Annotated in this window: 41 protein-coding genes and 6 pseudogenes; 18 read left to right on the forward strand and 29 right to left on the reverse strand. The window is 42.5% G+C overall.

Annotated features, from left to right (window positions below):
- The 8 genes and pseudogenes from AABK37_RS17240 to AABK37_RS17275 form a co-directional block, all read right to left on the reverse strand.
- Positions 1-2,344 (reverse strand): glycoside hydrolase family 65 protein (locus tag AABK37_RS17240; RefSeq protein WP_432552784.1); only part of this gene is annotated, 2,344 nt, incomplete at its 3' end.
- A 238-nt stretch (positions 2,345-2,582) separates the two neighbouring features.
- Positions 2,583-4,991, reverse strand: a complete 2,409-nt coding sequence (locus tag AABK37_RS17245; RefSeq protein ID WP_432552785.1) for a sucrose synthase — start codon at positions 4,989-4,991, stop codon at positions 2,583-2,585.
- A 572-nt stretch (positions 4,992-5,563) separates the two neighbouring features.
- Positions 5,564-5,830 (reverse strand): hypothetical protein, encoded by a 267-nt coding sequence (locus AABK37_RS17250; protein WP_432552786.1) that lies wholly within the window; start codon positions 5,828-5,830, stop codon positions 5,564-5,566.
- 651 nt (positions 5,831-6,481) lie between these two features.
- On the reverse strand, positions 6,482-6,823 hold the full coding sequence (locus AABK37_RS17255; RefSeq protein WP_432552787.1) for a hypothetical protein: 342 nt from the start codon (positions 6,821-6,823) through the stop codon (positions 6,482-6,484).
- A gap of 180 nt (positions 6,824-7,003) precedes the next feature.
- Positions 7,004-7,102 (reverse strand): annotated as a pseudogene (locus AABK37_RS17260) (flagellar assembly protein H); the annotation flags it as partial.
- 25 nt (positions 7,103-7,127) lie between these two features.
- Positions 7,128-8,048: a 50S ribosomal protein L11 methyltransferase gene (gene prmA, locus AABK37_RS17265; protein ID WP_432552788.1), complete on the reverse strand. Its 921-nt coding sequence runs from the start codon at positions 8,046-8,048 to the stop codon at positions 7,128-7,130.
- Between the two features lie 199 nt (positions 8,049-8,247).
- Positions 8,248-9,828: a phosphoglycerate dehydrogenase gene (gene serA, locus AABK37_RS17270; protein WP_432552789.1), complete on the reverse strand. Its 1,581-nt coding sequence runs from the start codon at positions 9,826-9,828 to the stop codon at positions 8,248-8,250.
- 459 nt (positions 9,829-10,287) lie between these two features.
- Complete coding sequence (locus tag AABK37_RS17275; RefSeq protein ID WP_432552790.1) at positions 10,288-10,440, reverse strand: hypothetical protein; 153 nt, start codon at positions 10,438-10,440, stop codon at positions 10,288-10,290.
- A 45-nt stretch (positions 10,441-10,485) separates the two neighbouring features.
- Between AABK37_RS17275 and AABK37_RS17280 the strand changes: the two genes are divergently transcribed.
- Positions 10,486-11,184 (forward strand): Uma2 family endonuclease, encoded by a 699-nt coding sequence (locus AABK37_RS17280; RefSeq protein ID WP_432552791.1) that lies wholly within the window; start codon positions 10,486-10,488, stop codon positions 11,182-11,184.
- Positions 11,185-11,264: 80 nt separating this feature from the next.
- Here AABK37_RS17280 and AABK37_RS17285 read toward each other — a convergent pair whose 3' ends face one another.
- Positions 11,265-11,552, reverse strand: coding sequence for a hypothetical protein (locus AABK37_RS17285; RefSeq protein WP_432552792.1), 288 nt, complete (start codon positions 11,550-11,552; stop codon positions 11,265-11,267).
- A 35-nt stretch (positions 11,553-11,587) separates the two neighbouring features.
- On the reverse strand, positions 11,588-12,409 hold the full coding sequence (locus AABK37_RS17290) for an Rpn family recombination-promoting nuclease/putative transposase (RefSeq protein ID WP_432552793.1): 822 nt from the start codon (positions 12,407-12,409) through the stop codon (positions 11,588-11,590).
- Between AABK37_RS17290 and AABK37_RS17295 the strand changes: the two genes are divergently transcribed.
- On the forward strand, positions 12,374-12,640 hold the full coding sequence (locus AABK37_RS17295) for a hypothetical protein (protein WP_432552794.1): 267 nt from the start codon (positions 12,374-12,376) through the stop codon (positions 12,638-12,640). The genes AABK37_RS17290 and AABK37_RS17295 overlap by 36 nt on opposite strands.
- 285 nt (positions 12,641-12,925) lie before the next feature.
- Here AABK37_RS17295 and AABK37_RS17300 read toward each other — a convergent pair whose 3' ends face one another.
- The 5 genes and pseudogenes from AABK37_RS17300 to AABK37_RS17320 form a co-directional block, all read right to left on the reverse strand.
- Positions 12,926-13,519, reverse strand: a complete 594-nt coding sequence (locus tag AABK37_RS17300; RefSeq protein WP_432552795.1) for a Uma2 family endonuclease — start codon at positions 13,517-13,519, stop codon at positions 12,926-12,928.
- 139 nt (positions 13,520-13,658) lie between these two features.
- Positions 13,659-13,946, reverse strand: a pseudogene (locus AABK37_RS17305) (Rpn family recombination-promoting nuclease/putative transposase); the annotation flags it as partial.
- On the reverse strand, positions 13,925-14,236 hold the full coding sequence (locus tag AABK37_RS17310; protein WP_432552796.1) for a hypothetical protein: 312 nt from the start codon (positions 14,234-14,236) through the stop codon (positions 13,925-13,927). The pseudogene AABK37_RS17305 and the gene AABK37_RS17310, both read right to left, overlap by 22 nt.
- Before the next feature lie 24 nt (positions 14,237-14,260).
- Entirely contained in the window at positions 14,261-14,656 is a 396-nt protein-coding gene (locus tag AABK37_RS17315; RefSeq protein WP_432552797.1) for a type II toxin-antitoxin system VapC family toxin, read from the reverse strand.
- 1 nt (position 14,657) lies between these two features.
- Complete coding sequence (locus tag AABK37_RS17320) at positions 14,658-14,933, reverse strand: prevent-host-death protein (protein ID WP_432552798.1); 276 nt, start codon at positions 14,931-14,933, stop codon at positions 14,658-14,660.
- Positions 14,934-15,166: 233 nt separating this feature from the next.
- On the opposite strand from AABK37_RS17320, the pseudogene AABK37_RS17325 reads away from it, so the two are divergent.
- Positions 15,167-16,266, forward strand: a pseudogene (locus AABK37_RS17325) (IS701 family transposase).
- A gap of 176 nt (positions 16,267-16,442) precedes the next feature.
- Here the strand turns inward: AABK37_RS17325 and AABK37_RS17330 are convergent.
- The 3 genes from AABK37_RS17330 to AABK37_RS17340 all read right to left on the reverse strand — a co-directional run bounded on the left by AABK37_RS17330 (position 16,443) and on the right by AABK37_RS17340 (position 20,861).
- A complete protein-coding gene (locus AABK37_RS17330) occupies positions 16,443-18,347 on the reverse strand; it encodes a protein kinase domain-containing protein (protein WP_432552799.1) in 1,905 nt (634 codons plus the stop codon).
- An 18-nt stretch (positions 18,348-18,365) separates the two neighbouring features.
- Positions 18,366-20,126, reverse strand: coding sequence for a group II intron reverse transcriptase/maturase (gene ltrA, locus AABK37_RS17335; RefSeq protein ID WP_432552800.1), 1,761 nt, complete (start codon positions 20,124-20,126; stop codon positions 18,366-18,368).
- Between the two features lie 573 nt (positions 20,127-20,699).
- Complete coding sequence (locus tag AABK37_RS17340; RefSeq protein WP_432552801.1) at positions 20,700-20,861, reverse strand: 4-Cys prefix domain-containing protein; 162 nt, start codon at positions 20,859-20,861, stop codon at positions 20,700-20,702.
- Between the two features lie 53 nt (positions 20,862-20,914).
- Here AABK37_RS17340 and AABK37_RS17345 point away from each other — a divergent pair, with 53 nt between their 5' ends.
- The 7 genes and pseudogenes from AABK37_RS17345 (at position 20,915) to AABK37_RS17375 (ending at position 23,198) form a co-directional block, all read left to right on the forward strand.
- Positions 20,915-21,160: a DUF6888 family protein gene (locus AABK37_RS17345; RefSeq protein WP_432552802.1), complete on the forward strand. Its 246-nt coding sequence runs from the start codon at positions 20,915-20,917 to the stop codon at positions 21,158-21,160.
- On the forward strand, positions 21,150-21,389 hold the full coding sequence (locus AABK37_RS17350; protein WP_432552803.1) for a DUF6887 family protein: 240 nt from the start codon (positions 21,150-21,152) through the stop codon (positions 21,387-21,389). The genes AABK37_RS17345 and AABK37_RS17350 overlap by 11 nt, the downstream gene beginning before the upstream one ends.
- Positions 21,390-21,608: 219 nt before the next feature.
- Positions 21,609-21,833: pseudogene (locus AABK37_RS17355) on the forward strand (type II toxin-antitoxin system HicB family antitoxin).
- Positions 21,834-21,858: 25 nt separating this feature from the next.
- Complete coding sequence (locus AABK37_RS17360) at positions 21,859-22,113, forward strand: hypothetical protein (protein ID WP_432552804.1); 255 nt, start codon at positions 21,859-21,861, stop codon at positions 22,111-22,113.
- Positions 22,114-22,122: 9 nt separating this feature from the next.
- Positions 22,123-22,287, forward strand: coding sequence for an HNH endonuclease (locus AABK37_RS17365; protein WP_432552805.1), 165 nt, complete (start codon positions 22,123-22,125; stop codon positions 22,285-22,287).
- Complete coding sequence (locus AABK37_RS17370) at positions 22,262-22,579, forward strand: hypothetical protein (protein WP_432552806.1); 318 nt, start codon at positions 22,262-22,264, stop codon at positions 22,577-22,579. The genes AABK37_RS17365 and AABK37_RS17370 overlap by 26 nt, the downstream gene beginning before the upstream one ends.
- A 142-nt stretch (positions 22,580-22,721) precedes the next feature.
- Positions 22,722-23,198 (forward strand): hypothetical protein, encoded by a 477-nt coding sequence (locus AABK37_RS17375; protein ID WP_432552807.1) that lies wholly within the window; start codon positions 22,722-22,724, stop codon positions 23,196-23,198.
- A 425-nt stretch (positions 23,199-23,623) separates the two neighbouring features.
- Here AABK37_RS17375 and AABK37_RS17380 read toward each other — a convergent pair.
- From AABK37_RS17380 to AABK37_RS17400, 5 genes and pseudogenes are all read right to left on the reverse strand, one after another.
- Positions 23,624-23,866, reverse strand: a pseudogene (locus AABK37_RS17380) (DUF2887 domain-containing protein); the annotation flags it as partial.
- A gap of 7 nt (positions 23,867-23,873) precedes the next feature.
- Positions 23,874-24,140, reverse strand: a pseudogene (locus AABK37_RS17385) (Rpn family recombination-promoting nuclease/putative transposase); the annotation flags it as partial.
- A 7-nt stretch (positions 24,141-24,147) separates the two neighbouring features.
- Positions 24,148-24,933, reverse strand: coding sequence for an Rpn family recombination-promoting nuclease/putative transposase (locus AABK37_RS17390; RefSeq protein WP_432552822.1), 786 nt, complete (start codon positions 24,931-24,933; stop codon positions 24,148-24,150).
- Positions 24,934-25,098: 165 nt separating this feature from the next.
- Complete coding sequence (panB, locus tag AABK37_RS17395; protein ID WP_432552808.1) at positions 25,099-25,869, reverse strand: 3-methyl-2-oxobutanoate hydroxymethyltransferase; 771 nt, start codon at positions 25,867-25,869, stop codon at positions 25,099-25,101.
- Between the two features lie 182 nt (positions 25,870-26,051).
- Positions 26,052-27,182: a ligand-binding sensor domain-containing protein gene (locus AABK37_RS17400; RefSeq protein WP_432552809.1), complete on the reverse strand. Its 1,131-nt coding sequence runs from the start codon at positions 27,180-27,182 to the stop codon at positions 26,052-26,054.
- Positions 27,183-28,299: 1,117 nt separating this feature from the next.
- On the opposite strand from AABK37_RS17400, the gene AABK37_RS17405 reads away from it, so the two are divergent.
- From AABK37_RS17405 to AABK37_RS17415, 3 genes are all read left to right on the forward strand, one after another.
- Positions 28,300-29,730: a form I ribulose bisphosphate carboxylase large subunit gene (locus AABK37_RS17405; protein WP_432552810.1), complete on the forward strand. Its 1,431-nt coding sequence runs from the start codon at positions 28,300-28,302 to the stop codon at positions 29,728-29,730.
- Between the two features lie 101 nt (positions 29,731-29,831).
- Entirely contained in the window at positions 29,832-30,236 is a 405-nt protein-coding gene (gene rcbX, locus AABK37_RS17410) for a RuBisCO chaperone RbcX (protein WP_432552811.1), read from the forward strand.
- Between the two features lie 137 nt (positions 30,237-30,373).
- Positions 30,374-30,709: a ribulose bisphosphate carboxylase small subunit gene (locus AABK37_RS17415; protein WP_432552823.1), complete on the forward strand. Its 336-nt coding sequence runs from the start codon at positions 30,374-30,376 to the stop codon at positions 30,707-30,709.
- A gap of 131 nt (positions 30,710-30,840) precedes the next feature.
- Here the strand turns inward: AABK37_RS17415 and dpdE are convergent, their stop codons facing one another.
- Positions 30,841-34,134 (reverse strand): protein DpdE, encoded by a 3,294-nt coding sequence (gene dpdE, locus AABK37_RS17420; RefSeq protein WP_432552812.1) that lies wholly within the window; start codon positions 34,132-34,134, stop codon positions 30,841-30,843.
- 474 nt (positions 34,135-34,608) lie between these two features.
- Between dpdE and AABK37_RS17425 the strand changes: the two genes are divergently transcribed.
- Positions 34,609-34,824: a DUF2945 domain-containing protein gene (locus AABK37_RS17425; protein ID WP_263748178.1), complete on the forward strand. Its 216-nt coding sequence runs from the start codon at positions 34,609-34,611 to the stop codon at positions 34,822-34,824.
- Between the two features lie 9 nt (positions 34,825-34,833).
- Positions 34,834-35,172, forward strand: coding sequence for a DUF3140 domain-containing protein (locus tag AABK37_RS17430; protein WP_432552813.1), 339 nt, complete (start codon positions 34,834-34,836; stop codon positions 35,170-35,172).
- Positions 35,173-35,216: 44 nt separating this feature from the next.
- Here the strand turns inward: AABK37_RS17430 and AABK37_RS17435 are convergent, their stop codons facing one another.
- The 4 genes from AABK37_RS17435 to AABK37_RS17450 all read right to left on the reverse strand — a co-directional run bounded on the left by AABK37_RS17435 (position 35,217) and on the right by AABK37_RS17450 (position 38,963).
- Entirely contained in the window at positions 35,217-35,591 is a 375-nt protein-coding gene (locus AABK37_RS17435; RefSeq protein WP_432552814.1) for a hypothetical protein, read from the reverse strand.
- Positions 35,592-36,152: 561 nt separating this feature from the next.
- Positions 36,153-37,154: an NAD(P)/FAD-dependent oxidoreductase gene (locus AABK37_RS17440; protein WP_432552815.1), complete on the reverse strand. Its 1,002-nt coding sequence runs from the start codon at positions 37,152-37,154 to the stop codon at positions 36,153-36,155.
- 48 nt (positions 37,155-37,202) lie between these two features.
- On the reverse strand, positions 37,203-38,717 hold the full coding sequence (locus AABK37_RS17445) for a thioredoxin-like domain-containing protein (protein WP_432552816.1): 1,515 nt from the start codon (positions 38,715-38,717) through the stop codon (positions 37,203-37,205).
- A gap of 93 nt (positions 38,718-38,810) precedes the next feature.
- Entirely contained in the window at positions 38,811-38,963 is a 153-nt protein-coding gene (locus AABK37_RS17450) for a hypothetical protein (protein WP_432552817.1), read from the reverse strand.
- A gap of 61 nt (positions 38,964-39,024) precedes the next feature.
- On the opposite strand from AABK37_RS17450, the gene glsA reads away from it, so the two are divergent.
- Entirely contained in the window at positions 39,025-39,933 is a 909-nt protein-coding gene (glsA, locus tag AABK37_RS17455) for a glutaminase A (protein WP_432552818.1), read from the forward strand.
- Between the two features lie 178 nt (positions 39,934-40,111).
- On the opposite strand, the gene AABK37_RS17460 is transcribed toward glsA, so the two are convergent.
- A complete protein-coding gene (locus AABK37_RS17460; RefSeq protein ID WP_432552819.1) occupies positions 40,112-41,860 on the reverse strand; it encodes a hypothetical protein in 1,749 nt (582 codons plus the stop codon).
- A gap of 583 nt (positions 41,861-42,443) precedes the next feature.
- Here AABK37_RS17460 and psaA point away from each other — a divergent pair.
- Both psaA and psaB read left to right on the forward strand, forming a co-directional pair.
- Positions 42,444-44,702 (forward strand): photosystem I core protein PsaA, encoded by a 2,259-nt coding sequence (gene psaA, locus AABK37_RS17465; protein WP_432552820.1) that lies wholly within the window; start codon positions 42,444-42,446, stop codon positions 44,700-44,702.
- A 219-nt stretch (positions 44,703-44,921) separates the two neighbouring features.
- Positions 44,922-47,147, forward strand: a complete 2,226-nt coding sequence (gene psaB / locus AABK37_RS17470; RefSeq protein ID WP_432552821.1) for a photosystem I core protein PsaB — start codon at positions 44,922-44,924, stop codon at positions 47,145-47,147.
- Positions 47,148-47,697 lie beyond the last annotated feature (550 nt).

Below are 47,697 nucleotides of genomic sequence, written 5' to 3' on the forward strand. Positions count from 1 at the left end.
ATGGGGAGAGGGGGGGAGTGGGGGAGGGGGAGAGGGGGGGACTGGGGGAGGGGGGGACGGGGATAAATTCCTCTTTGTCTCCTTGTCCCCTTGTCCCCGTGTCTCCTTGTCTCCTTGTCCCCGTGTCTCCTTGTCCTCCTTGTCCCCGATGCTGCAAGTCGAATTCGTGCGATTTCCCGCGCCATTGAAGCTTGAATTTTAAGCGTGTCCAACCTGGGGGTAGGTGGGGGTTGGCTGCGGGTTGATTGTCGTGCAGTTGGATACCACCAAAGCCGAAAACTACGGCTTGCCAAACGCCACCAGCACTGGCACCATGAATTCCGTCGGCTGCGTTGCCGCGCACATCTTCTAAATCTACCATTGCTGCTTGCATAAATCTTTCGTAAGCTTCGGTTGTTTTGCCTAAGTCTGAGGCTAAGATACCGTGAATTGCAGGACCAAGAGAGGAACCATAAGTAATGTCTGTGCGAGGTGCGTAGTAGTCCCAGTTTTTCTCTAATATTTCTTGGTTGTAGGGAAATTCCTGTGATTGGCGCATTAAATAAAGTAGCATTAAGACATCTGGCTGTTTGAGTACTTGCCGTTTATTGGCGCCGTCGATGCTTAAAATAGCTTGCATGGAACGAGTGCGCGGTTCGTATTCTTGCAAGTTAATATCTTCTAATTGAAAAAATCCTTCGCATTGCTCGATTAACTTGGTTGATGGATCGTAGGGAATCCAGATATTTGTAATGATATCTTGCCAGCGCGATCGCCTGCCTGGAGTTAGTCCTAATTTCTGCTCTATTTCACTAGCGCGATCGCTCTTATTTTGACGCAGCCAGTCTTGAACTATAATCGCTTTTTCCAAATGCCATTGTACCATCCGATTGGTAAATGTGTTGTTATGGACAAATTCATGATATTCATCCGCACCTATTACCCCGCGAATTTCATATCTTTCATATTTGGTGTTGTACTCAACTCGGCTTGCCCAAAATATGGCGGTGTCTAAAATAATTTCCGCACCGTACTTTTCCATCCACTCGTCGTCACCTGTGGCTTGCCAATAATACCACACGGCGTAGGCGATATCTGCACTGATGTGAATTTCGCGATCGCGACACCATATCCGCACGTCTTCACCGTAAGGATCGTTAGGTAACGCCCAACGCGGGGTCACTTCGTCACCAGTATCGGCACTTTCCCAAGCATACATCGCTCCTTTATAGCCGTCATGAGATGCTTTGCGTCTGGCTCCATTTAAGGTATGGTAGCGGTAAGATAGCAAGTTGCGGGCGATGTTTGGCTGGGTGTAAGTGAAGAAAGGTAACAAAAATATCTCTGTATCCCAGAATACATGACCGCGATAACCAAATCCCGAAAGTGTTTTTGCGGGAATACTCACTTTCTCGTCGTGTCTAGGAGCAGCAATCAGCATCTGAAAGATATTGTAGCGGACTGCTAGTTGCGCTCTGCTATCTCCTTCAATTACAATATCGTTTTGTTGCCAAACTTCATCCCATGCTTTTTCGTGAGCATCGAGCAACTTGGAGTAAGAAGGCAATTGAGCGAGTTTTTCTTGAGCTGCTGCGATCGGATGCGTTACTTCCCGCGAGGTAAAAACTGTGACTATCTTTTCTAAGGTGACTGTCTGTTGGGCTGTTGCCTGGAATTTGGTATTTAAAGTAGGATAACCCGGTGCGCTGGTAACAAGCATAGGTGCATCTGTCCCTGATACTGTCATCCGCGCTGCAAGACTGATTTCGATGCGGGAGTTGCGGGTGCGACGATACAACCAAATTCCGTTGTCAATGTTTCCTTGATCGAGTGCTTCCCAATGGTTGAAGCCTTGATTTTCTGGATAGCCGTTAATACTAGCTTGAATTTCAATTAATCCATCGAAATCGACTGGGGTAATTTGGCAACGCTGCGCTAAGACATGTTGATCTGCTAGGCTAGCAAAGCGTTGAAAAGTCAAATCTATGGTTTTTCCGCCCTTAGTCCGCCAACGTATTTTACGGCTAATTAGTCCCTGACGCAAGTCAAGTTGGCGATCATAACTTAATATTTCTCCTTGATCGAGACGAAAGCGATCGCCATCAACTATTACTATCAGTGGTATCCAGTCAGGACAATTCACAAGTTCCGTGTAAACTACTGGTACACTGTCGTAAACACCGTGAATGAATGTAGCTGGTGATGCTTGTGTATAGCCTTCTTCAAAAGTGCCGCGTGTTCCTAAATAACCGTTGCCGATGGTGAAAACTGTTTCTCTGTGGGGAAACTTGTTCAAATCAACTTTGCTTTCGATTAATGTCCAGTCTGTATAAATAAAATCTTGAGGATGACCTGTTGTATCCATTACAACTGCCTTTGTTGAAGGACTATTCAAAATTCAAAAAGGGACTAGGGACTGGGGACTAGCGATTAGGCATTGGGAAGATTTTGATGGGGTCTGAATCCTGATGTAAATCTTCCCAGTACCCCTTCGGGTTCGCGCCTTGCCGGCACGTTCAAAGTAGCGTCTCCGACAGGAGAGGGAAACCCTCCCTTTCTCGCTGGACTCACCAGTCCCCAGTCCCCTTTTGTATTCAATTTGTTTACCGATGCATATGCTCGTCTAAGATTGTTTCGGCTCTAGGCTTATAAACTAAATGAAATAGAGTTTCCATGTAGCGAAGTAGAGCTTCACGATTTTCACGGGATACAAAGTTCCAAAATGTGTATATTTTAGCTAACAATAACAACTGATTGCTATTGTTATTCCAGTTGTAGTTGTTACGAACTCGTTGAATGACCCACTCAGAGATTTTATGCCAATATTCGGGATTAGTTTCGCATTGGTCAATAAAGTTTAAGATTCGCGTTGCTGTTCCCTCTAAGTCGGTAGGATTGATATGAAATTCATTGTCGCGATCGCCGAGAATTTCTGATGCTCCGCCAAATTGAGTGGCGAAAGTTGGTAAGCCAGAAATCATCGCTTCCAGAATTGTCAGTCCGAAGGCTTCAAAGTGAGCAAAGTGGACAAAAATTCCTTGGCGATCAGCGATCGCTCTATAAGCTTCGGCGAGGTCAACGCTTTTAAGGCGCATTCCCAACCAGCGGATCTTCCCATTTAAATTATACTGGTTAATGATTTCGTGGAGTTTTTTTATTTCTGCGGCTTCTGCCGGGTTGGTGGCATCATTTGCATGTAGTTTGCTGGTAAGGATAATCAAGTTACAACGCGCTTGCAATTCCTGGCTTTTGCCAAAACATTCTGCCAAACCGGTGAGATTCTTTACAGAGGTAATCGGAGCGACAGCAAGAATTATTCGCTTGTTTGGGTCATCTAAATTACCAAAAATTTGCGGGTCTTCCCGGTTAAATAATAGCTCGTTAACTCGTGTAATAACGCTTTTATCTCGGTCTTCCACTTGGCGGAATGGAAAGAATATGTTCTCGTTTACTCCGGGTGCAACCATGTTGAATTTGGGACTAAACAAATCAATTCCATTCACCACATGATACAATTCGGGCATGGTAAAGCACTTATAGGACTCATACTGTCCTATACTGTCGGGTGTGCCGACAATTTCTTGGTAGGACGAGGTGACGATAAAATCGGCAGCATTCATGCTAATAATATCGGCGGTATATTGCGCGGAAAAATGATATTGTTTTTCTAAGTCTTGCCAATAAAGGTTGCTGAATAAATGTTTGGGTTTTTCTAAAGAGTGGGCAATGTGGCAATGAGCGGCTTTCAGACGACGAGCGAGAAGGAAGGCTACTAAATTGCCGTCGCTGTAGTTGCCAATAATTAGATTAGGGGTTCCGTTAAATTTAGCTAATAGTTCTTTTTCGGCATCATTGGCAAATGTTTCTAAATAGGGCCAAATTTCATATTTAGAAATCCAGTTTTGAGTAACTTCGGGATTAAATTCACCGAAAGGAACGCGCAAAATCCAGCCGTTTTCTGTTCCTAAAAGTTTTTCTATGCGTAAGTCGCACTGAGTTCCTTGACAGTTGGGGATAAGCCGGGTAAGAATAAGAACTTGGGGTTTAATGTTTAGCAGGTCGAGTCCGGCAAGTTTAATTTCGGTTTGCAGTTTATTTTCTAAGTTGCGAGCTTGTTCTAAGACGTAGACGACTTGACCCATTGTCTCTGGTCTTCCTAAAACGTCTTCTTGACCAACCCATCCGTGTATAGAAACGAGGACGACGCGAAAAATAGCGGGAATGCGAGAAACAAAGGCTTCGAGGATGGGTGGTTCTGGGTTTTCAAAGAGTCGTTGGAGGAGTTCGAGGGTTTCTTTGACACGGGAAGCGGTGTTTCCCCAACCTGGTTCAAAGCCGATTTGTTGAAAGTCTAAGTGAAATTTTTCGTATGATTCGTTCGGTTGGCGATCGCTAACTAATTTGATTGCTGATGATAGTTGTTGAGATAATTCCGAACCGGAATGAATGCGATCGTTGATTAGTAACGGGATGCCGTCGTATTCGCGTCTTAATAAAACGTCATACAATACATCTAACCAGTACTGGCGATCGGTTAATACTTGACTGCATAAATAACGGTTGAGGAATGTTAGACCTTGACCAATGTTTCTCGGATCGCTGATATTTGGGGAACCTTCATAAAAGGGATGGGTGTCTATTTCTAGAATGTTTGGTTGGTAACGGTTAACGAAGCGATCGCGCACATCTAACAATGCTTTTGGTTCTTGAGACTCGAAAGTCATGTTTGCCTCAAGTCGCCAAATTTCTTGGCTAGCAATTCTCGGTCGGACAACAAACCAAGTATTTTCTCCTTCGATAATTATTTCATGGGTGTAGTGAATTAACTTGCCCAAAGAAGAAGAGTGGTAAAAATACGCAGGTTTTTGCGATTCTTGACAGTAGTCTGCAAACGCTGAGAGAATTTCATTTCTCAAGAAGTATTGCTTTCCACCAGACTTTAATGCAAAGACCAACTGACGTAAAGCAGTTTTCTCATCACTGTTTAAAACAGCTTGAAATAGTTCATGCATGGCGAATTCCTGACAAGAGCGGTTGTCAACTGAAGGATAAAGTGTGTTCGCGTAGCGTGGGAATGAACAAGAAGGATTTTGGATGAAGTTAAGACCTTACACGCGATTTATCTTTCATATTGATATAATTTATTGTTTTGCTGATATCCTTTATGATTTATACTTGATACTTCATTGGTACGGTTCCTCAGGTGTTTGTTTGATTTTTACATCATAAATAAAAGTGATAGTTCACCGCTTCTAGCTGAGGGATGAAACGGCAACAATGTATATTTTGATTGCAATTATTGAGAAATTATTTATATTTCTTTACACAAGGGTGAAGTCAGACGAGTCTTTTTGACTTTTAGGCTAGGCGATCGCTTTTTTCTTTTTAGGAATGAGCGCAAAAATAATTGTAACGCACATTATACAGTAGCGGTAATTCATGAATTACCGCTACGAAGCGACGTGTTCTGAGTAAGTCCTGCTTTTAATAAAAATAGCAGCCAACAAGTTGCTAATGTCGCTGCTTAATTCTGTAAATTGGTAATACGGCAATAACGAGTCTAATAATCCAACCTAATAATTATCTATTGAATTATTAGCTGGTGCATTTTATTAAGATGCGAATACGTATCTGAATGCAAGTAGCCAGTAACCACTTCTCTTAACTTCAATGGTCTATTAGCTTTACACCAGAAAAAGTCATCTGTTCTTTCTTCTCCAGCTCGGATGATGAAGTAGCTTTTATCACCATCATCTTTTGCCACAACAAGAAAACTTTCCTGTGCTTTCCTAAAATCGACTTTCAAGTGTTTAATCATAAGGTAAAACCAGTTGTAGCCTACACCCATCAAAAGAAATATTCGCTTTTAATTCAACAACAAAATAAGCTATATTCAAAACGAGGAAAACACGTAATCTTTACTGATGAGAAAACTTATAAATAAGTAATAATACTGGTGCTTGTTCCAGAAAGCTTGAAAAATCTATGTTTCCCATTCCCCATTCCCCAAATGAACACCTCTATCCGTCTGCTGCTTTGAGAGTGAATTAGAAGAAGCTGACCACCTGAGTTCGACTTGCTTTTGGTACTTTTGTCGGTTTACCTGAACCTACTGAGTTTTGTGGTGATGCCAGTTACATTCCCCACCCTTGGCAAGCTAACCCAAATGGGGCTTTTGCAGCATTTGTTGATGGAAAACTTATCGGTTCTAACTTAGCAACTCGGTGGGGTAGCTTCGGTTCGTTTAATCCGCCCTCGTGTTCACCCAGACTTTTGGAATCAAAAAATTGCTCAACGTCTAATTGAAGCGGTTATGGAACACCTCATACCGTTTCTTTGTGAAGCTGCGCCAAATTATCTCTATACCTTCTCTCTTCGCGTTCTTCTCTTCGAGACGCTAGCCTGCGGCAACGCGGCTGGGCGAACGCGAACGCGTCTTCTCCTTCACCAGACGCCAAGGGCGAACGTGGTTCGTTTTTATTTATTGCGCGTCAGCGCATCTTCATACAGAATTGGTATTAGCTGTTTCGTCAGTCTCAATCTCTACGACGTTCGCATTCAGATAAGTGGTGATATTCGGAGATTGGTTGATTTCTTTTCGATATTCGTTGGTGAAAATATCGCGAGGTCCAAACTGAAACATATCGGTAGTTACGCGATCGCCGATGAAGGGTAGCTGAGGAGATTTCGCATCTTCCCAAGCTTCAGCCTCATAAGCAAAAGAACCGAGTTTGCAAACTGCGTGAGCGCGATCGTAGAAAGGATTCAGGTGAGATTTACTAAAAGCCCAGCCACTGTATGGTACGCCAGAGCGTTTTTCAAAGTCTATCTCGTCCAACGGCATATGCCTCAGACCAAGTTGCTGGTTATTAATTTTAATATTCCAGACCTTAGCGTGTCACTCAAATGCAGTATCAAGCAATTATGGGGAATAATCCTTCTCGTTTTAGGTTTTTGTGTTCAGCTTGGACAAAATGTATAGCTTTGTCTATGTATGGCTAGATATTTGTTTACAGCTACCAACCCTTTCCCAGTATGTGCTGATGGTGGGGAAAAATAGCTCGATAAATTCAGGAAAAAAGTTAGAGAGGAGTTCTTTGAAGAGTCTGTCATGGTCTATCATTATGGCAAAAATTGTTCCTTGAGAGTTACGATCGCCGTACATTCAAACAACACCATTCTTTACGGCGCCACAAGGTCGCAACTACCCAGCCGTTTTTTTCTAAGGCATCAGCAACGGCTTTCGATTGTTCTAATAAAATACCACTGAAAATACCCCAAGTGGTAGATTTAGCGATCGCACTCATTTGCGGTACTAGTTGAATAATCACATCAGCCAAAATATTGCAGACGATTCCATCAACGGGTTTTTCTAGCAGTTTCCTTAAAACGTCTACGCTTCCCTCTGCCGTTACCAGCTTTTCTGCATTAATATCGTTGAGGATGCGATTGCTGTTAGTTGATTGTACTGCTAAAGGGTCGGTATCTACTGCATAAGCTTTCTTTGCTCCCAAAAGCAATGCCCCTATCGAAAGGATACCAGAACCGCAGCCGATATCGGCAATTACCACAAGGTTTTGTTGCGCGTCTGTATTTGTGAAAGATGGCGGTACTTCAGCGAAACGCATTTCTAATGATTCTAAACACAACTGAGTTGTGGCATGACCACCTGTGCCAAAAGCAACACCAGGGTCTAACTTAATTACCAGCCGATCGCTTGATCGCGGTAAAGGTAGCCAAGCGGGATTGATGAGAAAGCGATCGCCTATTTCTTGCGGTTGCCAATGTTGTTTCCAACTACTTGACCAATCTTCCTCATCAATTATCTGCCAATGCAAAGTCGGTGCAGACAATCCGACACACAAAGCATCTTGACGCAGCCATAATGAAAGCGCTGCCAAATCGAGTAACTGTGCTTGAAATTGGGGCAAATAACCCCGCACTAAACAGGAATTTGCTTTTGTTTCACTCGCACTACCACGACAGCCGAAATTTTCCAAACGCCAAAAGATAGATTCTTCTAGGTCTGGTTCGCAGAGAATTTGTAATTCCCACCAGGTGTTTGCCACAAAAAAAGTTAGAAGTGAGGAGTGAGGAGTTAGGAGTTGGGAGTGGGGAGTTGGGAGTGGGGAGTGGGGAGTGGGAAGTTAGAAGTTAGGAGTGAGGAGTTAGGAGTTAAAAATAAAAAATTCTTTACTATTAATTTTTAACTCTTCATTCCTCACTCTTAACTCCTAACTCCTAACTCTACTCGTAACTCCTAACTCTTTAAAGTGTTACCGTGTATGCATCCCTAATTCCCGGCACTTTGATAATTTCCGTCAAAATGCCATCGGGTAACGGATCGTCGATACTGAGTGCCATCACAGCATCACCACGAACGATTTTTCTGCCTACTTGCATACTGGCAATATTGACATTAAAACTGCCGAGTAGGGAACCGAGTTTACCGATAATTCCCGGCATGTCGCGGTGTAAGGTGAATACCATGTATTGGCTGGGGGGAACGCTAATCGGGAAGCCGTCAATGTTGGTAAGGTAGATTTCTCCGTCACCTAACAAAGCACCAGTTACAGAATGAGTACCCAAACTACCTGTAGCTTCTAGATGCAGCGAACCGGCATAATCGCGAACTGAAGCATCTCGCGTTTCAATGACGCGAATTCCGCGTTCTTTGGCTTCGATGCTGGCATTAACGTAGTTTACACGTTCGCGGAGAGCTTGGTAAAGTAGTCCTTTGAGAGCGGCGACAACTAAAGGCTGACTTTTGTTGGTTGCGAGTTCGCCTTGTAACCGCACGTTCAGTAATTCTACTCGTCCGCCGGCGAGTTGTCCGACTAGTCTACCTAAAGTTTCTGCTAGCTGCATGTAGGGTTTGAGTTCTTCCAAGACATCGGGATTAAGTCCGGGAATGTTCACTGCTGAACGTGCGGGTAGTCCTAAAAGCACATCGCGGATTTGTTCGGCAACATCGATCGCTACATTTACTTGTGCTTCTGTAGTGGAGGCGCCTAAATGAGGAGTGAGGATGGCTTCTTTACCGATCGCTCGCAGCTGAGATTCTCCCAACGGTTCTGATTCGTAAACATCCAAAGCTGCCCCTGCTATTTTACCTTCTTTCAGGGCGGCGGCTAAAGCGTCTTCATCAATTATCCCACCACGAGCGCAGTTAATTATCCGAGCATTGGGTTTCATCTTCGCCAATCTTTCGGCGTTGATTAAATGTGTCGTTTCCGGAGTTTTCGGGATGTGTAACGTGATATAATCTGCTTGCTGCAATAGCAAATCTAAATCGACTAATTGACAGCCTATTTGCTCGGCTCGTTCTGTAGAAATGAAAGGGTCAAAAGCTAACAATCGCATTCCCATTGCTCTGGCAACAGCAGCTACATGAGAACCGATTTTACCTAAACCGACAATACCGAGAGTTTTTTTGTATACTTCTGCGCCAACAAAAGTTTTGCGATCCCACTCATTGCGTTTTACAGAAGCATTGGCATCGGGGATGTAGCGAGATAAAGATAACATCATTGCTAGCGCGTGTTCGGCGGCGGCGATCGTGTTACCTTCAGGAGAGTTAACAACGACTATACCTTGGCGCGTGGCTGCGGGAACATCGACATTATCGACACCGACACCAGCACGACCGATAATTTTTAATTGGGTGCCGGCTTCAATGATTTCTTTGGTAACTTGAGTGCCAGAACGAATCATCAGCGCGTCATATTCACCAATGATTTCTATTAGTTCTGCTGGTTTGAGATTTGTTTTAACATCGACAGTGGCAACTTGGGAGAGAATGTCAATCCCAGCTTGGTCAATTGGATCGGAGACAAGAACCTTAGACATGATTGCTGATTTTATAGCTAGAGATATCGCTGCACAAGACTTTTAAGTTTAATATTTATGTGTCGCCATTGAAGCAAAAATTATTCGTTTGACATCAAGCAAGTCCTCACCTAGTTGTGATGATGGGATATTGGGTGAAGGTTCGTGTGGCGCTGCCTCCTATATCTGATGATTGGCGATTTGCAACCCTGTGGGTGAGTATAAACCATCAGTAGCGCTAAATCATATATCTAATATCTATATATTTATAAACATTTCTTAGTTTTGTGCAATTGGGGCGAAAGCTCTGGGTTGTGAAGGGGTATATTTGTTTACGAACCGCCTTCGCGGAGCGTCTCGAAGAGAAGGACGCCAAGGACGCCAAGGAGGAGAGATGAAGTTTAATTTTACAGAAATGTCTAACAGCAAAGATTATAAGGACTAAAGTCCTTACTACGGTACTTATATATCCGTCGATGTTTACTGAAGATGGTACACCGATAGAAGAGAATAAGCGGATAATTGAGGAAGCGATCGCTCAATACATTCAGCAAGAGAAGAATAATTAGAACTGAGAGTGCGATCGCTTGCTAGTACCTGTCCATCGCTCATAGAGTCGAGCAAGAGAATCATCAGAGTTAATCGCTATAATTTTGGTGAGTGTTAGGTAAACTAGCCATGTTAGAGTACAACCTGCCAAAGTACTTGCCTTCAGCCGAAGAACTACCCGACTCTGACGAAACCCCTGTGGATAATGAACTGCAAGAATTAATACCAGGCTTGCTGAAGGCAATATTGCTAATACTTTGGGCAGAACGCATGGACTGGTTCTTTGGCATAGATATGGGTATTTATTATCACCCCGATCAACCGCCGATTGTACCAGATGGGTTTTTGAGCTTAGGGGTAGAAAGGTTTTATGATGAGGAATTACGTCCGAGTTATGTGTTGTGGGATGAAAAAATTGTACCAACTTTAGTGCTAGAGGTGGTTTCTCAAACTTATCGCAAAGAATATACGACTAAATTAAATGAATATGCAGATTTAGGCATACTTTATTATGTAATTTATTCTTCTCGCCGTCGCCGCAAACCGCGTTTGGAAGTGCATAAATTAATTAATAGCAAGTATGAATTGCAAGCCGGAAATCCTGTTTGGTTACCGGAAATTGGTTTAGGAATAGGATGCGATCGCGGCAATTATTCTGGTGTAACCAGAGAATGGCTTTATTGGTACGATCTCTCAGGAAAACGCTATCCTACGCCACAAGAACAGATTAAATTAGTACAAAAACGCGCTGAAGTGGCAGAACAACGCGCTCAACAGATGGCACAAAAGTTGCGATCGCTTGGCATAGATCCAGATCATTTTGATTAAGCTGAGACAAGGGTATTGACAATTTCAGGTATTTTACGTGAGCGCAGATGAATTGTAATTGAGTGATCGCACTCATGAAACTATAATTTACCTTTAGTAATTCTATCAACTTTATTCTCAATTGTGTTCAGCTTTCTCAAAATGGTAGGACGGTCATTGTCTAGGGATGCCAACAAGTTAGTAATACCCTCTTGAACAGTAGTTAACCTCGCAACAATATCTTCTAATCGTGCAAACCCTGACTTAAACTCTTGTATACCCTCGCGCAATTCTTGCCGTTCTAGCCTTGCTTCTACCATAGAATCAAGCATTGCTTGAGCAGTTCTCGCATTACTTTCGATCAGTTGCTTGAGTTCTTGGTCAGTCATGATTTGTGTGAAGGTAGATTTTATTCTCTTTAATTTTAAGACGATTTTTGCTCTGCTACTTGTTGGACTTGTGCAATATCTAAGTCTAAAGCCTGTGCTATCTGTTCTTGGGTTAAACCCAGTGTTAACAGTTTCGGGATAGCTTCTAATTTTGCTTCTAAACGTCCTTCTTGTTTACCTTTTTGTTCACCTTCTTGTTTACCTTCTTCTCTAGCTTCTTGATAAACCCGCGTCTGCTTCAATTCACTTAATCCAAACATTGCTTCTATCTCCTTTTGACTCATTTGAGGAAACTTGTAAACCAAGATTGTCTCTATCAATTCTAGTAATTGTTTTTGTGGTAGTTGTAGATTTACTGCTTGCTGGGTGCGGTTGATTAATTCCTTGGCGCTGTTAATGGCTATATCTTTGTCTTCAATTACTAATTTTATTGTAGCAATGCCTATTGGTAAGGATGCAGCTGAACCTAATTCATCTAGGTAAATTATACTGAACCGCTGGCTGTGGAAGAATTCTATGAAATCTTCTTGATCACCTATATCTATATTTCTGCTTGGATAAATCACCACTCCTCGCCAAGGATTTTTACGTTTATTTTGGCGTAAGTATAAAGAAATTTCTGAGACAAGGCGCAAGTAAATGTCTGAGTCTGGTTGAAATTGAACTTCGACAAAATAAATCGGGCTTTCTTCGTCTTGGGTCGGAAGAAATACACCATCAATTCTAAAGGCTGTTTGCTTGACTTCAACTGAAGAAAATTGGTAGAGATTCGCTGTTTCGGGAGGGTTGCCAATCAGTTCAAAGAAGATATTGGGAAATTCTTGAAAGAGACGATAAAAGATGCTGTCAGTTTTCACCGTCGGGTTTTGGCTTACTTTTTGTTTGTTCTACAGTTAAGCATAGGCTACGATCGCGCCAATTATTCCGGTGTAACTAGAGAATGGCTTTATTGGTATGATGAATTTAGAAAACGCTATCCTACACCGCAACAGAGAATTCAACGGTTAGCTGAGAAATTGCGTAGACGCGAAGCGGTGAGGCAGTGCGTTGGGGAGGCAGTGCGGTCTTCTCCCAAAGGGAGAGGCTAGCGCCAAGGGGTTTCACGCCAGTTCTCTCAAGTCCGCAGAGCCGCCCACGAGACTGGCTCCCCAAGTGGAGCACCTGCCGTCGGGTTCCCGGACTTGTTCGCTGAAAGCGTTCCCGTAGGGTAGCAACTGCCGAACCCGTAAAGCCCTTGTGGGCACACTGACGCTCCTTACGTCGCTACCGCTTCGCTAACGTGAACGCGCAGCGTCTCCGTCAGGAGAAGGGCTTGTCGTTAGACATCGCTGGGCATAGCTCCAGATAATCTTGATTAAGTAATCCCTTAATCACTATTCCTTAGTTATTATCCGACTATATTCAGTCACAGCATCATATTGGTCAGCCATGCGTGCATATTTTGCTAATAACTCCAAATTTAAATCAGGCAATAAAGTACTTTTAGGAACTTTTATATAGCTATCACCTTGTAAACAATAAATAGATAATAAACCATCTTCCCAAAACCAAACTTCTGGTACTCGCAAACGCTGATAAATTTCTAGCTTATTAATTCCACCGCTGGTGACAGTTATTTCTAAAATTAAATCGGGAACAGGTTTTTTTGTCCCTAAATTATAAGATTCATCGGGTTCTCGTCGCGTTTTGTCTTCCTGTTTACCTATAGTTGCACTTCCCCGTCCATAAAACCGGATATTCCTAGTCCGCATATAAACTTCCAGCAACATCGCCAGAGTTTTTTTATTATCCTCGTGGTCGTCAGAAAGTGGAGACATAATTTCGAGAATATTATCTAAATAAGTTAGTCGTGCGCTTGTCCCTGCAAGGGTGACATCAAGCTGTTCTAACTGTTGCCAACTGACATTGTACAGAAGAACATAAGAAGTCTCAGCAGTCGTAGGGTTTTCCAGGACAGGGGAAGACATAAGTTAAACCTAATTAGTGGCTTGTTTCTATCATAAAACTAAGATGCCATAGATCCAGATAATCAAGATTAATGTGCGATCGCGCCAATTATTCCGGTGTACAGCGCTCCGCGCATGAAAACAGCGCAGCTTAAAGAAGTTATCGCCCCAGCTGTGCTGCTTCTTGGACTTGTGCAACGTCCAAATCCAACGCCTGTGCTACCTGTTCTTGAGTTAAACCCATTGCTAACAGTTTAGGAACAGCTTCTAATTTTGCTTGTATGCGTCCTTTTTGTTCACCTTTTTGTTCACCTTCTTCTAAAGCTTCTTGATAAACCCGTGTCTGCTTCAATTCACTTAATCCAAACATTGCTTCTATCTCCTTGCGACTCATTTGAGGAAACTTGTAAACCAAGATTGTCTCTATCAATTCCAGTAATTGTTGTTGTGAAGGAAATTCTTGAAAGAGACGATAAAAGTTGCACTTCCCCGTCCATAAAATCGGATATTCCTAGTCCGCATATAAACTTCCACCAACATCGCCAGAGTTTTTTTATTATCCTCGTGGTCGTCAGAAAGTGGAGACATAATTTCGAGAATATTATCTAAATAAGTTAGTCGTGCGCTTGTCCCTGCAAGGGCAACATCAAGCTGTTCTAACTGTTGCCAACTGACATTGTACAGAAGAACATAAGAAGTCTCAGCAGTCGTAGGGTTTTCCAGGACAGGGGAAGACATAAGTTAAACCTAAATATTCAAAACTCAAGTAAATGGATTAAATATGGCAATACCGCATCCCTCAAAGTCCTTTGTATTTCTAGTTACTAATGTAATTTGGTGAATTTTAGCGGTTGCGGCAATGATTATGTCGGCTTGAGTGCGAGGTTTTCCTTGAGTTTGTAAGTATCCTCTTAATTCACCTGCACGTTTAGCAATTTCTGGGCTGACAGAGATTATCTGACAGTAAGTTACCAAAAAATTATCAAACCAAGTTTGAATCCTGATGTTTGGTTTTGCTGATAAACCATAGCAAATTTCTTCCAATGTAATAGCACTCAGAAAAATTGATGAGATGCTTTGACTCCAGGCAATGACTCCAGGATTCGGTAATGGACGAGCTAATTCACTGATAATATTAGTATCGCAAAGAAAGCTCATACTATTCCGCAACAAATGGGATACTATTATCGCTATATCGTGCAGGTGTCTCTAAAATATAATTTTCTTCAGCACAGATTTGACGTAGTTCTACAAAAGCATCTGCGAGAGATGATACTTTTTGTTGCTGATGCCAAGTTAGGAAGTCTTGGAAAAGTTTAGGTTCTATGATTGCAGCCACTAATTTGTCCTGCTTGAAGATTAATTGAGGTTCTGACGTAATAGCATCTATTACCTCTGGCAGTTTTTGTTGTGCTTCGTCAAGTTTCCAGTTCATTTGTTTTCAAATTTAGGAGCAAGTTATCTTGATTTTAGTTTAGGTGAATTATTCTATATCAGGACTTACGCAACTGGCACAGTGCGATCGCTCTTTTGTAGTACATATGTATTATTAAAGGGGAAAGTCCAAACAGGCTCTTGCTCAAATTAGTAATAGCGATCAATTGTGTGAAGTTGTCTGAATTTCATGAGAAAATTAGTGAAGGGGGCATTAAAAATAAGAATCAGGCGATGATATTTACTAAACTTAACTATTGCCAATATTTACTGAGTAGTCAAATTAATTATACTCTCACAAATTTGGCAAACCATTTAGAAGAGATTAGCCATGACAAAATTAACCGCTATCTTAAAAATGAAAAGTTAACACCACGTTTACTTTGGGATAATGTCAAAGATTTCATCGAAATAAATGAGAACGCATATCTAGTTTTTGATGACACAGTAATTGATAAAAGATATGCAATAGAAATAGAGACAACTAAACGGCAGTATAGTGCGGCGTGTCGGCGGACAGAGTACTCTGTCCGTCGAACCGCCTTGGTAATGAACATGGTGTCATCCAAGGGATTGGGTTAGTAAATTGTCTGTATGTCAATCACGAAATTGGGAACTTTTGGGTAGTTGACTATCGTATTTATGACCCTCCTAGAGATGGAAAAACGAAGATAGACCATGTGACGGAGATGCTGCAAAACCTTGTCTACCATAAAGATTTACCGTTCAAAGCTGTCTTGATGGACAGTTGGTATGCAACAAATAAATTGATGTTATCTATTGATGATTTAGGTAAATATTATTATTGTCCTCTGAAACGTAATCGACTTGTTGATGATACAAGAGATAAAAATGGTTATCAAAAAATCGAGTTATTATCTTGGAATGAACAGGAGTTAAAATCAGGTAAAATAGTCAAAAGAAAGAAGTTTCCTGGCGCAAAAAAAGTGAAACTATTCCGGGTGACTGTCTCTACCGACAGAACGGATTTTATCGCTACAAACGCGAAGCTCGCCGGACAGAATACTCTGTCCGGCAGACTTCGCGATTTATCTCAAGACTCTACGGACGTTGTACAAAAAGTGTGTAAGGTTCGTTGGAAGGTTGAGGAGTTTCATAGAGAACTAAAACAATTGACTGGTATTGAATCATGCCAGTGTCGCAAGGGTCGTATTCAAAGAAACCATATTGCCTGCGCTATTTTAGTCTGGCTTCGACTAAAAAATTTAGCTTACTATAGTGGTCAAACAATTTATCAAATCAAGCATGGATTGCTGTCAAATTATTTAGTTCAACAACTCAAGCGTCCGGACGTTCCCATGTTTATCGTCTAGTTGTTTGGCGCAGGCGCTGCCTTCAGCCATCGCCATTGCTTGAGAAAATGGCGATCGCGCTGTGCCGTTGCGTCAGTTATGCAATACATATGTACTAAAAGTTAGCGATCGCCTGTGCCAGTTGCGTAAGTCCTGTATATCTAGCTCAATATTCAAAACTGCTAATTCAGCACTCACTACTTTAGCCGCCAAATTTTGATGGTGTTGTCAGAACTACCACTGACAAGGGTTTTGCCATCTGGGCTAAAGGCGACGGAAAGAACCACGCTAGAATGCCCACTGAGAGTGCGAATTTGTTCTCCGGTTGCTAGATTCCACAGTTTGATGGTTTTGTCGGTACTACCACTGGCAAGGGTTTTGCCATCTGGGCTGATGGCGATGGAAAAAACCTTCTCAGAATGCCCGGTGAGGGTGCGGATTTCTTCTCCGGTTGCCAGATTCCACAGTTTGATGGTTTTGTCATAACTACCACTGGCAAGGGTTTTGCCATCTGGGCTGATGGCGACGGAATTAACGTCGTCAGAATGCCCACTGAGAGTGCGAATTTGCTCTCCGGTTGCCAGATTCCACAGTTTGATGGTTTTGTCCCAACTACCACTGGCAAGGGTTTTGCCATCTGGGCTGATGGCGACGGAATTAACCACGTCAGAATGCCCACTGAGAGTGCGGATTTGCTCTCCAGTTGCGAGATTCCACAGTTTGATGGTTTTGTCATAACTACCACTGGCAAGGGTGTTGCCATCTGGGCTGATGGCGACGGAAATAAGCACGTCAGAATGCCCACTGAGAGTGCGGATTTGCTCTTTGGTTGCCAGATTCCACAGTTTGATGGTATCGTCAGGAATACTACCACTGGCAAGGGTTTTGCCATCTGGGCTAAAGGCGACGGAAATAAGCACGTTAGAATGCCCACTGAGAGTGCGGATTTGCTCTCCAGTTGCGAGATTCCACAGTTTGATGGTTTTGTCATAACTACCACTGGCAAGGGTGTTGCCATCTGGGCTGATGGCGACGGAATTAACCGAGTTAGAATGCCCAGTGAGGGTTCTTTCTAAGAAAACATCGCTATCTTCGCTAGCAATTACAGATATGGGACTAGTTGGAAACAAGCCATAGCGAACATAGCCATATATTTGAGTTGCAACTATTGTAATAGCAGCACCCACCAGGAATCTTTTTCTGAAATTAGTATTTTGTCTGGATGGCTTTTGTAGCAATCCTTGTGGTTTTGCTAGTGGCTTTGCTGGTGCTACTAGCGTTGATGCTGGCGGCTGAGAAATTACTGTAGACGGTGGCGGTGATACTGGAGTTGCAATTACTGGCTGGGTTGGAGGTATTGAAAGTGATAGCGGGGGATTTAAATCTTGTAAAACTTCCTCGGCTGACTGATAACGCTGCTGATATTCTTCTTGCAACAATTTATCTAGCACACGCCCCAAATTCTGACTCACGCTTTGCTGCAAATGCTGTCGCCAACTCGCAACCCAACCATAACCTTGTCGTTTCCAAAGTTCCCAAGGCTGAATTCCACTCAACAGGTGAAAGCAGGTTGCACCGATACTATATAAATCACTGGCTGGGTAAGCTTCACCTCCTTCCATCTGTTCCAGTGGCGCATAACCAAAGGAACCAATGGTTGTTCCTACTTGCGTCATCACCGTTGCTGTCAGTTGCTTGGATGCACCAAAGTCAATGAGTACCAACTTCCCATTACTGCGACGAATGATATTCTCTGGCTTGATATCGCGGTGAATGACTTTGTATTGATGAACTGTTTTGAGAATATCTAACAAATCAAGCAATAATTCTCTGACTTTTTGCTCGTTGAAAATTCCCTGCTGTTGTAATTCCGCTAATAAATTCTGCCCGTCGATAAACTCTTGCACCAAATACAGGCGATTATCTTGCTCAAAATATGCCAACAGTGTGGGTATTTGTGGATGTTTTCCTAACTGTTGCAGTCGCTTTGCTTCTTGCTCAAATAGTTCTGTGGCTTTATTTAATGTGCCAGTTCCCTGTACTTGCGGTACAAATTGCTTGATAACACAATGCTCATTTAATTTGTCGATATCTTCTGCCAAATAGTTAAACTAAGCCGCTTAGTCACCTAAGCGACTCGTCTTCAAAACCGTGCGTGAGACTTTCACCTCACACGGCTCCTCAATGAGTTGACCATTGTCATTGGTACATCCAGCAATGTCTTTTGCTGTTTTTACATCGTGACAGTGACGGTGTAGTAATTGGAGGTTGCTGTATAGATTTTTACCTCCCTTATTACGGGGTATGATGTGGTCAACTTCCCAGATATCGCCGTCTCTAAACATGAGTCCACATTGATTACATTTACCTTTTTGCGCTTTTAGGAGTTTGGACACTCTAGTAGGTAGTTCTGGATGTTTTAAGAGCCTATTTGCCCAATATGCCGTATCTCCGTCATATGGTGACTTTCTATCTCTGACTTTAATATGTCTGATGATAGGTATGTCAGCATGGTTGATGAGTGTGCTACTTTTATCTCCAAATACCCAGTTTTGATTTCCAACCGTTTTGAAGTATTTATCGGTGGCGTAGCTGGCATTTTTATTGGGATGACGACGTTTACACCATCTTTTCAGTCTTAGCCAGATTAGATTGTCTAGTTTTTGGAAGGTTTCACTGCTTACTACTGTGGAATAGTAATTAGCCCAACCTCTGATTATTGGGTTGAGTATCCTTACTAATGCTGCTTGTGGGGCGGCATTATGGCTGTTTATTATTTCAGCCATATTTCTGTAGTGTTTCAGGACTTTTTCCTTGGAAGGTATAATGAGTGTTTTGTGACCTAATGTTTTACCATGTCCATTTTTGCCACTATTGTTTTTACCCACCGAGTATTGTCGGATATTAAATCCTAAGAAGTCGAATCCTTCTGATGTGTGGGTGACTTTTGTCTTGGCTTCACTTATTTCCAATCCAACTTCTTTGAGCCAATCTGTCAAGATACTTCTGGCTTTTTCGATTATCTGACGGTCTGGGTGGATGACAACAAAATCGTCTGCATATCTTACAAATGTAAGAGTTCGCGAGTTATCTCGTTTTTTTCCTGGTAGACTTTCTGCGAATTGCTTTAATCTACTTTCCATTCCGTGTAATGCTACATTGGCAAGTAGGGGTGATATGACTCCACCCTGGGGTGTACCCATATCTGATTCCTCTTTCTTACCTTTGAATACCCACCCCGCTTTTAACCACGCTCTAACGATGCGGGAGACAGTAGGTGAGGTATTTAATTTGCGTAGCAGGTAATCGTGATTAATGGTATCGAAGCATTTTGAAATGTCGGCATCTAAAACAAATTTTTGTTTCTGATTGATGCTGGTGTATATTGCTTCGATTGCGTCGTGTGTCGAGCGTCCTGGTCTAAAACCGTAACTGTTTGGCTCAAAGAGAGCTTCCCATTCTGGTTCCAGTCCTAGTTTCACAAGTGCCTGTGCTGCTCTGTCCTTTATGGCAGGTATGGATAAGGGACGTTTTCCGACCTTGGCTTTTGGGATGTGAATCCTTCTGGCTGGCAGTGGTTTTGATTTCAGGGAAAGATTTTTGACTAGCTCTAGTCTCTGTTTGGGTGTTAAGGATTTTATTCCATCCACTCCAGCAGTTTTCTTTCCTTGGTTGTCCTGTGTTATCTGTCTAACAGATAACAGCTTGGCACTGTATGAACGCATTAAGGTTCTTTGTAATCTCCGAACTTTTGCCTTGTCACCACGTTCTGATGCTTGGTAAATTCGTCTTTGGAGCTTGAAAACATATTTTTCGACTTTACGCCAATCAATGTCTTTCCATTCCACATTATTCGGATTTTCCGGATATGTATTAGACATGTAAACTCTACTTGATAACTTTACCTTTCAACTCATCGTGTGTACGTCAGCATATCTTGAACGTTACCCCAAGCATTCGCTTCTTACACAATCCCATCCGCCCATAGCATCCGGTTAGCACCTACTCAGTAAATCGACCGTACTGAGAGCATATAGGGGGTTAATTCGTTCCTCTAACCGATTGGTTGTAACTTTAGGTGTCCTAATTAATCCGGGTCAAATATGGGATGTCGTTAATACCAAAACTATGTATTAACCTCTGACCTTTGCCTTTTGGCTCCAGTGTATCAGCCTTATTTCACTGGTTATCCGTGACGGATTTTTAATAGGATTCCTGTTCGTCACCGTGGTTACTTGCTTGCATTACACTACTAGAAAGGCTTGTAGTTTGGTGCTTTTAATCCCGCTTTACGGATTGAGGACTAGTCGCTACCGTAGGGATTATGCTGTCACTCCGACATCAAGAGGGATGGATTTCCACCATCATCGGTTAGAAGTTGTCTAGGATTTTATCTCCCAGCTAGTCGTCCCTGGACTGAAATCCTCTCTAGAAGAGAGATTCAGCCATTTAGACTAAACGAATCGCACAGTTTTACCAAATCCTCCGCCACCTAATGATTTAATTGGGCGATAGCGATTTCTCAACACTACCAATCCCACGCCGCAGTTTGAGCAAAACATGATGCCATCAGGATTCGGCGGATTGTGGCAAGCTGGATTTAGGCAGCAGATCATAAACTGTGCTTCTATCGGGAAATGTATTTATTATCGCTTAAGCACAACCACTCTTGGTAGAAACCGCAAAATTAAGGCTTACTATTATCTATGTCACAATTGAGGAAGAGACGATAAATCCAACCAACGAACAAGCACAAGCCTGTGTGCGTGTCTGCCAGATGCTGTCTAATGGTTATCGCAACATCGAACTATTCCGTTTTAATGAACTCAAAGGATACATATTCATTCTGGCAGGTGATAATATCCAAATCATGATTTTTCCTAGTGGAGAGTGGAAGTTTATCAATGAAACCTAACTTTGCCCAAATGTCCACAAAAGAACTAAGAGCCTATGTACTTGCCCATCGGGAAGATTTAGAAGCTTTAGATATGTTAGTTAGTCGCCGTACTCCTGACTCAGAAACAATTATATATCCGTCGATGTTTACTGAAGACGGTACGCCAATTGAAGAAAATATTCGCATTGCAGAAGAAGCAATTAGGCAGCGCATTGAGCAGGCAAATGAAAGAAAGCAAGATTCTTAAGGTTCAAGTGCAGACAAGTCAAGTTCGTTAAGAACCCCACCCCGTCAAAGCGTAGCTTTGTCTCCCCTCAAAGCAAGCGGGGAGGGGATTAAGGAGTGGGGTGCAACGACTGTAGGAATCATAACTAATTATCCGGACTTGATATCACCAGGAAAAAGACGTTAATAATGCACTTCAAAAGCTAAAAGAAATTAAAAAGGCTCAAGAGGAAGAACAAGAATGAATTCTCACTACACTATTATTATTCAATGGTAGTTGCGAAGATAACTGTTATGTTGTCAGCCTTCCTGAATGGGGAGAATTTTGTCATACTCACGGAGATACTTACGAAGAGGCAGTTAAGAATGCTCAAGAAGTTTTAGAAATGCTGATTTCGTCATCGTTAGAAGACGGTACATCTCTACCAGAACCGCAAACTTAGCAAAGACATTTAAAGTAGCATAAATATTGATTCGATGAAAGAGGGATTATGACCACATCTATAAATACAACCAAAGTCTACGACGAAATTATTGACTTTATTGCTGCGGGAACTAGACCCCAAAGTGTTATAGATTTTAAACTATCACATGCAGCGCAGGAGCGTTTAGAAGATTTGGTTTACGCGCATAAAACAGGAGAATTGACACCAGAAGAAAAAAAAGAATTAGACCATTTCCTGACCTTAGAGCATATAATGATTTTGGCAAAAGCACGCGCTCACAAATACATCACTGCCGAGTAAATATAAGAAGTGCCCCGACCTTATATTAGTTTAGAACTTCGCCGCTTAGTTAGCGATCACGCTCATTATTTGTGCGAGTATTGCCTCATTCCTGAAGCTTATAGGTCTTCAACTTATCAAGTTGACCACATCATTAGCGTAAAACTCAGTGGTTCGACTACCGCAGATAATTAGTTCCTATGCCTGTATCTATTGTAATCTGCAAAAAGGCAGCGATTTAGGCTCTATTAATTGGCAGACTGGTGAACTCGTGCGCTTTTTCAACCCACGTCGAGACTTTTGGGGAGAACATTTCCGCTTAAATGAAGCTGTAATTGAGCCTTTAACAGATATTGGCGAAGTAACTGTACGTATCTTTGATTTTAACAATGGCGATCGCATTCTCGAACGGCAAGCATTGATGGAAGTTGGTATATATCCATCAGAATCAGCGCTGCGACGGATGATTAAGCAGACCGAAGAATAAAACACGCAACCGTGATTTAATGCTGATAATCAGACCTGGGTGTAAAAATTTAAATAAAATGTGCGATCGCATGACTTTGTGGGAATCATAAACGTAGTAAACATTGCTACTACAGCAATACTCTCATCAAGGTAATTATACGATGGCTTATCAAAATGTCAATGCCAGCATTTCCCCACAAGATATCCAAGAAATCAAAGCAGCACTACAGACAGTCCAAAAAAAGCTGCCCTTTTTGATTACCCTAACTACCGAAGAACGGCGCAAGTTATTTAAAATGGGTGATAAAAGCCTAGCTTTTGTTAATAATAGCGTTGCCGCTGCTCAGTCTAACCGCGACATTCTCCCCGCAAGTTTTGACGTTGAGGAATTGGTGCGAGATTATCAATTAGTCAGCACACTCACCGAACTTTTAACCTCAATGCGGCAACTCACCGAACAAGTAGATGATACCCTATTAGCAGTCGGTAGTGATGCTATGACCAGCAGTTTGACTGTTTATGACTATGTAAAGACTGCTGCAAAAAAGACTCCAGGCTTAAAAACTATTGCCGAACAGTTGGGTGAACGCTTCAAAGCTATCAGAAGTAGAACTACCAAAGCTGCATCAGGTTCTTGATGAATTAATACTCGTTAACGAGTATCTGAACCTCATTAAAGAGTCTTTGATACTCGTGAATCAGTCTTTGATACTCGTGAATCAGTCTTTGATACTCGTGAATCAGTCTTTGATACTCGTGAATCAGTCTTTGATACTCGTCAGAGAGTCTTTGATACTCGTGAATCAGTCTTTGATACTCGTCAGAGAGTCTTTGATACTCGTCAGAGAGTCTTTGATACTCGTGAATCAGTCTTTGATACTCGTGAATCAGTCTCTGATACTCGTGAATCAGTCTTTGATACTCGTCAGAGAGTCTTTGATACTCGTGAACGAGTTATTTGGAATTGCGATCGCCAATCTTAAGCTATTCTGTTTTACTGAAAATACCGATGATGTATGTATTTTCGCAGGCGATCGCACTTTCCCCTTCATTTACAATCACTTCATTGATTTGGAGGTGTCTGCTGTGCTGCTTCCTGGACTTGTGCAACATCCAAATCCAGCGCTTGTGCTATTTGTTCCACAGTTAAGCCTAATGCTAACAGTCTGGGTATAGCTTCTAATTTTGCCTCTAAACGACCTTCTTGATAAACTCGCGTTTGCTTCAGCTCACTTAACCCAAACATTGCTTCTATCTCCTCTCGACTGATTTTCGGAAACTTATAAACCAAAATCGTCTCTATTACAATCACTTCATTGATTTGGAGGTGTCTGCTGTCCTACTTCCTGGACTTGTGCAACATCCAAATCCAGCGCTTGTGCTATTTGTTCCACAGTTAAGCCTAATGCTAACAGTCTGGGTATAGCTTTCAATTTTGCATCTACACGACCTTTTTGTTCACCTTCTTCTTTACCTTCTTGATAAACTCGCGTTTGCTTCAACTCACTTAACCCAAACATTGCTTCTATCTCCTCTCGACTGATTTTCGGAAACTTATAAACCAAAATCGTCTCTATTACAATCACTTCATTGATTTGGAGGTGTCTGCTGTCCTACTTCCTGGACTTGTGCAACATCCAAATCCAACGCTTGTGCTATTTGTTCGACTGTTAAGCCTAATGCTAACAGTCTAGGTATAGCTTTCAATTTTGCCTCTAAACTACCTTCTTCTTTACCTTCTTGATAAACTCGCGTTTGCTTCAACTCACTTAACCCAAACATTGCTTCTATCTCCTTTCGACTCATTTTCGGAAACTTATAAACCAAGATTGTCTCTATAAATTCTAGTAACTGCTGTTGCAGTTGTAAATTTTCCGCTTGCTTGGTTCGGTTGATTAATTCTCTAGCAGTGATAATTGCTGTATCTTCATCTTCAACTACTAACTTAATAGTAGCAATACCAATTGGTAGTGATGCAGCTTCACCTAATTCATCCAAATAAATTCGGCTGATGCGCTGACTGGTAAAGAATTCATGGCAATCTTTGGTATCAGATGTATCTATCCTTCTGGTAGGATAAATAACTACTCCGCGCCAAGTGCTTCTGGGTTTATTTTGGCGTAGGTATAAAGATATTTCCGACAACAGACGCGAGTAAAGTTCTGTATCAGATTGGAATTGAACTTCAACAAAATAAATTGGATTATCTTCTTGGGTGGGAAGAAACACACCATCAATTCTAAAAGCTGTTTGTTTTATTTCAACTGAAGCAAATTGATAAGAACTTGCTGCTTCGGGAGGATTGCCAATAAGTTCAAAGAAGATGCTAGGAAATTCTTGAAATAGCCGATAAAAGATGCTGTCAGTTTTCACGCTGAATACAGCGTTTTTCAGGTAAATGAGGTACACAGGTAGGGGCACAACATTGTTGTGCCCTTACAATAATCTGTACCTCACCAAGTTGCAATCTGCTGTATGTTGGCGCTTTTTGTAATCTTACAATATCCGCATCCGCAAAACTGAAATGCTTTCCTCTCCTTATGGAAACTTCTTTTCTCGCACTTCAACACTAAATTCCTGCACAGCTTTGTTAATCGTTTCCCGCAGATTTGTATAAACTTTAGCAAATGGCGGTTGTTTTTCTGAAAGTCCCAAGACATCAGAAGTAACTAACACTTGTCCATCACAATGCACTCCCGCACCAATACCAATTGTGGGAATGCTCAACTTTTGTGTAATCTGCATTGCTAAATCTGCGCTTATATGCTCTAAGACGATCGCAAACACACCCGCTTGTTCGAGTGCGATCGCTTCATTTAAAATTCTCTCACTATCTTCTTGCGTCTTTCCCTGTTGTCGCAAACCGATTTGATGTATCGATTGTGGTGTCAATCCCACATGACCCATCACCGGAATTCCCGCTTGCACCAAACGAGCGATCGTTTCAATCATTGCCGGATAGCCACCTTCTAATTTTATCGCTTGCGCTCCCGTCTCTTTCAACACCCTACCGGCTGAATGCATCGCTTGCTGAATACTTTCTTGATACGTCAAAAATGGTAAATCTACCACCACCAAAGCGCGTTTTACCCCACGCCGCACAGCTTTTGCGTGGTAGAGCATTTCAGACAAAGTGATAGGTAGTGTTGTTTCATACCCCAACACCACCGCCATAGAGTCACCCACCAAAATTAAATCTACACCAGCAGCATCAAGGATTTGTGCGATCGCATAATCCCAAGCAGTCAAAGCCACAATTGAACGCTTTTGTTGTTTCCATTGAATTAATTGTTGAGTGGTGACTGGCATTTTCGATTTTGGATTTTAGATTTTGGATTTTGGATTGATTAGTGGTTAGTTGTTAGTTGTGAGTGGTTAGTTGTGAATAGTTAGTGGTTAGTTGTGAGTTGTGAGTTGTGAGTTTACGGTTAAGAATTATCAACTACCCACTATCAAATACCCACCATCAACTATCAACTACCCACTAACCCTTATTTAACAGCGCGACTAAAAGCCAGATGAGTTTTTGCCTGTGGCATTTTTGGCATTAACCAAGCTAAACCTTCACTAGTACCGATCCATAGTTTATTACCGATGTCAGGTGCAAGGGCAAACACGCGACTAGAAGGAAGACCGGCAACTTCGTCTAATACAGCTCCTGTATGTGGATTTAATCTTAACAAACCATCGTTAGTTCCGACCCAAACACTACCATCTTTAGCAAAGCGTACTGCTGTGACGTTACGTCCGCGCAACCGAGTAACTGACCGCAGCACTGCACCAGTTTTCGGATTAATAACCAGCAAATTATTTGGCATTCCTGCCCAAATTAATCCTTCTGGACTAATTGCTAAAGCTTGGACTGTCGTTCCCGGTAAATTATTGATCCACTTCATGACATAAGCATTTGCGGTATTTACCCGCACTACTCCATCAAGCGTCCCTACCCAAAGTTGACCATCAGCATCTAAAGTTAAAGCGTTAGCGCTAACTCCAGGAAGTTCTTTAACTGTTGTCATAATTAAACCTTGGTCTGGGCTAATTAAGGCTACACCGTTATCAGTTCCCGTCCACAAATAACCACGTTTGTCAATCAACAGCGATAAAACTCGTTTAGAAGGCAAGAATAAATTCTGTGCTGTGATTTCATTTGTACGCGGGTCTACTCGCTGCAAGCCTTCGTAATTTCCCACCCACAAGCGTCCTACTTTGTCTTGAGCTAAAGCACCGATCGCGACATTTGGTAAACTAACTCTACCTAAAATCTTACCGGTGTTCGGGTCAATGTGCGACAATCCCCGCCAAGAACCTACCCAAAGATTACCTGTAACATCCCCCAGCAAGTTACTCACACGATAATCAGTTTGTTTTAAACGTTCTTGCAGATCCCTGTCGTCGGGTAAAGGGTCTTTTCGGGGTGGTGGTGGTGAAGCTGGGTAAGAGGGAGTCAACTCTGATGAATCTACGTCAGGGGTTGTTTGTGGGGGAGAACTACTATTTTTTTCAGCATTGGCTGGAATCGTTGTTGAGATTGCCAACCCCAGCAGAGTAGAAGTAATTAATAAACTAATGCGATCGCAAAACAATACCACTGTTAAACTTCCTTGGGAAACATCTCCCATAGCCTTTGTCTGCAAAGGTTGCGGGTTAATTACAGTGTTCCCGTAGTTTGTGTTTTTTAAACAGTAAAACCAAACTGTGTGAAGAAAAGTAAATGAGGCTAAAACTCTTTCTCCCCCTGCAAGAAAGCTCCCTGCCTTATCCCAACAATAATTATTTACGCCGACCTACTTAAGCGGCTCTATCCCTGAAAGCCGAGGATATGAGCGGTAAACTGCTCACTACGAATTAAAACGTATTTTACTGATAAAGTTTTCTGTTGTCGTTGCACATTTTGGCGTAAGCGTCAAGGTATGATTCGATAAATGCGCGTAAAATTAAACGCTCAGTTTGTAGTTGAGGAATTAACACTCTCGCTTCTCAGCAATCAAGAAAACTTTACAATCTTAGCTCAGAGGACTTACGCACGCCTTTCCTAGAAACTTGGTTTCTATGTCAGTATTTGGTTGCTAAACAAGGTTATTTTCCTAGAAACCGAGTAACTTTGCCTGGGTATTAGCCCAGATGCTTCTAAAGCAGGTTTTTTTGATAAGGCGGTACTATTATGACTGATAGTTTGTAAATACATCTTAATAAAATGTTAAGTTCTGACATTAAATAACAAATTTAAATAAAAGAGTTAAGAAGATTAGAAGAATAACTTATCGAATTATTGATATATTGTGGAACAAGATACAAATTACGTGGTGTGCAATTTTTGTCTTTCGTTGAGGACTCTGCTAAATCAGCTGTGTTAATTTATCGTTGTCTGTTGCTCAAAAACGGGTAAAAAAGGCGGTAATCTATACAAGCCTTGCTTTACCAGTGAATTTACAAAGAAGCGCGATCGCCTAGTTAAGCTATATTTAGTAGAGTGCGAAGAACAGATAAAGAATTTACAATCGTGGGACGATGGAATATACACGCATCTTGCGTTTGTATTCACGAAAAGCACTGGTGAGGAAGATTACTAACTAAACTAAGTGTGAATCAAAAAAGCGCTACCCATTGTTAAAAGCAACCCTTAAGAAAAAACTTCCTGATTCCTCCTGCTTGTTGGGGGGAAAAAGCGGGGTGAGGGTAAATTGCACAGTACGTAATTTGCTTCTAAAAAAGATTGACTTGTTGGAAGGATAAAGTATGTCTTACGCGCAAACGAGGACTCAGTCGAAATCAGGTTATCAGGCTGGGGTAAAAGATTACAGATTAACTTATTACACCCCAGACTACACACCTAAAGATACAGACCTTTTAGCAGCATTCCGGATGACTCCACAACCTGGAGTTCCTCCGGAAGAAGCTGGTGCAGCAGTAGCTGCTGAGTCTTCCACTGGTACTTGGACAACAGTATGGACTGACTTGTTAACCGACCTTGACCGCTACAAAGGTCGTTGCTACGACATCGAACCAGTTCCCGGCGAAGACAATCAGTACATCGCTTATGTTGCTTATCCTCTAGACTTGTTTGAGGAAGGCTCTGTAACCAACATGTTGACCTCGATTGTAGGTAACGTATTTGGTTTCAAAGCATTGCGTGCATTGCGTTTGGAAGATTTGCGGATTCCGGTTGCTTATTTGAAGACTTTCCAAGGTCCTCCTCACGGAATTCAAGTTGAACGTGACAAATTAAACAAATACGGTCGTCCGTTGTTGGGTTGTACGATTAAGCCCAAGTTGGGTTTGTCGGCGAAGAACTACGGACGTGCGGTTTATGAATGTTTGCGCGGCGGTTTGGACTTCACCAAAGACGACGAAAACATCAACTCAGCACCATTCCAAAGATGGCGCGATCGCTTTACATTCGTAGCTGAAGCCATCCACAAAGCACAAGCCGAAACCGGTGAAATCAAAGGTCACTACCTGAACGTCACCGCTCCCACCTGCGAAGAAATGTTAAAGCGGGCTGAGTATGCTAAAGAACTCAAAATGCCCATCGTCATGCATGACTACCTCACCGCAGGGTTCACCGCCAACACCACCTTAGCTCGTTGGTGTCGTGACAACGGTTTGTTACTGCACATCCACCGCGCAATGCACGCCGTTATCGACCGTCAAAGAAACCACGGTATCCACTTCCGCGTATTAGCTAAGTGCTTGCGGATGTCTGGTGGCGATCACATCCACACCGGCACCGTTGTTGGTAAGTTAGAAGGTGAACGCGGCATTACAATGGGCTTCGTTGACTTGCTGCGTGAAAACTACGTTGAGCAAGACAAGTCACGCGGTATTTACTTCACCCAAGATTGGGCTTCCATGCCTGGTGTAATGGCAGTTGCTTCCGGTGGTATCCACGTATGGCACATGCCCGCACTAGTAGAAATCTTCGGTGACGACTCCGTACTACAATTCGGTGGTGGTACTCTCGGACACCCTTGGGGTAACGCTCCTGGCGCAACCGCCAACCGCGTCGCTCTTGAAGCTTGTATCCAAGCACGTAACGAAGGACGCAACTTAGCTCGCGAAGGTAACGACGTTATCCGCGAAGCTTGTAAGTGGTCTCCTGAACTGGCTGCTGCTTGCGAACTGTGGAAAGAAATCAAGTTCGAGTTCGAGGCAATGGATACCGTCTGATTTTAAGTTAAGAGTTAGAAGTTAGGAGTGAGGAGTTAAATTAATTCATAACTCCGCTCCTGATAACTCATAACTCATAACTCTTTTGGGCTGGGTCAAGCATGGATTTAAAACAAATTGCAAAGGATACAGTTAAGACGCTCTCTAGTTACCTAACTTATCAAGCAGTGCGGACGGTGCTAACTCAACTTGGCGAAACGAATCCTCCCTTGGCGTTTTGGCTGCACAACTTTTCCGCCGACAAAATTCAGGATGGAGAAGCATACATTCAAAGTCTGTTTCAAGAAAAGCCAGATTTGGCTTTGCGGATCATGACCGTCAGGGAACATATCGCCAACGAAGTCACCGACTTCTTACCGGAAATGATTCGTATCGGCATCAGCCAAGCAAATACAGAACACCGTCGCCAGCATTTAGAGCGAATTACGCAATTAAATATGTCAACACCCAGCCCAGAATCAGAACAAGCAGCTTCAGATCCAAATTTGGATAATTCATCAAGTTAGTCGATAGTCGGAATTTGAAGAGGGGAAAAGGGAAAAGGGAAAAGCCTAATGCCCAATGCCCAATGCCCAATGCCCAATGCCCATTACCGACTAACAACCAACACCTTTGTAGTCAAAGCCATCCTTTATTACCAACTATGCAGACCTTACCAAAAGAGCGTCGTTACGAAACCCTTTCTTATCTGCCTCCTCTGTCTGACGCTCAAATCGCCAAGCAAGTGCAGTACATCTTAGAGCAAGGTTACATTCCCGCAGTCGAGTTTAACGAAACTTCCGAGCCAACAACATTCTTTTGGACACTGTGGAAGTTGCCTTTATTTAACGCTAGATCTACTCAAGAAGTGTTGAACGAAGTTCAAAGCTGCCGTTCTCAATACAACAACTGCTTTATTCGTGTAGTTGGTTTTGACAACATCAAGCAGTGTCAAGTTCTCAGCTTTATTGTTCACAAACCCAGCAGCAGCAGATACTAAAAAAGTAAAAGCTAGCTAGTGGTGCGTTACGGAAGCCGTAACACACCCTACAATTTTTTTAAACCCAGAACCCCGGTTTCTCAAAGAAACCGGGGTTCTCGCACAACGAACGCGCATTCCTCACTACGAATTTACGAATTATCGCTTTCTTCCTCAACTTGAGTTGGAGGACACCCAGAAACGACAATAAAACCAACAGAATCAAGACGAATAGAAGGATGGCGAATTCCTTCTATAATTAGTTGTATTAAGTCGGTTTCTGTCTCAATTTCTTCTTCTAGTTCCGAATTAGACCTTTCTTTGTTCTCAACAAGTTGATTAAGTCGCAGTTGTAATTGTTCAACGCGCTTACTTAATTTATGTTCAGCAATTGTCGCCTGTTTTTCGCACAATTCAACAAAATCAGGACGTTGCTGGAGTAATTCCAAAGAAGTTTGACGTGCTTGATAACAAAAATCTTGCCATTTATTAGCTTCAACAAAGTTATCAATTATTGATAATCGACTTTTTGCTAAGTTATAATCACGATGTTGAGTGCTGCCTTTACCTTTATAAGGACGCTGCAAAATAGTTAATAGTTCCTCATCTTGCACTAAAGACATACGCTCAACATCAACGAAAATCGACTCGATTTTTGGCGGAAATAAGCCATCAGCGCGTCGCTTGAGAATCTGATATTTGGTGTCGTCTTTGAGGTAAGTTAAATTGGCTTCAATTATATAATTGAATCTAAAACCAAACCATTCCTTACCTTGACTGTTATCCCAAGATTTATCAAATCGCCATAGTGCAAAAGCTTGACCTCTATCATCCCAGTTAATGTACGATGCTAATGATTCAATAAATTCTTCACCAATTCTATAGAGATTGATATCAGAATTTTCATTTGCTAATTTACGGTTAAAAGTACCAAATGTTTCTGCAAAAGTGTTGAAGTAAGTTCTCAATTCATCTACTGGAACCAAGGTACGCATTGTTGGTTGATAGCGCTGTACTCCAGAGAAATCGGTTTTATAAACTTGCTTAAATTCTAAAGCATCACAAATCCATCCCTCTACACATCGCTGTATTTGTTGATATTGAGCATCATAATTATCTAATGCTGTAAAATACTGGATAGCATCTTCATCGAGAATATCAATCTCGTCTAAAACGTTTTGTTCATTTACTTTAACTTTTTCGGCGGCGATTTCATCTTGGATTTGTTCTATACTTTCTATTAACCCATTTGCACCAGTTTCAAACAGCTTTGCTTCGAGTTGCGGCAATTTTTTATCTACATAAAACTGAAGACTGGTAATTGATTGCTGGAAGACTGCCAAACCTTCTTTTAACAAACGATACCAAGCATCGTGGGGACTATCTTCTAAATCTGCACCTGCAAATACTGTTAACTCAATTTTCTGGGTAGTGTAGATGCTGTCTATCCGACTAATTCTTTTTTCCAGGCGATTTGGCGACCAAGGAATGTCAAAATGAATTATCCAGTCGGCAAATTGTAAACTACGACCTTCTTCGCCAGCAGAATCACAAACCAGAATAAAACACTTTGAATCGTTTTTGAATTGTTTAAGATTCTTTTCAACTTCAGCGTTTTGTCCGATTTGATGAGTAGCGACAGTGGTTTTACCAAAACTGCTTCTCAAACAACGGACGATTTCTGCCCCAACTTGGGGAAAGCTGGTAAATACAACAATTTTTGGCAGTGTATCACCCGGTATTGGTCTTGTAAGTCGTCGCTGTACTTGTTCGAGTAATTTGCTGAGATTTGACCGATAAGATTGTAGGTTAAAGCGTTCGCTGAGGTGGTAGAGTAATACTGTTTTAAGTAATTCGATGCGATCGCCATCTTCTGACGGTTGTCGAATTATTTTCAGCAAAGACTCTAATATCTCTTCTTCCCCGGCAAATTTCGGAGTATCGGTAAGCATGGAAATGCTTTCATCATCAAAGTCTTGAATTAACTCTTTGCGAGCTACCTTTTTTAACCGTGCCGTGATAACCTGTTCTAAAAGACCCAACCAAGTACCAGAAGCGAGAAATAAAAGCAGAAATATCCGCTGATACTCTTTTTCGTTGGGAGCAAGGCTACGCCACTTTTCAATTGATTCGTGAATGTCTATTGAACGCTCATCTAAATCATACTCGGCTTTGGGTGAAATATTTCTCTCCCAAATTACATCTTCTACCGAAGCAGGACGATTGCGGAGAATTCGTCTATGAAGTCGATGCGTGTCGCTGATGTGGGTGCGAATTTCTCTAACAAGTTTATCTTGGTCGCTGGCTGTTTGTGTTTCTAATTTGTCTGCTAAATTGAGTAAATAAGCATCTTTGGGAAAAAGCTTTTGGAGTTGACTTAAGTTGTCTTTCCGCACAACAGAATCTGCATCTTCCAAAGAAAGTAAAATTTGACCAATTGCAGCCCGGTTTTGCACTTTAGCGCGAAATGAAGCTAAATCATCCATCCGATAGATGTCAGGCTCTAACAGATGTAGCATCGCCAGATAATCGCGCTCGTGGTTTAATAGTGGAGTAGCAGTAAGTAAAAGCAGGCGATCGCATTTATGAGCTATGTGTTTGTATACCGCAAAACGCTGGCGTTGTGATGCATCAAATGAATACGCCATTGCCGCGATTTTCTCAGCTTCATCGAAAATGACAAAATTTATATCTGCGTTGCGGTTAATTTTCTGCACATCTTCCACCGCTACCACTTTCACTCTATCAGGAAAATGCGAGATATAAAATTTATTTTCTAACTCTTGATGCCATTGTTCAAGTAAATATTGCGGTACTACTACTAAAGCTGTCCCCTGCGGTTCATCTAACAAATATTGGCGAAGAATAGCACCGGCTTCAATCGTTTTTCCCAATCCCTCATCATCTGCTAATAAATAGCGTTGAATTGGGTCTTCTAGGACTCTGCGGATAACTTCAACTTGGTGAGGATAAAGCTTAATGTTGGCAGAAATTAAGCCTGTCATTCCCCGACTGACAGCGCGTTGCGACATCAAACAATTAACTAAAGCAAGTCGTCTTTCGTGGAAGTACGGCGTTTCTTGACCCTTCATTGCTAAAATATCAATTGGGTCTTCAATCGGTAAATCGCAACGCACGTAAACTTCTTGCTCAGTTACTAATACCGTCTTTTTATCTGGTAAATCAACTTGATATAAATCGTTGTCTTCATCCCAAGTGAAAATTCTGCCGATTCCCCATCTATCTTCATTGTCTAATTTGATATAACAGCGAGTTTGACGCTGAATTCTGACTTTAGACAGCGAAATTAAAGGTAACGTGTTTGAAATTTGCTTTCCTAACGAGCAAAAATATTCTACAACTACCGATTGCTCGGATATTTGAGTAACTTTACCTATTCCTAAATTGTTATTGCGCGATCGCACCAACGAACCAACTTGAATCATATCCACTATCTCATAATTTCGTTACGGTCAACCGCTTTGATAAATTTACTCAAAGCAGCAAATTCACACTTTTCGCCAAACTTAATAATAGTTCGTATATCTAATAGCGCAACATTTAAGTTATACGTTTGAATACGGCTTTTCAGGTTCCTCTTTAATCGATAGGCAAGTGCGAACGCCTAGCTTACCACAACTTACATCTAGCATCACGCGCCGACAGGTTGATATTTGTGGATATTTCAACTGGATTGATTTATAGCCTGCGATTAGTGTAAGTGCATTCCTATTGCAGCAGTTGAATAACAGACCTAACCCCCAACCCCTTCCCTAGGAGGGAAGGGGAGAAAATCAAAGCCTCTCTCCTCCTTGGAGAGAGGTCAGATTTGCGAATGCAATTTCTGTCAAGCGACTGATTAATTTTTCTGATAGCGCGAACATAATTAACGGGTATAAAACGTTCAAAAGAAAAAACCCGTGAGTGACGAATTGAAAAAAGGTGACAAGGTTAAGTGGAAAACTTCCCAAGGTGAAACCACCGGCGAGGTGGAAAAGAAACTCACCTCATCCACAGAGATTAAAGGACATCACGTCGCTGCCTCAAAAGATAATCCTGAGTATTTGGTCAAAAGCGATAAAACTGGCAAAGAAGCAGCACACAAACCTGGTTCTCTTGAGAAAATTGAGGAGTAATGCAGCGTTATGAGTAAAGATGTCAAATCAGCGATCGACGAGTTTCACGCTTGTGTGAATATGACAGCAAAGGAACTTGAATCTTGGCTGAAAACAGAGGAATCTCAATCTGTAGGGCAAAAAAAAGATGATGATGAGTCAATCGGACATAAATCCGGTAAACGCATCGTTGAATTATTGCACAAGAAAAAAGATGACTACACAGACGATGATTTATCGCACATGAAAAAAGTCGTCAGTTATGTACATCGTCACTCAGCACAGCAGCCTGAAGGTGATGTTGAGGATACACACTGGCGTTATTCTTTAATGAATTGGGGACACGACCCCTTAAAAGGTAAAAAATAAAAGGTAGAGACGTTCCACCGGAACGTCTTTACTATTAATTTGATTCAACCAAACCAGTATGATGGTTGAGAATCTACTTGGATTGTTTCAAGGCGATCGCTAATCCAATCTGATTTTTCTTTCATGATTGAAGAAATGCCTTGATGAATTAAATTTTGCAAGTATAATGTTTGTTCTAAAGGACTGCGAGGTAACTTAAAGTTTAACAAGCACTCTTGGTCTAGCTGGTAGTCAGGAAGCGATTTATCATCACTTGCACTGTAAAGGCAAGGAATGCGACTTAGAACAAAGCAAATTAACTCTTGGCGCAAATCAGCAATAGCAAAAGCTTGTTGATAAGGATTGTATGGATAAGTATCCAAAACGCTTTCAATTTCTCCTAAAACTGATTGCGGTGTTAATTTCACTACTGTTTGCATAACGTTTTAGTTCCTTTTGATCCAGCTAATAATTTGTCAATCAGAGAAAATTTATCAATGCAAATGCCACCGTAACAATGAAGTTAGAATAAATTTGAGTGTTAGATGCTAAAACCCTAAAACTAATTTTTTCTTCAGTTACAGTCTTAGAAAACTTACTGCGTTTATCTAAGTTCAAGTTTGTACTTCACAGGAGAAACTTGAAAACAATGCTGACTACACTTATTAAGTGTAAGTCCTTTATACCGATAATGCCAATTATTTCAAATTTATAAATATTTGCCTCAAAACTACACAAAATGCATCATAAACTTATAGGGATCAATTCCAGCAACTAACAAAAAATATTAATTATAAAAAAAGATTGAATGAGTTTCCACTTTTTTTGTAATTTACATTTCTTAGCATTTTGAAATTGCAAAACCCAAATATGCGCTTCTGTCGATGATGCAATCAGAAGCACTGAAAATTTATTGCGAATGAATTATGTAAGGTACAAGCCTAGCAACTTACTATCATTGCAAATTAATTGAGCCAGAGATTAAATGATTAATTAAGAAATTATAAAAAATTTAAGCCGCTTAAAGGTACATTTCTCATCTGATTGTTAATTTCCTCAGCAGCGGCTAATCCTGAAAGCATCGCACCTTCAACAAGGTTGCCACCACACCAATCACCACAGCACACCAAAGGTAAAAAACTTTCCGCAGATAAAAAAGCTTTGTCCCAAGGATTGCGAGGAAAAGCATAACGCCAGCGATGTACTTGCATCCATTCGGGAGTAGCCAGCCAAGAAAGTTGCACAATCTGACTTGCGCTTTGCAACATTTGCTGTGCGGCTAAGTGTAAATCGAGAGATTCTAAATAACGTTGGGCGAAATCAGCGCTACTTTGGATAACAAAAAGCGGTTGCTGCGAATTGTGACGCTTGCTGCTATCTAAACCAATCCACGCTAAATCAGGATTGTCAACAAAACTTAAAGCTTTCCACTCTGGAAGTGGCTGCGAGTCGGCGGGATACCCAGCCATAACAGCAAGGCTGGGGTAAAATTCTATAGAACGTAAGTTATCTAAAAAAGCTTTATTGACGAAATCGCCTAAAGGTGCTAATAGGGTGAAAGCTTGAGGTGCGGGAATAGCGACAACTACTGATGCAGCGGTTAACTCTTCATCGCTGGATTCAAAGGTGAGACGCCATTTATTATCGATTGGGGTAATAGCTGCGACACGTTGATTCAGGGAAATTTCTAAATTTTGAGCGAGAAACTTAGCGATCGCACTCATTCCCTGAGGTGCAATATAATTTGGCTCTGGCTCGTTTGTCCATACTTCTAGAATATGATGGCGGCTCAACAACTCAACAAAACGCTTCAGCAATTCATCTTTCGGCTTCAAATAACACACACCATGATCCGCACAAGTATTATGTAAACGCCGTGTAGCAACTCGTCCCCCCAAACCACGGGACTTTTCCAGCACCAATACTGAGTATCCAGCTTGACTTAATTGCTGGGCGCAAACTAAACCTGCCATCCCAGCACCAATTACGGCAACATCAGTCATAATTCTTTAAATTCTTTCTTTGCGCCTCTGCGCCTTTGCGTGAGACAATCATATATTAAACGGAACACACACATCTGGCGCACACAATCCGATAAATTGGATTGTTGTTACTTCAAAGGTGTTTAAATCGACGCAGCGAATGGCATGATTATTTGTATCAGCTACATATAAGCGAGAATCTAGAACGCTCAAGCCTGAAGGTTCGCAAAAGCGGCTGTGTTTACCTTGTCCATTTTGGAATCCAGCGGTATTACCCAATATGGTTTGACAATTTCCGGTGCTGGGGCTAACTAATTTAATTTTGTGGTTGTAAGTGTCGGCTACCCAGAGATAATTATCGGCATATTCTATCCCTAAGCAATGCTGCAACCGAACATTAAAACTCTGTCCATCAACGTCACCAAAACCGAATAAATCTCCACTTCCGCAAATTGTTCGCACTTGTTGCGGTTCTATTAATTTTACGCCGCGAATTGTGCTAACTTCACTGTCGGCGATATATAATTCTTGCCCGTCGGTGGTGATGCCGCTGGGTTGAGCAAATGCTGATTCGCTGAGTATACCATCTATACAAGCTTCTGCACCAATGCCTGCATAAGTCTTAACATTGTCGGTTTGCAGATTCATTTCCCAAATTTGGTGAGAACCTGCGATCGCTATATATATGATATTCCCGACTTTCACCAAGTCCCAAGGTGAATTCAAGGCTGTTTCTTTTGCAACACCACCGTGAGGATGAATATTACGGCTTTGTTTGCCTGTTCCGGCTATGGTTTCTACTATTTGACGCTGCAAATCAACGCGCCGCAAGCTATGATTTTCTGTATCGGCAACGTAAAGAAGTTGATTTTTTGCATCAAATGCCATTCCTTGAGGTGCAAAAAATTGCGCTTGCTGAAATGAACCATCAGTTAAACCGGGTTTTCCTGTACCGATTAAATGCAGGATTTCTCCATCTTCGTTACTCATGACAATTCGATGATGTCCAGAATCAGCGATAAACAAAGCCGCGTTTGTCGCTAAGACTTTACCGGGAAAAGCCAGTGGTGTAATTAACGGTTGGCGCTGTTTTTCTAAAGTCAAGCTAAGTTCTTGAAAATTAATAGTTTTTTTGTCGCGGTGTTGGGAAATAAGTTTTGCAATTAATTGATCTAAAACATCGCGCTTGCCTTCACCAGATATAGAGGCGATCGCGTAACCTTCTGGATCGATTACAATCAACGTGGGCCAAGCACGCACTGTATATTCTGACCAAATCCGAAAGCCGCTGTCAACTATAACTGGATGTTCGATGTCGTAACGTAAAATGGCTTGACGAATGTTTTCGGTTTCTTTTTCGTTGTCAAACTTGGCTGAATGCACGCCGATAATGGTAAGACTATCTTGATATTTCTGTTCGAGATATTTCAAGTCTGGTAAGATGTGCAGACAATTGATGCAACAATATGTCCAAAAGTCTAAAATTACAACTCTGCCTTTAAGCTGTTTAATAGATAACGGTTTGTCAGTATTCAGCCAAGGAAAATTTTGCGGAAATTCTGGCGCTCTTACACGGAGGTTCATAAAATATTTTTATTGGTAATTGGTAATCGGGCATTGGGCAATGGGCATTGGGCAATGAACAATGGGTATTGGAGAGGCAGTGCGTTGCGCGGGTTAAGAGCGCTTATCTGCACCTGCCGTCCGAAGGGCATTGGGGAGGCAGTGCGCTATATGGGGGTTTCCCGGCAGCCATGCACCTGCCGTCCGAACAGCATTGGGAATAGGTAATAGAAAGAAATTGTCCTCCTTGTCTCCTTGTTTCCCCATTCCTTATTCCCCATGCCCCATGCCCATTGCCCTATTCCCCATTACAAATCTGATATAATTCTTGAAAAAACTCGAAACACTAACTACCGCTGATTTATCTGTCTGGGTACAACAAGCCAAAAGCCAAGCTTATCAAGGACAAATTGCTAACCGCATTCCTAAATTGGCTGTTGTCGATCCTCATTGCTTTGCAGTTCACATTTGTTGTAAATCAGGACAAGCTTACAGTACAGGCGATACAAACTGTGTTTTTCCGCTGATGAGCGCGATTAAGCCGTTTTCGCTGTTATATTTGCTAGAACATCTGGGATTGGAAACGGTTTTTCAGTGGGTTGGGGTTCAGCCATCGGATGCGCCCTTCAATTCTCTCACGCAACTGGTTAGCGATCGCTCCTTCCCACGCAACCCGATGATTAACAGTGGTGCAATTACTCTTGCTGATAAATTACCAGGAAAAAATCCAAGCGATCGCACGCAAAATTTATGTCAATGGCTGAATCAATTAGCCGAATCCAACTTCAAGCTGGATGAAGAGATGTTAGCTTCAGTTCGTTCAGTTAATTCTCAAACCAATCAAGCGATCGCTCAATATCTTGCCGAAGCTGGATATATAGATGATGTTCAAACAGCCATAGACACTTACGAGCAAATTTGCTGTCTTTCTGGCACAGTTGAAGACTTAGCCTGTCTGGGAAAAATATTATCTTTTAGCGAGATTAGTTTACCACAAAATCGTCGCTGTGTCAATGCCTTGATGTTAACTTGTGGATTGTATGAAGCATCTAGCAAATATAGCATCCGGATAGGATTACCGATGAAATCAGGAATTAGCGGTGCGCTTTTAACGATAGTACCAAAACAGGGAGCGATCGCTACATACAGTCCCGCCTTAGATAGCGTCGGTAATTCTGTAGCCGGACTTGCCTTTATTGAAGCATTATCTGAAAATCTACACTTAAGTCTACTGTAGTAAGCGCTTCAGCGCTTTACCACCAACTACAAGCAAAGATTAGAGCTTTACCTATGGCGTGTTTTCACTTTTACCCGATATTGGCGCACGGTGCAGCTTTTATAGCCCGCGTAGGCGGGCTTTGCTCGTATAGCCCCAGGCTTCCAGCCTGAGGGCTAATCAAATTCACAAATACCCTTTACCCCTTATCTTCCGGCTGATTTAGCGGCAAATTTGGAGAAGGAGAAGCATCCGGAAACTGACGCGGGTTGAAATATCGCTTTAATTCCGGTTCTTCCGGATTGGGAGCGATTTTTTCTGGTAAAGTCGTTGATTCTGGCGTTGGCGTTTCCTCTAATTGAGGTTCTGGTTTTGAATCGATAATCTCTGGTAGTGTCGGAGACACACTCTCAGATGGAGAAGCATTGGGAAACTTACGACGATTGAAAAAGCCGCCAAACCTCCATTTTGCACTTTGTTGCGCGGATTGTTCGGGTATCGTTGATTCCGGGGTTTCTGTTTCCTCTAATTGAGGTTCTTTTGAAGCATTGGAAAACTTACGACGATTGAAAAATCCGCCAAATCTTGGTTTATCAGTTTGCGTGGATTGTTCCGGTATCGTTGATTTTGGCGTTTCCTCTGGTTGAGGTTCAATTAATTCCGGTGTTGGCGTTTCTTCTAATTGCGGTTCTGGTGTCGGAGACTCGATAATCTCAGGTAGTGTCGGCGGTACACTTGGAGATGGCGTCACAGGTGGTTGCGGAGTGGGAAGCTTAGATCCGCGACGATTGAAAAAGCCGCCAAATTTGGGTTTATCAGTTTGCGGAGATTGTTCTGGTATCGTTGGTTCAGGGGTTGGCGTTTGCTTTGGTTGAGGTTCAACTTGTTTTGGCTGGCTTGATTCCGGAGATTCAGATTTAGTAACAGGTTCCTCTACTTTATCCGGTGTTGTTTCAACTGTTGGTGCGGGTATTGGTTCAGGCGTTGTCGGTTTAGCAGTATAATTGGGGTCTACAATTGAGCGAACTTGGTCTGCTGAAAGTTCGCCTCTAACGATTTGAGAAAGAGTGTCTTTACCCTTTGGTTCGTAGGTAATCAGCCTGATTGTGCTGTTGAAGACATTTTTCACAACATTTCCCTTATCATCGAGAAATTCCAGCTTTACCCAGTTTTTACCAGGTTTAAAGCCTTTGAGATAAATTGACTGCCAGCGATCGAGAACAAAACTTTCACCATTAATTGTGCAACGAATGCGCCAATCAGCAATTTGATTGTTGGGATTGTCTTTAGCGACTAGGTGCAAAGGCGCATTAGTTAAATAAAAGTCTAGTAGAATTGGTTCTGCCCCGTAGATGCCTTGAGGACGGTTGTAGGTTATCAGGGGTAGTGCCGCATCCGGATTGTTATCGTCGCTTTTCGTGAAAATGTGAAATGTTGTTTGGGCATAAGCACCTTCATTTTTAAAGCTTTCATCCCAAGGACGAGAAGCAAAGACGCGCAAAGTATGCGTACCTGGGGACAAGTCTGGTAAAACCAGCGGTTGATTTAGGTCGTAAACAGATATGTATGGTTGATTATCAAGAATTACGTGTAAATGCGATCCTAGATCAAATTTTGGGTCTTTAAATATTGGTAAATCCTTAACTTGCAAGCGGACTGTAACTTTGTCGTCTTGCAGAACTTCATCAGCTTGGGGAGTAAGTATTGTTACTTGCGGTTGATAAATATCTAAGGGCGATCGCAGTTCTTGAATTACCGCTGGTGGGGAAACTTCAGAGAATTGCCGAGAAATCGGTTGCGGCTTTTCTTTGTATCCAACAGACACTTCTTGGCTCTTGGCTTTCTCGCCACAACTAGTAATACTCAACACCAGTAATAATATGATTAGTCGCCTGAGGATAGCGATCCTAGGTTGAATTTTCGCTATTGCTGTTGTCCGCCACTTCATGAGTTCCACCTAGTTTTAGTCTTCAACAACTGATTTTGGCGCAAACCATGATTCGGAACCATAGCCCAAAAGGTGAAATTTTCTGCAAATCTGATGTTTTTGGCAAAAAAGTCTAATTTTACTCGGATCTTTATCAGTTCTTTCTCAGAATTAGCCATATTTATCACAAATATTTATTAATAGCAATTTTCACAGAATATGGTAGTAGCCGCGATCTCAAAGACCAACATATACAAATAAAAGCCGAACAGAGCGAAAATGCTTACTACGTCTGGTTAGTGGAGAAATTTTACAAATTGTTATCGTTTGTAAATTATATGAAGAAGCTATTGACTTTTGGACAAGTTGTTTTCCGGGAAAAAGCAGATTCCACAATTACTCCAGGGATTTTTAATTATTGTTAACTTGTGTTCAACAAAGGGGGAGATAAGACTTTATAATTCAACAGAAAGCAATCTCCACATGAGGTCTTCACCGCTGCTTTGGGATACTTCTGGAGCATCGGACTAAGCACAACTTAGCCAAAAAGACAACAAGTGGTTTAAATGATTCCTCACATCCTTGTTAAGAGAGGAGGGTCTGAATGACGATAAGTCCTCCAGAGCGAGAGGAGAAAAAAGCAAGAGTAATAGTCGATAAAGACCCAGTTCCCACCTCATTTGAAAGGTGGGCGACCCCAGGTCACTTCGATAGAAACCTTGCTAGAGGTCCAAAAACCACCACCTGGATTTGGAACCTACATGCGCTCGCCCACGACTTTGATACACATACCAGCGATTTAGAAGACATATCCCGCAAAATATTTGCAGCACACTTCGGGCACCTAGCCGTAGTGTTCATCTGGTTGAGCGGGATGATATTCCACGGCGCGAAGTTTTCCAACTACGAAGCCTGGTTAGGCGACCCCTTGAACATTAAGCCAAGTGCTCAGGTCGTTTGGCCCATTGTGGGACAAGATATTTTGAATGGTGATGTCGGTGGTGGCTTCCACGGTATCCAAATCACCTCAGGCTTGTTTCAAATTTGGCGTGGCTGGGGTATTACAAACTCCTTCCAGCTATACTGCACTGCCATTGGCGGCTTAGTGATGGCAGCGTTAATGCTGTTTGCTGGCTGGTTCCATTACCACAAGCGCGCTCCCAAACTGGAATGGTTCCAGAATGTCGAGTCGATGCTGAATCACCACTTAGCAGTATTGCTAGGTTGCGGTTCTTTGGGATGGGCAGGTCACATCATCCACGTATCTTCGCCGATTAATAAGCTTTTGGATGCAGGCGTCTCGATTAAAGACGTACCTTTGCCCCACGAGTTCATCCTGAACAAAGACTTATTGATCGAGTTGTTCCCCAGCTTTGCGAATGGTTTGACACCATTTTGGACATTGAATTGGGGTCAGTATGCGGACTTCTTGACCTTCAAAGGCGGTCTGAACCCGGTAACTGGCGGCTTGTGGATGACTGATATTGCTCATCACCATTTAGCGATCGCTGTCGTCTTCCTCATTGCCGGTCACCAATACCGCACCAACTGGGGTATCGGTCACAGCATGAGAGAGATCCTCGAAAACCATAAAGGTCCCTTCACAGGCGATGGTCACAGAGGTCTCTACGAAAACATGACCACATCGTGGCACGCTCAGTTAGGAACTAACCTGGCAATGCTAGGTTCCCTAACAATCATCGTGGCACACCACATGTACGCGATGCCTCCGTATCCGTACTTGGCAACCGACTACGCTACACAGTTGTGTATCTTCACCCACCACATGTGGATTGGAGCCTTCTGTATCGTAGGCGGTGCGGCTCACGCTACTATATTTATGGTGCGGGATTACGATCCTGTAGTGAACCGAAACAACGTTTTGGATCGGGTGCTTCGTCACCGAGATGCAATCATCTCTCACCTCAACTGGGTTTGTATGTTCCTCGGCTTCCACAGCTTTGGATTGTACGTCCACAATGACACGATGCGTGCTTTGGGTCGTCCCCAAGACATGTTCTCAGATACAGCAATTCAATTACAGCCAGTATTTGCTCAGTGGGTACAAAACATACACACATTAGCACCTGGCGGTACCGCTCCCAATGCTCTAGAACCTGTAAGCTATGCTTTCGGTGGCGGAATTTTGGCTGTAGGCGGTAAAGTGGCAATGATGCCAATCGCGTTGGGTACGGCGGACTTCATGATCCACCACATTCACGCATTCCAAATTCATGTCACAGTCCTGATTCTGTTAAAAGGATTTTTGTTTGCTCGCGGTTCTCGTCTGATTCCAGACAAAGCAAACCTCGGCTTCCGCTTTCCTTGCGATGGTCCAGGTCGTGGTGGTACCTGTCAGGTATCCGGTTGGGATCACGTATTCCTCGGTTTATTCTGGATGTACAACACCATTTCGATTGCGATTTTCCACTTTAGTTGGAAAATGCAATCAGATGTCTGGGGTACGGTAGACAGCGATGGTGTTGTGTCTCACCTCACTGGTGGTAACTTCGCCGAAAGTGCCATCACAATCAACGGCTGGTTGCGTGATTTCTTGTGGGCACAAGCTGTACAAGTGATCAACTCTTACGGCAGTGCGCTGTCAGCTTATGGTCTACTTTTCTTAGGCGGTCACTTTGTTTGGGCATTCAGCTTGATGTTCTTGTTCAGCGGTCGCGGCTACTGGCAAGAACTGATTGAGTCCATCGTTTGGGCGCATAATAAATTGAAGGTAGCACCATCAATTCAGCCTCGCGCTTTGAGCATCATTCAAGGTCGTGCTGTTGGGGTGGCTCACTATCTCTTAGGAGGAATTGTTACCACCTGGGCATTCTTCCACGCACACATACTTACACTAGGCTAGAAATTGGCAGAATTTTGGATTTTGGATTTTAGATTCAATCCAAAATCCGTCTTGAAAAGTTTGCTCAACGGGGGGGAACCCCCCTCCGGGTTCGCCAGTCACCTGCGGAGGGAAACCCTCCCGCAGTGCTGGACTCACCGCACGCAACTTTTCGCAAAATCTAAAATCTAAAATTTCGCCGATAGCTGATGGCTAAAGGTCAGAGGATTTATCACACCTATGGCAACAAAATTTCCAAAATTTAGCCAGGATCTCGCACAAGACCCGACTACACGTCGGATCTGGTATGCGATGGCTATGGGAAATGATTTTGAAAGCCACGATGGCATGACAGAAGAAAATCTTTACCAAAGGATTTTCGCTACACACTTCGGTCATGTGGCAATCATTTTCCTATGGGCTTCGAGCCTTTTATTTCACGTAGCCTGGCAAGGTAACTTCCAAGAGTGGATCAAAGATCCCATTCATATCCGCCCGATCGCTCATGCGATTTGGGACCCTCACTTCGGTAAACCAGCAATCGAAGCTTTCACCCAAGGTGGTGCTAGCAATCCAGTTAACATAGCTTATTCCGGTGTTTACCACTGGTGGTACACTATCGGGATGCGGACGAACAATGACCTATATATGGGTTCAGTGTTCCTCCTGCTACTGTCAGCAGTATTTCTGTTTGCAGGTTGGTTGCACTTGCAGCCCAAGTTCCGTCCTAGCCTCTCTTGGTTCAAGAGTGCTGAACCTCGCCTAAACCACCACTTAGCTGGTTTGTTTGGTGTCAGTTCTTTGGCTTGGACAGGTCACTTGGTTCACGTTGCTATCCCCGAATCTCGCGGACAGCACGTCGGTTGGGATAACTTTTTATCCACCCTGCCGCACCCACAAGGTTTAACACCTTTCTTTACAGGTAACTGGGCTGCTTATGCTGCTGACCCTGACACGGCACAGCATGTGTTTGGTACATCTCAAGGTGCAGGAACTGCGATTCTGACTTTCTTGGGTGGTTTCCATCCTCAGACAGAATCGCTGTGGTTGACCGATATGGCTCACCACCACTTGGCGATCGCTGTCATCTTCATCATCGCCGGTCACCAGTACCGCACTAACTTCGGTATTGGTCACAGCATCAAAGAAATGCTGAACGCCAAAAACTTCTTTGGTGTCGAAACTGAAGGTCAGTTCAACCTGCCTCACCAAGGACTGTACGACACCTATAACAACTCTTTGCACTTCCAGTTGTCTATACACCTGGCTGCATTAGGAACCATCACCTCCTTGGTAGCGCAGCACATGTACGCTATGCCTCCTTACGCTTTTATCGCTAAGGACTACACAACACAGGCAGCGCTGTACACGCACCACCAGTATATTGCTGTATTCTTGATGACTGGCGCTTTTGCCCATGCCGCCATCTTCTGGGTACGTGACTACGACCCCGAACAAAACAAGGGCAACGTACTTGATCGCGTGCTGAAGCACAAAGAAGCGATTATTTCTCACCTAAGCTGGGTGTCTCTCTTCCTAGGCTTCCACACCTTAAGCTTGTACGTACACAACGACGTAGTAGTAGCTTTTGGAACTCCTGAGAAACAAATCTTGATTGAACCGGTGTTTGCCCAGTTCATCCAGGCTTCTCACGGGAAAGTGCTTTACGGCTTAAACACCTTGCTATCTAACCCGGATAGCGTTGCCTTCACCGCTTGGCCTAACTACGGTAACGTCTGGTTACCAGGATGGCTGGATGCAGTTAACAACAGCACCAACTCCCTATTCTTAACCATCGGTCCTGGTGACTTCTTAGTACACCACGCCTTCGCACTGGCTATCCACACCACCGTTCTGATTCTGGTCAAAGGTGCTTTGGATGCCCGTGGTTCTAAGCTGATGCCCGATAAAAAGGACTTCGGCTATGCCTTCCCTTGCGACGGTCCAGGTCGTGGCGGTACTTGCGATATCTCTGGTTGGGATTCGTTCTACCTCGCTCTGTTCTGGTCATTGAACACCGTTGGTTGGGTGACGTTCTACTGGCACTGGAAACATTTAGGTATCTGGCAGGGCAACGTCGCTCAGTTTAATGAGTCTTCTACGTACCTGATGGGCTGGTTCCGTGATTATCTATGGGCTAACTCCGCTCAGTTAATTAACGGATACAACCCCTACGGCATGAATAACCTGTCTGTCTGGGCTTGGATGTTCCTGTTCGGACACTTAGTTTGGGCTACCGGTTTCATGTTCCTCATCTCTTGGAGAGGTTACTGGCAAGAGTTGATTGAAACTTTGGTTTGGGCACACGAGCGCACTCCTTTGGCGAACCTAGTTCGCTGGAAAGACAAGCCCGTTGCTTTGTCCATCGTTCAAGGTCGTGTAATTGGTCTAGCTCACTTCACAGTTGGCTATGTCCTAACTTATGCAGCCTTCCTCATTGCCTCTACTGCTGGTAAGTTTGGTTAATAATCGCTTTCCTTTTGTGTTGTAGGTAGATAATTAAAATCCCCCGCCATTTGGTGGGGGATTTTTTTGTCTCATCTTGATCGATCCGCATTCGATACAAATTCATACTGCGGAGAGATGAAACTTTGAGATATCTTCACAATAGTGAGGCTATTTTTTTTATTTCTATATATAAGATGATGAAATTAACTTATAAACTTGATAAACATCAGCATTTATACAGTAGAGCATCCACCTAAATATCTAAGTTTTTTCTGGAGATATGTATATTTTTGAAAGTATTTCTAAATAGAAATGCATCTTGAGAGCTATGACTTCTAGTCATAAATAGTTTGTATTATTAAATACCAAAAAACTGACAAAAAGTATCCCAATGCCTAGGGATATTGCTTCTTGTCGCTAGAAAATACCAAAGGAAATTAAATCGATGTTGATTGATAGCCGTAACTTATACCATTTGGTTAAAATTGCGCCACAAATAAGGCATCTTTCAAGTAATCCCAACAAGTCAGGGAAATGACAACATCTTTATCGAGCGATCGCAGAATGT

It is taken from the genome of Tolypothrix sp. VBCCA 56010 (assembly GCF_050875635.1).
Taxonomy (GTDB): Bacteria; Cyanobacteriota; Cyanobacteriia; order Cyanobacteriales; family Nostocaceae; genus Hassallia.

Excerpts from the sequence above, each read along its gene's own strand:
- AABK37_RS17275 (WP_432552790.1), bottom strand. The coding sequence starts at position 10,440 with ATGATTCTCTTGCTCGACTCTATGAGCGATGGACAGGTACTAGCAAGC.
- AABK37_RS17300 (WP_432552795.1), bottom strand. The coding sequence starts at position 13,519 with ATGTCTTCCCCTGTCCTGGAAAACCCTACGACTGCTGAGACTTCTTAT.
- AABK37_RS17460 (WP_432552819.1), bottom strand. The coding sequence starts at position 41,860 with ATGAAGTGGCGGACAACAGCAATAGCGAAAATTCAACCTAGGATCGCT.
- dpdE (WP_432552812.1), bottom strand. The coding sequence starts at position 34,134 with ATGATTCAAGTTGGTTCGTTGGTGCGATCGCGCAATAACAATTTAGGA.
- AABK37_RS17430 (WP_432552813.1), top strand. The coding sequence starts at position 34,834 with ATGAGTAAAGATGTCAAATCAGCGATCGACGAGTTTCACGCTTGTGTG.
- psaA (WP_432552820.1), top strand. The coding sequence starts at position 42,444 with ATGACGATAAGTCCTCCAGAGCGAGAGGAGAAAAAAGCAAGAGTAATA.
- AABK37_RS17315 (WP_432552797.1), bottom strand. The coding sequence starts at position 14,656 with ATGAGCTTTCTTTGCGATACTAATATTATCAGTGAATTAGCTCGTCCA.
- AABK37_RS17360 (WP_432552804.1), top strand. The coding sequence starts at position 21,859 with ATGACCACATCTATAAATACAACCAAAGTCTACGACGAAATTATTGAC.
- AABK37_RS17375 (WP_432552807.1), top strand. The coding sequence starts at position 22,722 with ATGGCTTATCAAAATGTCAATGCCAGCATTTCCCCACAAGATATCCAA.
- AABK37_RS17245 (WP_432552785.1), bottom strand. The coding sequence starts at position 4,991 with ATGCATGAACTATTTCAAGCTGTTTTAAACAGTGATGAGAAAACTGCT.
- AABK37_RS17310 (WP_432552796.1), bottom strand. The coding sequence starts at position 14,236 with ATGTCTTCCCCTGTCCTGGAAAACCCTACGACTGCTGAGACTTCTTAT.
- AABK37_RS17405 (WP_432552810.1), top strand. The coding sequence starts at position 28,300 with ATGTCTTACGCGCAAACGAGGACTCAGTCGAAATCAGGTTATCAGGCT.
- rcbX (WP_432552811.1), top strand. The coding sequence starts at position 29,832 with ATGGATTTAAAACAAATTGCAAAGGATACAGTTAAGACGCTCTCTAGT.
- ltrA (WP_432552800.1), bottom strand. The coding sequence starts at position 20,126 with ATGTCTAATACATATCCGGAAAATCCGAATAATGTGGAATGGAAAGAC.
- AABK37_RS17280 (WP_432552791.1), top strand. The coding sequence starts at position 10,486 with ATGTTAGAGTACAACCTGCCAAAGTACTTGCCTTCAGCCGAAGAACTA.
- AABK37_RS17415 (WP_432552823.1), top strand. The coding sequence starts at position 30,374 with ATGCAGACCTTACCAAAAGAGCGTCGTTACGAAACCCTTTCTTATCTG.
- AABK37_RS17435 (WP_432552814.1), bottom strand. The coding sequence starts at position 35,591 with ATGCAAACAGTAGTGAAATTAACACCGCAATCAGTTTTAGGAGAAATT.
- AABK37_RS17450 (WP_432552817.1), bottom strand. The coding sequence starts at position 38,963 with ATGGGGAAACAAGGAGACAAGGAGGACAATTTCTTTCTATTACCTATT.
- AABK37_RS17285 (WP_432552792.1), bottom strand. The coding sequence starts at position 11,552 with ATGACTGACCAAGAACTCAAGCAACTGATCGAAAGTAATGCGAGAACT.
- AABK37_RS17350 (WP_432552803.1), top strand. The coding sequence starts at position 21,150 with ATGAAACCTAACTTTGCCCAAATGTCCACAAAAGAACTAAGAGCCTAT.
- AABK37_RS17400 (WP_432552809.1), bottom strand. The coding sequence starts at position 27,182 with ATGGGAGATGTTTCCCAAGGAAGTTTAACAGTGGTATTGTTTTGCGAT.
- AABK37_RS17440 (WP_432552815.1), bottom strand. The coding sequence starts at position 37,154 with ATGACTGATGTTGCCGTAATTGGTGCTGGGATGGCAGGTTTAGTTTGC.
- AABK37_RS17445 (WP_432552816.1), bottom strand. The coding sequence starts at position 38,717 with ATGAACCTCCGTGTAAGAGCGCCAGAATTTCCGCAAAATTTTCCTTGG.
- AABK37_RS17340 (WP_432552801.1), bottom strand. The coding sequence starts at position 20,861 with ATGATCTGCTGCCTAAATCCAGCTTGCCACAATCCGCCGAATCCTGAT.
- AABK37_RS17255 (WP_432552787.1), bottom strand. The coding sequence starts at position 6,823 with ATGCCGTTGGACGAGATAGACTTTGAAAAACGCTCTGGCGTACCATAC.
- serA (WP_432552789.1), bottom strand. The coding sequence starts at position 9,828 with ATGTCTAAGGTTCTTGTCTCCGATCCAATTGACCAAGCTGGGATTGAC.
- AABK37_RS17320 (WP_432552798.1), bottom strand. The coding sequence starts at position 14,933 with ATGAACTGGAAACTTGACGAAGCACAACAAAAACTGCCAGAGGTAATA.
- panB (WP_432552808.1), bottom strand. The coding sequence starts at position 25,869 with ATGCCAGTCACCACTCAACAATTAATTCAATGGAAACAACAAAAGCGT.
- psaB (WP_432552821.1), top strand. The coding sequence starts at position 44,922 with ATGGCAACAAAATTTCCAAAATTTAGCCAGGATCTCGCACAAGACCCG.